This window comes from Chromobacterium indicum (assembly GCF_039708975.1).
Taxonomy (GTDB): domain Bacteria; phylum Pseudomonadota; class Gammaproteobacteria; order Burkholderiales; family Chromobacteriaceae; genus Chromobacterium; species Chromobacterium piscinae.
In genome coordinates this window covers 115343-171225 of sequence record NZ_JAYFSJ010000007.1, presented here as the reverse complement: position 1 = coordinate 171225, position 55883 = coordinate 115343, and the positions used below count along the sequence as shown (strand labels likewise).

Sequence of the window (55883 nt, the reverse complement as noted above, 5' to 3'; positions counted from 1 at the left end):
CCCAAGGGCGTGATCCGGCCGCTGGTGCTGGCGCTGTTGCTGGTGATGGCGGTGTATACGTTGTGGAAGAAGGACTTCGGCAAGCTGCACAAGCCGGTGGCCATCGGCCGCCGGGAAATGGCGGTAGGCATGGCCATAGGCGGCGCCATCGGTTTCTACGACGGTCTGTTCGGCCCCGGCACCGGCAGCTTCCTGATGTTCCTGTTCATCCGCTTCTTCGCCTTCGACTTTCTGCACGCGTCGGCGGCGGCCAAGGTGGTGAACCTGGCCACCAATGTCGCGGCGCTGATCTTCTTCGTCGGCGCCGGCCACGTGCTGTATCAGCTCGCGCTGCCGATGGCGGCCGCCAATATGGCCGGCGCGATGGTCGGCACCCGGCTGGCGATGAAGAAGGGCGCCGGCTTCGTGCGGGTGCTGTTCCTCGGCTTGACCAGCGTGCTGATCTGCAAGCTGGCCTGGGACATTTTCCACGGCTGAGCGGTTTGCCCGGGAGCGGCCGCTTTGAACTGAGGCGGCCGCTCCTTTATCATGTAGTCTGAATGACTACGCCACGGCCGTTTTCCATGCACCCATCCCGCTGTCCGCCGCCGGACGCCGCCACTGATCTGCTGCAACTGCCCAATGTCGGCCCGCGCGCCGCCGCTGATCTGCGGCTGCTCGGTCTGAGCCATCCGGCCGACCTGCGGGGCCGCGATCCCCACCAGCTTTATCTGCAGCTGTGCGACGCGACCGGAGCGCGCCACGATCCCTGCGTGCTCGACGTGCTGATGTCGGTCTGCCACTACATGGATACCGGCGAGGCGCGCGCTTGGCCAAGCTTCACCGCGGAGCGCAAGCGCAAATGGACGGTGTGAGCGGGGAGGAGCGGCTGACGGCCTGCCACGATTGCGATCTGCTGCTGAGGCTGCCCGGCGCGCAAACCGGCCGCGTGCGCGTTTGCTGCCCCCGCTGCGGCGCCCAGCTGTACGAATGCTCGGATAGCGGCCCCGAGGCCGGCGTGGCGCTGCTGGCGGCCGGCGCGGTGATGTTCGCGATCTCCAACGTCTACCCGGTGCTGGTGCTGGAGATCGCAGGCAACCGCAATGCCGCCACGCTGTGGCAGACCGCGTTGGCGCTGCATGGGCAGGGCATGCCGGAGGTGGCGCTGCTGGTGCTGTTCACCGGCATCGTGATGCCGGCGCTGGAATTGGCCAGCATGCTCTACCTGCAGCTGCCGCTGTTGTTCGGCCGCGCGCTGCCGGGTTTCCCGGCGATGATGCGGCTGCGCGGTCTGGCGCGGCCCTGGTGCATGGTGGAGGTGTTTTTGCTGGGCGTGCTGGTTTCGCTGGTGAAGCTGGTGCATCTGGCCAGCGTGCAGCCGGGCATAGGCTTGTGGGCGTTTTTCGGCCTGATCGTGCTGATGGCGGCCAGCGCCAGCCGTTTCCGGCCGCATGAACTGTGGGAGCGCTACCGCTCATGCCGCATTATCCATTGAGCAGCGCGGCGTCGCGCAATCTGTGCCTGTGCCACGGCTGCGGGCTGCTGGTGAGGATATCGACGTCCGAGGCCGTCGCCTGTCCGCGCTGCGCGGCTCCGCTGCATCTGCGGCGGCCGGCGGCGCTGCAGCGTTGCTGGGCGCTGCTGCTGGCGGCGATGATCAGCTATCTGCCGGCCAATCTGCTGCCCATCATGGAAACCACGGCGCTGACCGGCGTGCAGCGCGACACCATCATGAGCGGCGTGGTCTATCTGTGGAACAACGATTCCTGGCCGCTGGCGCTGGTGGTGTTCACCGCCAGCGTGCTGGTGCCGATGCTGAAAATACTGGCCTTGCTGCTGCTGTTGTGCAGCGTGCAGTGGCGCTGGAGCTGGGCGCCGCGCCAGCGCACGCGGCTGTACCGGATGATAGAAGTAATTGGCCCATGGTCGATGCTGGACATTTTCGTGGTGGCGCTGATGGTGGCGCTGGTGCAATGGCAGTCGTTGGCCAGCATCAAGGCCGGGCCCGGCGCGATCGCCTTCGGCGCGGTGGTGGTGCTGACCATGCTGGCCGCGATGAGTTTCGATCCCAGGATGATCTGGGACCCCGTAGAGGAACATGATGAGCAGTGAAAATCCGCAAAACCCTCCAGAGCCGGACCTGCCGCAGGCGGTGCCGGTGCGCCGCGGCCGCTGGGCGCCGTCGCTGGTCTGGCTGATTCCGGTTGTGGCGGCCTTGATAGGCGGCTGGCTGGCGGTGCACGCGGTGTTGTCGCGCGGCCCCACCATCACCATCTCCTTCCAGAACGCGGAGGGGATCGAAGCCGGCAAAACCCGGATCAAGTACAAGGACGTGGAGATCGGCGAGGTGACCTCGGTCCAGCTCAGCCCCAACCGGCAGGCCATCGTCGCCACCGCGCAGCTGCGCAAGGAGGCCGCCGACTACCTGGCGGAGGACAGCCGCTTCTGGGTGGTGCGGCCGCGGGTGTCCGGCGGCGGCGTGTCCGGCCTGGGCACGGTGCTGTCCGGCTCCTATATCGGCATGGACATCGGCAAGAGCGAGGCGCGGAAGGCCGATTTCGTCGGCTTGGAGACGCCCCCCATCATCAACGCCGACCTGCCTGGGCAGACCTTCACGCTGCGCGCGGACAATCTGGGGTCGCTGAACACCGGCTCGCCGGTGTATTTCCGTCGGGTGCCGGTGGGGCAGGTGGTCGGCTACGAGCTGGACCCCAAGGGCGGCTACGTCAAGGTAGCCGTCTTCATCAACGCGCCTTACGACCATTTCGTGTCCGCCAACAGCCGCTTCTGGCACGCCAGCGGCGTCGACGTGTCGCTGAGCGCCAACGGCCTCAACGTCAGCACCCAGTCGCTGGCGGCGATCGCGCTGGGCGGCATCGCCTTTGAAACGCCGCTGGCCGACAATGCCGGCATTCCGCTGTCGGACCGCAATTTCATTCTGCACGATACCCGCGACAGGGCGCTGCAGAACCCGGACCGCGAGATGCAGCCGTTCCGCCTGCGTTTCCGCCAGTCGTTGCGCGGACTCAGCGTCGGCGCGCCGGTGGACTTCCGCGGCATCACGATAGGCGAAGTGACGGCGATAGGCGTGCAGTACGTGCAGGACCGCAAGGACTTCGACATGACGGTAGACATCCGCACCTATCCCAGCCGGCTGGACAGCCTGTCGCGCGGCGGCCGCATCACCGGCAAGCTGTCGCCGCAGGCGCTGGTGGCCAACGGCATGCGCGCCCAGCTGCGCTCCGGCAACCTGATCACCGGCCAGTTGTACGTGGCGCTGGACTTCTTCCGCGATGCGCCGCCGGCCCGGCTGGTGGTGAAGGGCGGGGTGCCCGAGTTGCCGACCATTCCGGGCGATCTGGAAGAACTGCAGCGGGTATTGCAGCGCATCGTCAAGAAACTGGACGCGGTGCCGTTCGACAGCATAGGCAAGGAGGCCGACGCTTCGCTGAAATCGCTGCACCAGACGCTGGACAGCGTGAAGCGGCTCAGCGACGGCCTGAATAACCAGACGGTGCCGCAAGCGAGCAAGACGCTGGAGCAGTTGCAGCAGACGCTGGAGGCCACCCGCCAGACCATGCGCGCCGATTCGCCGCTGCAGCAGGACATGCGCTCCGCCGCGCAGGAAGTGAAGGAGACCGCGCGCAGCTTCCGCGCGCTGGCCGATTACCTGGACCGCCATCCCGAGGCGCTGGTGCGCGGCAAGGAGGCGCAGCCATGATGATGAAAACGATGTTCGCCGCGGCCATGATCGCGGCGCTGGCGGGCTGCGCATCGCCGCAGTCGCGCTTTTACGGGCTGGACGCGCCGGCCGCGCCGCAGGCGCAGGCGCAATTCGGCAAGCGGGTGCTGCTGGGGCCGGTGAGCCTGCCGGCGGCGCTGGATCGTCCCCAGCTGGTGATGGACATGGGCGGCGGCGAGCTGAAGCTGCAGGAGTTCGAGCGCTGGAGCGCGCCGCTGGACCGGCTGCTGGCGCAGCGGCTCAGCCAGGGCGTGGCGCGCTCCAGCGGGGTGGCCAGCGTCTACGCCTACCCGCAGCCCGGGATGGACGGCGGCGATCTGCGCATCGCCGTCGATGTGCGCGTCCTCAGCCTGAAGCCAGGGCAAGGCGCGGCGCTGGAGGCGGCGTGGCAGCTGCAGAGCGCGGCCGACGGCAAGATACTGGCCCGCGGCGGCTTCAGCCGCAGCCAGGCGGTGGCGTCTAGCGAGCCGGGGGCGCTGCTTGCCGGCCTGCAGACCTTGCTGGATGGCCTGGCCGCCGACATCGCCGCTCCGCTGGTCCAGCATCCGGAATGGTGGCGCGCGGGCTGATTCTCCACCATTGGGAGTAGGCGGCCCCGGCCGTAAGGGTTAATCCGCCTCGTCCGTTGGCAGGCTGATAATCCTGCGACCGACGAATACCGGCGCGCGCCGCCGTCGCTTATCGTGGCAACCATGACCACTCCATGGGTATGGTGCCATGACTTCCCCGACATTCAAACGCTACAGCGTGCTGGCCAGCAGCACGCTGGCCTTCACCCTCTGTTTCATGGTCTGGATGATGTTCGCGGTGCTGGGCATCCCGATCAAGCAGCAGCTGGGCCTCAATGAAACCGAATTCGGCATCCTGGCGGCGACGCCGGTGCTGACCGGCTCGCTGATCCGCGTGCCGCTGGGCATCTGGACCGACCGCTACGGCGGCCGCCCGGTATTGTTCGCGCTGATGCTCAGCTGCGTGATTCCCATCTACCTGATGCAGTTCGCCAGCGCCTATTGGCAGTTCCTGCTGGCCGGCCTGTTCGTCGGCCTGGCCGGCGGCTCGTTCTCGGTCGGCACGCCCTATGTGGCGCGCTGGTTCCGCAAGGAGCAGCAAGGCCTGGCCATGGGCATCTTCGGCGCAGGCAACGCCGGCTCTGCCTTGACCAAGCTGGTGGCGCCGGTGCTGATCGTCGCCTGGGGCTGGCAGAGCGTGCCCACCGCGTACGCGCTGATCATGCTGGCCGCCGCCATCCTGTTCTGGCTGTTTTCCTTCAGCGATCCGGCGCACAAGGCGCCGTCCACCATCACGCTGCGTCAGCAGCTGGCGCTGATGAAGCATCCGGCGGTGCTGCGTTATTGCCAGTACTACTCGGTGGTGTTCGGCGGCTACGTGGCGCTGGCGCTGTGGATGACCAAGTACTACGTCGGCGAGTACGGGCTGGATTTGAAGCACGCGGCGCTGCTGGCGGCCTGCTTCTCCCTGCCGGGCGGCGTGCTGCGCGCGGCGGGCGGTTATCTGTCCGACCGTTTCGGCCCCTATATCGTCACCTGGGCAGTGATGTGGGTGTGCTGGGTGGCCTTCTTCCTGTTGTCCTATCCGCAGACCGAGATGCGCGTCGCCACGGTGAACGGGCCGATGAGCCTGCACATCGGCCTCAACGTCTACCTGTTCACCGGCCTGCTGTTCCTGGTGGGGGTGGCGATGGCCATCGGCAAGGCGTCGGTGTTCAAGTTCATCGCCGACGAATTCCCGGATTCCATCGGCGCAGTGTCCGGCGTGGTGGGCCTGTCCGGCGGCCTGGGCGGTTTCCTGCTGCCCATCCTGTTCGGCGCGCTGCTGGATCTGACCGGCGTCCGCTCCAGCGCCTTCATGCTGCTGTACGGCACGGTGTGCGTCAGCCTGGTGTGGATGCATTTTTCCTTCAAATCGGCGGCTAAGGCCAAGGCGCGCGCGGCCGCGCCGGTCCATCCCATTCCCTTGACGAGCGAGCGCGGCTGAGCGCGGCGCGGGAGACATTCATGACTTATCTGATCAAACACTGGGAGCCGGAGTCGGCCTCGTTCTGGCAGCAGAAAGGCCGCACGGTGGCGCGCCGCAATCTGTGGATCTCGATTCCGGCGCTGACGCTGGCCTTCGCGATCTGGCAGGTATGGAGCGTGGCGGTGCTGAACATGCCGAATATCGGCTTCGGCTACAGCCAGAACCAGCTGTTCTGGCTGGCGGCGCTGCCGGCCTTGTCCGGCGCCACGCTGCGCATTTTCTACTCCTTCATGGTGCCGGTGTTCGGCGGCCGCAAGTGGACGGCGATTTCCACCGCCAGCCTGCTGATTCCCGCGGTGGGCATCGGTTTCGCGGTGCAGGACCCCAGCACCAGCTACGTCACCATGGTGACGCTGGCGCTGTTGTGCGGCTTCGGCGGCGGCAACTTCAGCTCCAGCATGGCCAATATCAGTTTCTTTTTCCCGAAAGCGGAGAAGGGCACCGCGCTGGGTTTGAACGCCGGCCTGGGCAATCTGGGCGTGTCCATCGTGCAGTTCGTGGTGCCCATCGTCATCACCATGGGCCTGTTCGGCCAGCTGGGCGGCGATCCTCAGCATTGGGCGAAAGGCGAGCTGTCCAAGCAGATGTGGCTGCAGAACGCCGGCTTCGTCTGGGTGCCGTTCATCGCTGTGTCGGCGCTGGCGGCCTGGTTCGGCATGAACGACCTGGCCTCGGCCAAGTCTTCGTTCTCCGAGCAGGCGGTGATCTTCACCCGCAAGCATAATTGGCTGATGTGCTGGCTGTACGTGGGCACCTTCGGCTCTTTCATCGGCTTTTCCGCCGGTTTTCCGCTGCTGGTGAAAGGCCAGTTCCCGGAAATCGACCCCACCCGTTACGCCTTCCTCGGCCCCCTGGTCGGCGCGCTGACCCGTCCGCTGGGCGGCTGGCTGGCGGACAAGATAGGCGGCGCCAAGGTGACGCAGGCTGCGTTTTCTCTGATGGTATTGGGCGTGCTGGGCGTGATCTTCTTCCTGCCGCACGGCGGCCAGAGCGGCAGTTTCACCGGCTTCTTCGCGATGTTCCTGTGCCTGTTCGCGCTGACGGGAATCGGCAACGGCTCCACCTTCATGCAGGTGCCGGCCATCTTCCTGACCCTGCATCAGCGCATGGCCGGCCCAGGCGAGGCGGCGCAGAAGCAGGCGACGCAAGACGCCACCCGCGAAGCGGCGGCGGTGCTGGGCTTCACCAGCGCCATCGGCGCCTACGGCGGCTTCTTCATTCCGAAGAGCTACGGCACCTCGATCGCGATGACCGGCGGCGTGGAGGCGGCGCTGTATGTGTTCATCGCCTTCTACCTGAGCTGCCTGGCGATCAACGGCTGGTACTACGCCCGCAAGAAGGCGGAGGTGCGCTGCTGAGCGGGCGGCGGAATGCCCGGAAGGTGGCGGTTGCTGGCCGGGTATTGCAGCCTATGACTTGGATGGTATCGAAAGGGCGCCTGCGGGCGCCTTTTTCACGTCCGGCTTTCGTTCTATCCCGGACTACTCCTTAAGGCTTAGCTGGCCCCCTTCCTCTGCCGGGTCCCTTCACCCCTACTGGCCGATTGGGCGGCTTGCAGGCGAAAGGTAGGCTAAGAACCATCGCAACCAGTACCGGCAGCCGGGCGGCAGCGACGCAGAGCAGGGTTCCCCGGCGCGCATGGAGGCAAGATGAGCCATTTTCTCGACAGACTGAATTTCCTCGGCAAGGTAAAAAGCACCTTCGCCGACGGCCACGGCGCGGTGGTGAATGAAGACCGCGGCTGGGAAGACGCATACCGCCAGCGCTGGCAGCACGACAAGATCGTCCGCTCCACCCACGGCGTCAACTGCACCGGCTCCTGCAGCTGGAAGGTGTATGTGAAGAGCGGCCTGATCACCTGGGAAACCCAGCAGACCGACTATCCGCGCACCCGGCCCGATCTGCCCAACCACGAACCACGCGGCTGTCCGCGCGGCGCATCCTACAGCTGGTACGTGTATTCCGCCCAGCGCGTCAAATACCCGATGCTGCGCGGCGAACTGGCCCGGATGTGGCGCGACGCGCGCAAGAGCCTGAGCCCGGTCGAGGCCTGGGAAAAGATCAGCCAGACGCCTGCGCTCGCCAAGCAATACAAGTCCGCGCGCGGCCAGGGCGGTTTCGTCCGCGCCAGCTGGGACGAGGCCAACGAGATCGTCGCGGCGGCCAATGCCTACACCATCAAGAAGTTCGGCCCGGACCGCGTGGTCGGCTTCTCGCCGATCCCGGCGATGTCCATGGTGTCCTACGCCGCCGGCAGCCGCTACCTCAGCCTGATCGGCGGCGTGCCGCTGTCGTTCTACGACTGGTATTGCGACCTGCCGCCGGCCAGCCCGCAGACCTGGGGCGAGCAGACTGACGTGGCCGAGTCCGCCGACTGGTACAACTCCACTTACCTGATGGTGTGGGGCTCCAACGTGCCGATGACCCGCACGCCGGACGCCCACTTCTACACCGAAGTGCGCTACAAGGGCACCAAGACGGTGGCGGTATCGTCCGACTTCGGCGAAATGGCCAAGTTCGGCGATATCTGGCTGGCGCCCAAGCAGGGCACCGACGCCGCTCTGGCGATGGCGATGGGCCACGTGATCTTCAAGGAATTCCACCTGGATCGCCCGTCCGCCTATTTCACCGACTACATCCGCCGCTACACCGACATGCCGATGCTGGTGACGCTCAAGCGCGACGGCGAGCGCTGGCTGCCGGACTACTTCCTGCGCGCTTCGCATCTTGACGGCCAATTGGGCGAAGACAACAACCCGGACTGGAAAACCCTGCTGATCGACGAAGCCAGCGGCGACATCGTCGCGCCTAATGGATCGATCGGCTTCCGTTGGGGCCAGACCGAGGGCAAGGCCGGCAAGTGGAATCTGGAGCAGAAGGCCGATGGCGCGCGCGAAGTGTCCGGTCGCTTGTCGCTGATCGAGCATCGCGACGAGGTGGTTGGCGTCGGCTTCCCGTATTTCGGTTCCGAGCACGACGAACTACTGACCCGCAATGTGCCGGCCAAGCGCGTCAAGCTGGCCGACGGCGGAGAGGCGCTGGTGGCCACGGTGTTCGACCTGATGGCCGCCAATTACGGCCTGGACCGCGGCCTGGGCGGCGGCAACGTCGCCATCGATTACATGGACGACGCGCCGTACACGCCGGCCTGGCAGCAGAAGCACACCGGCGTGAAGCCGGAGCTGGTGATTCAGGTGGCGCGCGAGTTCGCGCAAAACGCCGACCAGACCCAGGGCAAGTCGATGGTCATCGTCGGCGCGGCGCTGAACCACTGGTACCACATGGACATGACCTACCGCGGCATCATCAATATGCTGATGCTGTGCGGCTGCATCGGCCAGTCCGGCGGCGGCTGGTGCCACTACGTGGGCCAGGAAAAGCTGCGTCCGCAAACCGGCTGGGCGCCGCTGGCCTTCGCCGGCGACTGGAACCGCCCGGCGCGGCAGATGAACGGCACCAGCTTCTTCTACGCCCACACCAGCCAGTGGCGGCATGAAAAACTGGGCGTGGGCGAGATCCTGTGCCCGACCGCCGACGGCAAGATGGCCGACATGGCGCTGATCGATTACAACGCTAAGGCCGAGCGGATGGGCTGGCTGCCGTCCGCGCCGCAGCTCTCCGCCAACCCTCTGGACATCACCCGCGCCGCCGCCGAGGCGGGCCTGGATCCGGTCGCCTATACCGTGGACGGTTTGAAATCGGGCCGGCTGGACATGGCCTGCAACGATCCGGACAACCCGCAGAACTTCCCGCGAAACATGTTCGTGTGGCGCTCCAACATCCTGGGCAGCTCCGGCAAGGGCCACGAGTACTTCCTCAAATACCTGCTGGGCACCCAGAACGCGGTGCTGGGCTCGGAAGACGACTGCATCAAGCCGTCCGAGATCACCGTTCGTCCGGCCGCCGAGGGCAAGCTGGACCTGATGGTGGTGCTGGACTTCCGCATGTCCACCACCTGTCTGTACGGCGACATCGTGCTGCCCACCGCCACCTGGTACGAGAAGGACGACCTCAACACCTCCGACATGCACCCCTTCATCCACCCGCTGTCCGAAGCTGTGCAGCCCTTGTGGCAGGCCAGGAGCGACTGGGAAATCTACAAGGGCTTCGCCAAGAGCCTGTCCGAGATCGGCAAGGATTATCTGGGCACGCAGAAGGATCTGGTGCTGACGCCGCTGATGCACGACAGCCCGCAGGAGCTGGGCCAGCCTTTTGATCCCAAGGATTGGAAAAAGGGCGAGTGCGAGCCGGCGCCGGGCAAGACCATGCCGGCGATGACGGTGGTGGAGCGCGACTACGGCGCGATCTACGACAAGTTCACCACCATCGGCCCTCTGCTGGAGAAAGCCGGCAACGGCGGCAAGGGCATAGGCTGGAAAACCGCCCACGAGGTGGACATCCTGCGCGGCCTGAACCAGGTGGCGCAATCGGGCGCGGGCAAGGGCCAGCCCCGGCTTGAGACCGCCATCGACGCCGCGGAGATGATTCTGACCTTGGCGCCGGAGACCAACGGCCATGTGGCGGTGAAAGCCTGGGACGCGCTGTCCAAGATCACTGGCCGCGACCATACACACCTTGCCCGTCCGCGCGAGCATGACACCATCCGTTTCCGCGACGTGCAGGCGCAGCCGCGCAAGATCATTTCCTCGCCGACCTGGTCCGGCCTGGAAAGCGAGGAAGTCAGCTACAACGCGGGTTACACCAATGTCCACGAGCTGATTCCGTGGCGCACTTTGACCGGCCGCCAGCAGTTCTACCAGGACCACCAGTGGATGCGGGCCTTCGGCGAGGGATTGTGTGTGTATAAGCCGGCGGTCGATTTGAAGACCACGCAGGCGGTGTTGGGCAAGCATGGCAACGGTAATCATGAGCTGGTGCTGAACTTCATCACCCCGCACCAGAAATGGGGCATACACAGCACCTATTCCGACAACTTGCGCATGCTGACGCTCAGCCGCGGCGGCCCCCACGTCTGGCTGTCCGAGATCGACGCCGCCAAGGCCGGCATCGCCGACAACGACTGGATCGAGGTATTCAACGTCAACGGCACGCTGACCGCCCGCGCGGTGGTGTCGCAGCGGGTGCCGGAAGGCATGACGCTGATGTATCACGCCCAGGAGAAGATCGTGAACGTGCCGGGGGCGGAAGTGTCCGGCAAGCGCGGCGGCATTCACAACTCGGTGACCCGGACCGTGACCAAGCCCACCCACATGATCGGCGGCTACGCCCAGCTGTCCTGGGGCTTCAATTACTACGGCACGGTTGGCGCCAACCGCGACGAATTCGTGGTGGTGCGCAAGATGGACAAAGTCGACTGGATGGACGTTCCGGCGGGAGAGAAGCAATGAAGATACGCGCGCAAATCGGCATGGTGCTGAACCTGGACAAGTGCATCGGTTGCCATACCTGTTCGGTCACCTGCAAAAACGTGTGGACCAGCCGCGACGGCATCGAGTACGCCTGGTTCAACAACGTGGAGACCAAGCCCGGCATCGGCTACCCCAAGGACTGGGAAAATCAGGACAAGTGGCAGGGCGGCTGGAAGCGCCGCGCTGACGGCAAGCTGGAGCCGCGCCAGGGCGGCAAGCTGAAGATATTGGCCAATATCTTCGCCAATCCCAATCTGCCGGCCATCGACGACTACTACGAGCCGTTCACCTACGATTATGAACATCTGCAGAACGCGCCGAAGATGCAGACGCCGCCGACCGCGCGGCCGGTATCGGTGCTGACCGGCAAGAAGATGGACAAGATCGAGTGGGGCCCGAACTGGGAGGACGACCTGGGCGGCGAGTTCTCCAAGCGCGCCAAGGATGCTTTGTTTGAAGGCATCCAGAAGGAGATGTACTCCGCCTTCGAGAACACCTTCATGATGTATCTGCCGCGGCTGTGCGAACACTGCCTGAACCCGGCCTGCGTCGCGTCCTGTCCGTCCGGCTCCATCTACAAGCGCGAAGACGACGGCATCGTGCTGATCGATCAGGACAAGTGCCGCGGTTGGCGGATGTGCGTGTCAGGCTGCCCGTACAAGAAGATCTACTACAACTGGACGTCCGGCAAGGCCGAGAAGTGCATCTTCTGCTACCCGCGCATCGAGTCCGGCCAGCCTACCGTGTGCTCGGAAACCTGCGTCGGCCGCATCCGTTACCTGGGCGTGCTGCTGTACGACGCCGACAAGATCGAACAGGCGGCGGAGGTGGAAGATCCGCAGGATCTGTACCAGTCGCAGCTCGACCTGTTCCTGGACCCGAACGACCCGGCCATCGCGGCCGAGGCGCTGAAGCAGGGCATCCCGCAAAGCTGGCTGGACGCCGCGAAGCGCTCGCCGGTGTACAAGATGGCGATGGAGTGGAAGGTGGCCTTCCCGCTGCATCCGGAATACCGGACGTTGCCGATGGTGTGGTACATCCCGCCGCTGTCGCCTATCCAGAGCGCGATGGAGAATGGCCTGATAGGCGAGGGCGGCATCATCCCCGACGTGCAGAGCCTGCGGATACCGATCAAGTATCTGGCCAACCTGCTGACGGCGGGCAAGGAAGAGCCGGTGGTCAAGGCGCTGGAAACCATGGTGGCGATGCGCCGCTACATGCGCAAGAAGAGCGTGGAGAAGGTCAGCGACGCGTCGACCTTGGCCGGCACCCACCTGAGCTCAAGCCAGGTGGAAGAGATGTATCAGGTGATGGCCATCGCCAATTACGAAGACCGCTTCGTGATTCCGTCCAGCCACAAGGAAATGGTGGAGGAGGCGTTCGAGGACAAGGCCAGCTGCGGCTTCAGCTTCGGCAACGGCTGCTCCGGCGGCGAGTCCGAGGCCAGCCTGTTCGGCAAGAAGAAGGCCACGCCCATCGTGTTCCACGACATGCGGCGCGACCGCAAGTCCAACGCCGGCAACTGAGGGAGACCATCATGCGCATTCACGCCATTCTGTCCGCGCTCTTGTGCTATCCGGAGGCCGAGCTGGTCGCCGCGGTGGACGAGATCCGCGCCGAGGCGGCCGAGCACCTGCAAACCGCCAGCCTGCTGGAGCCGCTGCTGCAGGCTTTAGAGAGCGAGGACCTGATCGAGCTGCAGCAGCGTTACGTGCTCACCTTCGACCGCAACCCTTCGCACTCGCTGCACTTGTTCGAACACATCCACGGCGAGGACCGCGCCCGCGGCCAGGCGATGGTGGACCTGCTGGAGGAGTACCGCCGGCATGGTTTCGAGCCGACGTGCAGCGAGCTGCCGGACTACCTGCCGTTGTTCCTTGAGTTTCTGGGGCAGTGCGACAAGGCCGAGTCCGAGCGGCTGCTGGGCGACGCGGTGCATGTGATCGGCCACGTCGCCGGCAGGCTGAACGAGGTTGAGTCGGCATACGCCGGCCTGTTCGACGCGCTGCTGACGCTGTCGCCGGTCAAGCCGGAGCCGCTGCAAGCGCCGCCTATCCGCGACATGGACGAGATGCTGGAAACTTTCGGCCCCGGCGCGGACGGCGTGGAGCCGCTGCTAAAGCCGACCATGCCGGCAATCGCCCCGGTGAACTTTTACCCGCGCGGCGCGCGCGCCTGAAACCTTACCCCCTCTCCCAGGCGCGGGAGAGGGGCGGCGGGCGGCGCTGACGCCCCGCCATCGGGAGACAAACATGGACTACCTGCATAGATTCGTATTCGGCATCTATCCCTACATCGCGCTGGCCATCTTCCTGCTGGGCAGCCTGATCCGCTTCGAGCGCGAACAGTACAGCTGGAAGAGCGAGTCGTCGCAGCTCTTGTACCGCGGCCAGCTGCGCCTGGGCAATATTCTGTTCCACCTGGGCATCATCGGGCTGTTCTTCGGCCATCTGGCCGGCCTCTTGACGCCGCTGGCTGTGTGGGACGCGTTGGGTGTCAGCCACAGCTTCAAGCAGGTGTTCGCGATGAGCGCCGGCGGCCTGATGGGCGGCCTGTGCCTGATCGGCATCGTGCTGCTGCTGCATCGCCGCTTCCTATGCGACCGCCTGGCGGCCAACACCACCTGGCGCGACAAGCTGGTGCTGCTGTGGATACTGGCCACGCTGTTGCTGGGCCTGAGCACCATCTTCGTGTCGGCCCAGCACCTGGACGGTCACGAAATGGTGCTGCTGATGAGCTGGGCGCAGCACATCGTCACCTTCCGCGGCGACGCGGCGGATTTCATCGTCTCCGCCTCGCCGGTCTTCAAGCTGCACCTGTTCATGGGCATGAGCCTGTTCGTGATCTTTCCCTTCACCCGGTTGGTGCACGTGTGGAGCGGGTTCGGCGCAGTGACCTACCTGGGACGCGCCTGGCAGCTGGTGCGCCCGCGCTGATCGCTTGAGTATGAAAAACGCCGCGGATCCGGAGAGGGGGCGCGGCGTTTTGTTTAGGGGGCTGTAGCGTGGCTTACCAACGCGGGTTGGCCCGATTGACTGGTTAGCTCACATTACGTGTATCTCGGTGTCCCGAGCATGCTCGTTATTCGAATGTGATTCTCAAGGCCATGTTCCTTCGCGGCACAACGGATTGCTGAGATGTCTTCTTCTGACAATGACGGGCCAAGATAGATGCGATCAATAAGCTTTGTGATATCAAATTCAACTTGAACTCCGAGCTCGGGTACCTGAACGCCAAACTCTTCAGCCATTCGAAGCGACACGGCCAACCGGAATTCTCTCTCCCACGAAAACGCCATGTGTTTGAACCAAAACCGGTCCATCATGCCTACGCGAAGACGCTTCTGGAGAAGATCAACGTAGCTTACGTTGCCAGCCCATAGCTCCTCGTAACCATACTCAGGCTTCAGCTTGAAGGGCTTGGCAGCGTCTCTGATTCGGTCAACGCTAGTTCGAATTGCAACTCCCTTGCGTGATCCAGCGTAAAGCTGCCACATGGCATCGCTCTCATACTCTGCTCGGTGCCAGCAGCTCACTTTCGAGAGACGTCGAAGCTCTTCGAATGCTTGCTCGTGCGATTCAGCTTTTGCATATCGCAGATCTATCGGAAATCCAGGTGGTAGCACAGCGACAGCCCCCTCGAATGGATCCTCAAACTGGCAGGCCGCCGCGAAGTAGAGATGGCTGGATTTCAACAGCTCCAAAAAGCGTTCGATCTTGAAGTAGCGCCACAGCGGTTCCTTCAGGTCGAGTGGTTGATCTCCGATGATGCGCAAGGTTTTCTCCTAGACAGGCTAACGGCGGAATTCTGGAGCGCAAGTTGGGCTTCATCTTATTCAGCCTACAGCCCTGTATATGTGGCCTAAGCATCTCACGGTGGTGTGTTCAAAGCAGCGTAACCTGGGTTTTCGTGAGCTTATACAACTGCAGTTGGATGTTGTTTCGCTCCAATGCCGCAGCCAAGTCCCGTGCCAAGGGGACATCTGCGGGGACGACGAGAATGCGAGAGCAATTATGACTTCTGGAATGGACAATCAATTGACCGATTCCGGTATAGATATCACCGCGTACCGCTGAGGTCTTTACCTCGTAAGCTTCGATGAGATTGGGGCCTTGCGAGACTCCGAGGTCAAGCAGAGCGGTCTTCACGACGCGCTGGCCAGTGGCCAAGCCCTTTTGTATGCGCCAGTCGCGTAGAGCCTTAACTACCTCGCCATGTCTAGAAATATAGTCGATCTCGCGTGCGGCAGCCTTTCCCCTCTTTCGGCCAAAGAACTCATCGAAGTACTTCCGGAGCTTTTGTTCTTTCTTTAGAGCTTCACTAGTTTGCGTGTCTCCGTTGCGGACAGCTGCCTTGAACTCAATGATTGTCTGCACGTACGCAATAGCTGGACGTACTGCACCGGGCCCAGCCACTGGCATAACAAGAATCCCTTCTTTGTGTGATCCGTCGCTGGCATAGATGGGGTGCAATTCAAAGTCCGCCCAAGCTACGAGCGCGTCTTTTTTGACACCTTTAGCGCCGCCTCCAACGCGCCCAGAGTGAAACAGATATGTCCGGCCGTTTACAGTGTTCCGTGCGAAGAATCCCGCTATCGAGTCGTTGCGGCCCGCGAGTGGTGTGTTTACCTCTACCGCGATCATGACACTCTGACCATCTCCTGTCCGACCAAACCAGTTCAACCTTCGAGGGTTGGCCACGCCATTCTTGTAGTCGGATGACCAGAACCAGTATGTTCCGTCACTGCGAACCTTCGCTTGCGGTTGTCGGCCGCCTTGCCAGCCAATGTCTCGAATGGCTGTTGTTGGGAACTCACGACCGATTGTGGCTTCTAGGTCAGATTGTGCTTTACGAATCTCGGTCTGATCTTCGATGAGTATGAACATGGAGCGAACCAGTGATGTAGGTTTGATGCGGGCTAATTTGTAATCAGCGACCCGGAAGGTCGGGGTCTTAGGTTGGGCTTCATTTTATTCAGCCCAATCTACGGACTTAGAATACAAGGTTAGCCGGATGACAATCGGCAGCATTTATGAGTGCATCAAATAATTGGAGGTTGTAGCGATCAGCCCGCAAGTGAGTCGGTGCCGGGTCTGTCGCTTGATTCGCCTTGAAAACCACGCTGCCGGGTGATAAGGTTTCTAGCATTTGGTACCAGTGCCGTAGTGGCTTGCAGAGGCGGACATTGGTTTCGAAGTTACCGCGTCGTCGCGTTATATCGTTTGCCCTCTGCAGTCTGACTTCCTCTTCGGATCGTTCAAGAAATAAAATCTGGTCGGCAAAGCCAAGCCGCTTCTGGACTATAAGCTCGCGGCTGCTCTCGACAGTTGCCATCCATGCTTCGCGCGAACCTTCACCGATCTGCCACAAGCACCATGAATAGTGGATTTTCAACGGGTCGGTGTCAAAGCATACGATTTTTTGCCCCTGTTCTAGAGCCAAGCCGAGCTGCCAACGCTCGCTATGACGCTCACTCCAGTACTGGCCCGCAGCAGCGACACTGCTGTTCTCGGGGGGATTCCCGCTGATTTCATCGACGACCATGGGCCCATATCTTGATGCCCAGGTGGTTTTTCCGACGGCGCTGATTCCTTCGACAACGATAAGCATAAAATTTCCGGCTAACTTGTAATTTAGCCGCCCGAAATGTCGAGTGAAAATCCGAAAATGTTGGCGCATAAAAAATATGCCGTCAAGATTGCTTTGTTGGGGGCCGAATGATGACAGCCGGGGCGTTTCTTGTGGGGTCTAAGGTTGGAGGAAACATGCCACTTGCCAGGCATGGCCATTCAATGCCGAATTCATGGACGGCGGGTAGCCAAGTAGCGGGGTTTGGTGGGGTTGGCAATACCTGCTATTAGTTGTCGGGTTTGCGTTGCGGCCTGTTGTTGCATTGTTCGCAGGCATGGCCCTTGGCCAGCTCTGCTGCGGCCGGCGCATGCTCCAGCATGGGAATGGGGCGCGCCATCGCAGCTAACACCCCACCCGAGGCGCGTTCAGACCTTGTCCAGCCCATGCTCGACGGCGTAGACCGCCGCCTGCACCCGGCTGCTCAGAGACAGCTTGCGCAGGATGTTCTGCACGTGGACCTTGACCGTGCTCTCGGCCAGGTCCAGCGCGCGGGCGATTTCCTTGTTGCTGGAGCCGCGGGCCAGCCAGCTCAGCGTTTCCCGTTCGCGCGGCGTCAACGCGTCGGCCTCGCTGGCCTTGGCCGTTGGCTGGCGCAGGCGGGCCAGCAGCTTGGCGGTCATTTCCGGCGACAGCACGCTGTCGCCGTCCACCGCGCGGCGAATGCTGTCCAGCAGGAAGTCGGCGTTGATGTTCTTCAGCAGGTAGCCGCGGGCGCCGCCGCGCATGCATTCGGCCAGATCGTCGCCGTCTTCTGACACGGTCAGCATCAGCACAGCGGTGTCCGGACAGCCGCTGAGTATCTGTACCAGCGCTTCGCGGCCATTCATCACCGGCATGTCCAGGTCCAGCAGCACCACGTCGGGCTTCAGCAGTTCGGCCTGCTTGACGCCGTCCAGCCCGTCGGCGGCTTCGCCGACCACCAGGAAATCGTCCTGCCGCTGCAGCAGCGCCTTCAAGCCGCTGCGGAACAGCGTGTGGTCGTCGATCAGTAAAATGCGTATGGCTTGTGTCATGCGCTGGTGCGCTCCTCTTTGGGCAGGGTCAGCTCCACCGTGGTGCCTTGTTTCGGCGCGGAGCTGATCTGAATCTGGCTGTGTATGCGGTTGGCCCGCTCTTGCATGATGGACACGCCGACGTGGCGCGCGGATTTCGCCGCCAGCTGGCCGGAATCGAAGCCGCGGCCGTTGTCGCGGATGCGCATGCTGAAGCTGGCGGTGTTGTCGATTTCCACTTCCACCTCGCTGGCTTCCGCGTGTTTGCGGATATTGGACAGCGCTTCCTGCAGAATGAAGAACACCTGCAGCTGCTGCTGCGGGTCCAGCGGCTTGCCTTCGCCGCGCATCTCCAGCCGCGCCGGCACGCGGGTTTGCTGCTCGAAGCGCTGCAGCAGGATGCGCACCGCTTCCGGGAATTCCTGGCGGCTGATGCGGGTGCGGAAATTGAGCAGCAGCTCCCTGACGTCTTCATAGCATTCCTGCACGCCGGCGCGGATGAAGGCCAGGTTTTCCCGGGCCAGTTCCTCCTCGCGCGAATTCATCGCGTCTTCCAGCATCTGCGACTGAAGATTAAGGAAAGACAATGATTGGGCGATGCTGTCGTGCAGGCCCTGGGCCATCAGATTGCGCTCCTCGGACACCGCGAACTGGCGCTCTACCGCGCCCAGCCGCTGGTTTTCGATGGCGACGCCCAGATGCTGTCCCAGGGTTTCGATCAGCATTTGTTCCGCCATCGACAAGACGCGTTTCTGGCGGAAGTACAGCGTGAAGATGCCGACATCCTCGCGCTGATTGCGGATGTGGAATACGGCGATGGAGGCGAAGCCGGCCCTGCCGCAGTGGCGGATATCCTCGCCTTCCAGTTCGCCGATATGGCGCAGCACGGCGAAGGGCTGCTGCGCGGCCTCGCCGCAGTGGCAGGCGTCGTCGGGGATGCATTCCTCGACCAGCACCATGTCCTCGGGCAGCCCCTGCTGGGCGATCTGGTCCAGCTTGCCGCGCTCCGGGTCCACCAGCCTGGCGTTGGCCGCGTCGGCGCCGGTCAGCTGCATCAGTCGGCCGATGAAGCCGTGGCAGGTTTCGTCCAGCGCGCGCTGCTGGTGCAGGAAGGAAGTCATGTCGTACAGCGTTTTCAGCCGCAGGTTCTGCTCTTCCACTTCGCGGGTTTTCTGCTGGACCTTGCTTTCCAGGTTCTGGTACAGGTCTTGCGCCCGCTCGGCCATCTGGTTGAAGCCTTCGGCCAGCATGCCGAATTCGTCCTGCCGGTCCACCTTGACCCGCGTGTCCAGCTTGCCCTCGCGCAGGCGGCGCATCGCGTCGCTGAGCGCGCGGACCGGGTTGATCACCATCAGGAACAGCATGTAGGCCATGGTCACCGCGCCGGCCAGCGCCATCGCGATCAGCACCATCTGGAACATGCGCAGCAGATTGGTGTGGTTTTCGTTGTCGCGCTCCAGCAGGCTGACCAGGCTATCTATCTCGGCGACGAAGGCGTGCAGCTGCTGGGTGGTGGGTTGGCTGCCGGCGGCCTGCAGCCGCGGGCGGATGTCGCTGCGCCAGCGTTGCTCCAACCGTTGTTCCTGGGTGCGGATGTCGCGGTTGTCGGGCAGGAATAGCGGCCGGGCCGGATCGCCGTGCTTCAGCCGGGCCAGCGTTTGATCGAAGCCGTCTATCTCGTCGCGCAGCAGGCGGTCCGGCGCTTGGGTGGACAGCAGGTAGGCGGCGCGGAAAGTGCGCATGCGCAGGCTGCCAACGTCGTTGATCGCGGCGGCGCCGCCTTCCAGCCGCCAGGATAGGGCCAGCGTGTAGCCTATCGAGACCAGCGCGATGAAGAGCGCCAGCAGCGACAGCACCAGCAACTTGCTGGCCAAGGTCTGGAAGCGGGGGGGCGCAAGGCGGATGTCGGGCATGGGCGTGTTCTGCTTTTGGCGGATGGCGAACTGCAGCGGCGGGCTGCACAATAGGCAGTCGCGGTTATGGTTTAAATATTGATTGTTTTAACATAGCTTTTATCGGTGTTCGAGACAATCCGCCAAAAGGAGAAGGCATGCAAGCGGTACTGGGCATATGCGGCTATTCGGGCAGCGGCAAGACCACTTTGCTGGAGGCCTTGCTGCCTTTGTTGACGCAGCGGGGGTTGAGGGTGTCGGTGATCAAGCATAGCCACCACGACGTACAGCTGGATTCGCCCGGCAAGGACAGTTTCCGCCATCGCCAGGCGGGCGCCTGCGAGGTGATGATCGTGTCGCCGCACCGGGTGGGCGTGTTCGCCGAGACCGCGCGCGAGCTGACGCTGGACGAGCAGCTGGCGCGTCTGTCGCCGTGCGATCTGGTGCTGCTGGAGGGGCAGAAGAGTCTGCCGGTGCCCAAGCTGGAGGTGTACCGGCCGGCTCTGGGCAAGCCGGCGCGCTATCTGGATGACCGGGATGTGATCGCGGTGGCCAGCGATGCGCCGCTGGCGGCCGCCATTCCGGTGCTGGATCTGAATGACGCGGACGGGGTGGCGCATTTCATTGCTGCCTGGCTGGCGGATAGGCGGTGATTCAGCCGCCGGTCTGCGACATGAAGCGCATCACCTTGGCCGGCGCTTCGCGGAAGTCGTGCTTTTCCGGCTTCAGCTCGATGGCGGCGCGGATGGCGCCGTCCAGCTCGGCGTCGCTGCAGCCGGCGCGCAGCAGCGGGCGAAGCTCGAAGCGCTGCTCCTGGCCCAGGCACAGGTAGAGCGTGCCGTCCACCGACATTCTCACCCGGTTGCAGCTGGCGCAGAAGTGCTGGCTGATCGGCGTGATCAGGCCCAGCGTGAAGCGGCCGTCGCGCGATCCCCAGTAACGGGCCGGCCCGCCGCCCAGGCTGACGCTGAGTTCGGACAGGCCGAAGCGGCGGCTCAGCCGCGCCAGTATCGGTTCCAGTTCGCTGCCGCGCGTACCTCGCCCGCTGTCTCCCATCGGCATCGCCTCGATCAGGCGCAGGATGAAGCCGTGTTCGATGCAGAATTCCGCCATCGCCTCGATGTCGCCGTCGTTGACGCCGGCGATCGGCACCATATTGATCTTGATCCGCTCGAAGCCCGCCGCCTTGGCGGCGGACAGGCCGGCCAGGGCCTTGGGCAGGCTGTCGCTGCCGGTCAGCTCCGCCACGCAATCACGGCGCAACGAATCCAGGCTGACGTTGAGCCGGCTTACGCCGGAGCGGCGCAGGCCCTCGGCATGTCGTTCCAACTGGGTGGCGTTGGTGGACAGCGAGAGATCGGAGAGGCCGGGCAGGGCGGCCAGCCTGCCGGCCAGCAAGGGCAGATCGCGGCGCAGCAGCGGCTCGCCGCCAGTCAGGCGGATGCGGCGCGTGCCCAGGCGGACGAAGGCGGCGGCGACGCGTTCTATCTCGTCGAAGCGGAGCCAGTGCGCGGGCTCTTCAAAGCCTTTGAAACCCTTGGGCAGGCAATAGCTGCAGCGCAGGTCGCAGCGGTCGGTGACGGAGAGCCGCAGATAATCGATGGCGCGGCCGAAGCGGTCGGACAACATGGTGCATCCTTAGGGGACTGCCGATATGGTGGAAATTGTATGCCGGACTCGGCGGCGCGACAGTTCCCTGGAGGTGGGAGGCGGTCTAGCTATTTAGTCGTAGAGGGCGTGTGTTGGCTTGATTTGGCTCTGGCGAACGTAGTTTGCGCGATTTTGTTCTTTCTTGAACTTTTCTTTCAATCGCCATTTTCTAAATTATGAAATATTTCATAATTTGATTATTTATTGAAATAATACGTCTTTGAATTATTGTAAAATGGCACAAATTGTTTACATTCGTCGCCATGCCCGCCATTCATTCCCAACGCAACGCTTACATCCTGCTGGTGCTGACCATGCTGATGTGGTCCACCAACTTCGTCATCGCTCGCGCGCTGCACATGCAGCTGGGGCCGTTCACGCTGGCTTTCGCCCGCTGGGGCATCGCTCTGGCCTGCGTGCTGCCGTTCGCCCTGCCTAGGCTGGGCCGCAACTGGGGCAAGCTGCGCGCGCAGTGGCCGCTGCTGCTTGTCCTGGGCCTGTTCGGCATCGGCCTGACCAATACCTTCGTCTACTGGGCGGTGCAGACCACCACCGCCACCAACGCGGTGATTCTCAACAGCGCGACGCCGGTGATGGTGCTGCTGCTGGGTTCGCTGTATTTCCGCCAGCGCTTGAGCAGCCGGCAGTGGATGGGCATGACGCTGGCGCTGTGCGGCGCGCTGCTGATTGTGTTGAAAGGCAATCTGCTGGAGATCGGCGGCTTTCATTTCAGCGGCGGCGATTTGTTCGTGCTGGCCGGCGGCCTGAGCTGGGCCATCTACACGCTGGGCCTGCGCAAGCTGAAACCGGGCATCGATCCCATGGTGCAGATGGCCGCGCTGTTGCTGGTGGGCGAGGCGGTGCTGCTGCCGCTGTTTCTGAGCGAGCTGTCGTCGCGCGGTCTGCCGGCGCTGGACGCAGGCGCCGCGGCCAGTTTGCTGTACCTGGGCGCGCTGCCTTCGGTGGTGGCTTATCTGCTGTACAACCGCGCCATCGCGATGGTGGGCACGGCCAAGGCGGCCGCTTTCCTGTACCTGATGCCGGCTTTCGGCGCGATGCAATCGATCGCGCTGCTGGGCGAAGAGCTGCATTGGTATCACGCGGCCGGGCTGGCGGCGATTTTCGGCGGCATCGCGCTCAGCTCCCTGAGTCGCGGAGCCGCGCGGGAGCGCGCCGGCGCGGCGCTGAGGGCGAAGGAGTCCTGATCCGGAAATCGGGTCAAAATGAAAAAGGCGGCGCTTTTCAGCGCCGCCTTTTTCATGGCCAACAGCGGATCGGGTTAGGTCAGGTACAGCAGCAGCGGCATCACGCGCACCGTCAGCCAGGCCAACACTACCGGCAGGATCAGGCACAGCCCGCCCCAGAAGACCCACGAAGTCTCGCAGTCGGCGCGTCGGCGCATTTCCATCAACTGCAGCCGGTAGGCGAGATAGCTGATGACGGCGACCAGCGGCGACACCAGCACATAGGCAGCCATCGGCCGCCACTCCAGCCACGGCGACAGCGCCAGCACGCCGAGGTGCAAGGCCAGTTGGCTGGCGCACAGCGCGGCCAGCCGCAGGTCGCGGCCCGGGAAGCGCATCGCGCGCCGGTTCACTCGCATGTGGACCGCCGCCCACATCGCGGCGGCGATGCCCAGCCAGGCGTAGGGATAGAACAGCGGCAATACCAGAGGTTCGATCGACACTGGCTCCGGATGGTGGTCCAGCAGTGCCGCCAGTATCAGGTAGGCGGCCAGGAAACAGGCGACGGCGGTGCCGTCGCGGCTGCGGACCAGCCGCCAGGCCATGTGCAGCGAAAACAGGATGAGGACGAGCAGCAGCAGGATTCCGACAGGCGTCGCCGTCATGCAGCCTCCAGCGCCGACAGCAGCGCGGCGGATAGCAGCTCGCCGATCTGGGCCAGGTACTGGGTGTGCATGTCGAAGGTGAAACGCTGGGAATCGTCGCTGGCCAGCACCAGGATGCCGAAGGGCTGGCCGCTGGCGTCCTTCAGCGCCACCTGGGCGAAAGACTGCAGCACCGGCGTGGCGGGGAACCAGCTCAGCACCTCGTCGTTGACATAGGGGCCGCAATACGGCGCGACCAGATTGCGGGCCAGGCCCTGCACTTCGCTGCGGGCGTTGTAATGCTCGGCGTCCTTCTCCGCGGCGGGATGCCACAGCTTCAGCGCGGCGCGGTCCAGCTGGAATTCCTGGCGCAGGCTGCCTTTCAGCTCGGCGATCAGCTCGGCGGGGCCGCGCGCGGCCAGCAGGGCGAGAGTCAGCCGGTGCAGCTTGGTCAGCAGGCGGTCATTGTCCTGGCCACGCTCGATCAACTGTTGCAGCTGGGCCTCCAGCTGGCGGTTCTGGTCCTTCAGCTCCAGCATCTGGCGCTCGACGAAGGAGATCACGCGCTCGCCGTTCTGCGGGGCGGCCTGCAGGTTGTAACGCGGGGCGTGCTGCTGCAGGAAGTCGGGATGCTCGTCGAGAAACGCCAGGACTTGTTCGCTGTGCATCTGCCTTGTCCTTTCCTTAATCGGGATGCGGAAATGGGTTGGTGTGGCTGCGGGGGTTAAAGTTCGATTTCGCCCTGGAAAACGGTGACGGCCGGGCCGGTCATGATCACCGGGCTGCCTTCCCCGGCCCATTCGATGACGATGTCGCCGCCGCGCGCGTGCACGGTGACGCGGGCGTCCAGCAGCCCCTGGCGGATGCCGCAGACCACCGCGGCACAGGCGCCGGTGCCGCAGGCCAGGGTTTCGCCCGCGCCGCGCTCGTAGACGCGCAGGCGGATCTCGCCGCGGTTGACGATTTGCATGAAGCCGGCGTTGACCCGTTGCGGGAAGGCCGGATGGCTTTCGATTTCGGGGCCGATTTCGGCCACCGGCGCGGTGTCCACGTCGTCCACCAATTGCACCGCGTGGGGATTGCCCATCGACGCGATGCCGATTTCGCAGTCGCCGCCGGACAGCGGCAAGGCGTAGGTCAAGGCTTCGGCGTCGGCGAGGAAGGGCAGGTCGGCAGGCTTGAAGCGCGGCACGCCCATGTCGACGCGGGCCAGGCCGTCGCCCAGGTATTCCGGCGATATCACGCCGCGCGCGGTTTCCACTTCGATCCGGCTCTTGCCGGTCAGGCCTTGGTCGCGGACGAACTTGGCGAAGCAGCGCGCGCCGTTGCCGCATTGCTCGACTTCGCCGCCGTCGTTGTTGAAGATGCGGTAGCGAAAGTCGTGGCCGGGCTCGCGCGCCGGCTCCACCAGCAGCAGTTGGTCGAAGCCGATGCCCAATTGGCGGTTGCCGAGCAGGCGGATCTGCTCGGGGGAGAGGGACACGGTCTGACGCACGCCGTCTATGACCATGAAGTCGTTGCCGAGGCCGTGCATCTTGCTGAATTTCAGTTTCATCGGTGTCGCGTGGCGATGCATTGTGGATGGGCCAGCTTAGCACAGCCGGGCGCGAGATACATCGGCCCGGCCGCGCGGCTGATCCCCATTCCTGGCGCTGCGTTGCGCCGGCTCGCCGCAGCCTGCGTCCTCAGCCGCTTCGCCGGGCTGTGTCCGCGGCTCAGCCGCCCGCCAACTGCCGCTGCGCCAAGGTCGCCAGCTCGGCCAATTTGCCGCGAGGCATGCCGGCGGACAAGGCGTAGCCGCGGCCGCGCTCCCACCAGTAATAGACGTTGACCGGCCCCTGGCTGGCGAAATGGAAGCCTTGCTCCGCTTGCGGCCGGGCGCCGTTGGCCACGTAGAGCGTCACCCGTTGCCCGGAGGCGTCGTGGTACATCAGCTGGGCCACCGGGCCTTGCTCGCCGGGCAGCAGGCGTCCGCCTATCAGCTCATAGCCGGCCTGGGCCAGCCGGGGAGGCGTGATCGGGCTGCGCATGCGGCGCGAAAGCCAGGCGACCATCTGCGTTTCCTGGTCCGCGCCGATCTCGACCGGGCGCTGGATGTCGGGACTGTAGACCACATGCGCCATCGCGGCCTGGCGCGGCAGGCTGTCCATCGCCTGGCTTGCGATCTGCGCGGGCGGTTCGGTCTGATAGGCTTGCCGTCCATACCAGCCGCCGCCCAGGCCCAGCGCGAACACCAGTCCGGCGGCCATGGCCTGGCTCAGCCACGGCGGAGAGAAGCGCCTGGCGGGCGGCCTGGCCGAGGCCAGCAGCCGGCTGGGCATGGGCTCGCGCTCAGGCAGCGCCCACAGCTCGCGCAGCGCGTCGTCCTGGCCGCGCCATTGATCCAGCCGCTGGGCGGCGTCGGGATGCTTCTCCAGCCACGCTTCCAGTTCCGCAGCCTGCTGCGGAGGCAATTCGCCGTCGAGATAGGCTTGCAGCGTTTCCTCGTTCGGTTCGGTCATGGCTCTGCGCCTCCATATTCAACCATCAATTGCCGCAGCCGCTCCCGCCCCCGGTGCAGGCGCGACATCACGGTGCCCACCGCCAGTCCCAGCGCTTTGGCCGCATCCTGGTAGCGCATCTCTTCCACCACCACCAATAACAGGATCTCTCTTTGCTCGTCGGGCAGCCGCGCGATGGCGCGGTCGAGGTCGCGCAGCTGGAGCTCCCGCTCATGGGCGGGCGGGACGGCCAGCCGCGCCCACTCTTCGTCGGGCAGCTCGCTGGCCGGGCGGCTTCGCCGGACATGGTCCACGTGCCGGTTATGCATGATGCCGAACAGCCAGGGGCGGATGTCCGAGCCTGGCCGCCATTGCCGCCAGTTGCGCCAGGCCGATTCCAGCGTGTCCTGGACCAGGTCGTCGGCGTGCGCCGCGTTCCGCTCCAGCACGCGGGCGTAGCGGCGCAACCGGGCGAGGTTGTCCAGCAGCAGTCGATGAAACTGCCGCTCCGGTTCTAGTTCGCCGATGGCTTGAGCTCCCTGATGATCCGGCGCGTCGCCAAGTCGAGTTCCGCCACGCTCAGATCCTCGTTCAGCACCCAGGCCTTGCGGCTGTCCTTGCTGAATGAGATGGCTTGGCGCGGGCCGGACAAGCCGCCGATCTGCGCGGCCGGCCGGAATGCCGGCAAGGCGACCTCGGTGAGCGAGTTGCTCTTCAAATTGCCAGAGTACAGGACTTTGCCGTCGGGGCGCAGAGCGGCGCCATAGGGCTCGCTGCCCACGGCCACGGTGGCCGTGATCTTGCCGGACCGGGTATCCACCTTGGCCAGGGTGTCGTCGCCGCTGTTGGCCGCGTACAGGGTGCCGCCGTCGGCGGAGATCGAAATCGCGCGTATCTTGTTGAAGCCGCCGATCTCCCGGAGCACGGCCAGGGACGAGGTGCCCACCACGCTCAGCTTATCGCTGCGGAAGTTGGTGACATAGAGGTCGGCGCCGTCCGGCGACAGCTTGACGCCCTGGCGCGGGCCGGAAAAACCAGTGATCACCTTGCTGACCCGCCAGGCATTCAAATCCACCACGCTGACCGTGTTGGATGCCTGATTGTTGACGTAGAGGCGGGCGCCCTGGCGGTCGATGGCGCTGCCGAAGGCACCGGGGCCCAGGGCCAGGCTGGCCTCCAGCGTCAATGTGCCGGCGTTCCAGCGCTCCAGCAGGCCTTTGCTGCTGTCGGTGACGTAAAAGCGGCGGCCATTCGGCGCGAACACGATGTTGCGCGGGGTGATGAAGCCGGGCAGCGCGGCTTTGAGCCGCCCTTGCGCCAGGTCGTATACCTTCAGCTCGGCTGTCTGGCTATTGCCGGCTATCGCCAGGCTTTCATCGGGGCTGACCGCCAGCGTGTTGTTGCGGATGTCCGGGTCGAAAGCCTGGGCGGCGGCTGAAATTTGCGCCAGCGCCCACAGCGCGGAGGCGGCCAAAAGGGAAGCGGTTTTTCGCATGCTGGTTTTCCTGGTTTTTCAGAGGGGCCAGGGCCGGGCCACTTGCCAGAGTTGCTTGAAGTTGTCGCCTTTGCGCTCGCCGGGCGCGAGGTCCTGGGCGAAGCGGTAGAGCGGCTTGCCGCGCCACGACCATTGCCGTGAGCCGTCGTCGCGGGCAATCAGGCCCAGATCGCCTTCGGGCTGGGCGTCCGCTTCTGCGGCCAGCGGCGGCCACAATGCCGCGCATGGGCCGTTGCAGGCGCTGCGGCCATTGCCGGGCTGGTCTTTGGCGAAAACGTAGAGCGTCATGCCGGCGGGGTCGGTCAGCGCGCCCTCGCGCGTCGATATCGGGGATGGCGCGGCCTGGATCTGCGCGGCGGCGAGCGCGGCGAGCATGCCGCTTAGCAACAGGGTGCGGTTCATCGATGGCTCCTGGTCGTGTGGTAGGAAAGCGGGACGCTTGGTCCGCGCTTGCATGGGGTATACGCAGGGATGCCGCCGATTATTCCCGGCAAGGAGAAATTTTTTTGGTGGGGGAGTGGCGAGGCCGCCGGGAGGCGGCCCGGAAGTCAGGCGCGCAGCACGGTGCGCGCGCCCTGGTAGCGCGGCGCGAAGTAGACGTTGTCCAGCCGCGCGACGCGTATGGTGCTGTTGGTGCGCGGCGCGTGGACGAACTTGCCGTCGCCGATGAAGATGCCCATGTGCGAGAACGGCCGGTTCATGGTGTTGAAGAACACCAGGTCGCCGACCTGCATCTGGCTGTCGGATATCGGCCGGGCGATGTTGGCGATCTGCGCTGCGTTGTGCGGCAGGCGGATGCCGACGGCGTTTTGATAGATGTAGCTGACCATGCCGCTGCAATCGAGGCCGGCCTCCGGATTGCTGCCGCCGAACTGGTAGCCGCCGTCCAGCAGGCCTATCGTGTACAGCAGGATTTCGCGGCCGTTGCCGTCGGCGGTGATGTTGGACAGCGAGGTGTCGCCGCCCGGCTTGCCCGGGCGCGGGCGCTGCTGGCTGGTCTTCACCGGGGTGGTGCCGCAGGCGGCGAGCAGGGCCGCCAGGCCCGCCAGCGCCGCGCCCTGGAGCAGGCGGCGGCGGCCCGCGCCGTCGTCATTCAGCTGGGTGTCTTCCATTGTCGCGTGGACTCCTGTCGTTTCCATGCCGCGGAGGGGGTGTGCGCCTCGCGTCGCGCGCCGCGGCGATTTGTCTTGCTCCCGCGCGCGGCGCGGGAAGGGCTGCTTTGGGGGCAGTATAGCGCGAGCAGGGGCGTGGGCCCCGGCGCCACTGTAAATGTGGGAACGGATCGAGCTATGGCGGGCGGATGGGCGATGCGGGGTGAATGGCTCTCGGGCGGGCCGCGCCGGCATGCGGGCGCCCGTGATTTTCCATGGATATCGTACCTGCCCGGCTAAAATGGAAGCTTGATTCGACATCTTTCCGAGGGGAGATGCGCCGTGAATATTGTAACGGACTCCACAATCGTTTTGAGGATCGCGTCGCTGATGCGCCGCACCTTGCCGCGGGCATTGGCGATCTTCATCGGGCTCGTCCCGCTCCATGCCCTGTCCGCTGAAATCGTCTACATCACCGCCAAGGCGGATCTGCCGTTCTGGAACACGGTCGGCAAGGGCGTGAAGGCGGTGGCGGAGGAGAATGGCTACGCGTTTTCTGAGCTGGACAGCAAGCTCAACGCGGAAATGCAGCTGAGCAATGTCCGCCAGGCCATCGACCGCCACGTCGCGGGCATCGTGATTTCCCCGACCAACAGCAAATCGGCGGAGGAAGCGCTCACCCTGGCGCGTCGGGCCGGCATTCCGGTAGCCATCGCCGATGTCGGCGCCAGCGGCGGCGATTACGTCAGCTTCGTCAAATCGGACAACTACCGCGGCGCATACGATGTGGGCGCGGAGCTGGCGAAGGCGATGAAGGCGCGGAACTGGAGCGGCGGGGCCTACGGCATGGTCACCATTGAATTGTCGCGGAAAAACGGCCAGGACCGCACCAATGGATTCCGCGACGCGATGAAGGACGCCGGCTTCCCGCGCGAGATCGTGCTCAGGCAGATGAAGGATTACTCCGCCGAGGAGACTTACCGCTATGTCAAGGAAATGCTGGCCGCGCATCCGATGGCGCGGGGTTTCTTCATCGAAACCGACCAGCCGGTGGACGGGGCGATGCGGGCGATACGGGAGGCGGGCAAGCAAAAGCAAGTGCTGCTGGTTTCCTTCGACGCGATGCCGGACGTGGTGCGCCTGCTCAAGAGCGACGCCTTGGTCGCCGTGGGCATGCAGCAACCTTATCTGATGGGCAGCTCCGCCGCCGGCGCGCTGGTTTCGCATCTGCATGGCCATTCGCCGGCCAAGGAAATCCTGGTGCCCATCCTGGTGGCCACCAGCCGCAATGTCGACCAACTGATGCCGGTCGCCTCGAAAACGGTGTTCGGCAAACCGCTGAAGTGATCGGCCCTCACGGCATCATCCGGGTCATTTCATTGTTGCGGATCAGGTCGCGGATGGTGGCGTTGAACGATTGCTGCAGCGCGCGGCCGTCTTTCGACGCGCGGCTGAACTCGAAGTGCAGGCCGGTGGGCGTGTCGCCGGGCAGGTCGGCGCGGCGGAGCGCAGGCCCGTTGAACAGGTCGCGCAGCGCCGCGTCGCGTTCCGACAGGCTGTCCACCACTTCGCGGATCTCGATGAAGACGTCGCAGCGGCCCTCGGTGATCTTGGTGATCGCGCTGCGCTCGTTTTTCGAGCCTATGTCCTGGCGCGAAGGATCGACGCCGAAGGCGTCCAGGCGGTTGCCGAACAGACCGCACACGGTATAGCGCTTGAGATCGGACAGCGCGCGCAGCGGCGCGCCGTCGGGGTGCTTTTTGGCGGAGTAGAAGTACAGGTGGTGGACTTCGGCGTAGGCGTCGGTGGCCAGAAAGCGCTTTTCGTCGAGTTCGCGGGAGGGGACGTCGATGGCGATGTCGGTTTGGCCGTGGGCGACCATTTCGCGGCAACGCTTCCACGGCAGTCTTTCGATGACCGCCGGCTCGCGCCCGGCGCGCCTCAGCGCGCGCTGCAGCACGTTGATGGCGAGCCCGGTGTCCTGGGCGCCGCCGGCGAAGCCGGACGAGGAAGTGAAGACATAGGGCGGGAAGTCCACGTCGGAAGCGCAAGCGAGCGGCGCGGCCTGGGCGGCGCTGGCAAGCATCGCCAGAGCTGCCGCGAGCCGCCAGCCTTGCTCATGACGCGGTTTTCGGCTCTCGAGTGGCGCCACATGTCCTCCGCCCTGTGTCTGGTTGGGTCTTGGCGACGCAAGCCGCGGCCGGCGCGGGAGGCTGGATGGAGTCCGGGCGTCGCCTCTGCTCCTTCCGGTGTAGCCCATCCGCGGCTGGGCGGCAAAGCGCCGCCCAGCTCAACGGATCAGAGGCTCAGCGGCCGCGCTGTTCCAGGTCTTCCCAGCGGGCCAGCTTTTCCAGCAGCAGCTCGTCGATTTCCTCGATGCGCTGTTGCCAGGCGATGGCTTCCTTGGGCGTGTCGCGGTAGCAGTTGGGGTCGAGCAGGCGCTGGTTCAGCTCGGCCTGCTCCGTCTCCAGCGCGCTGATCTGGTCCGGCAGCGCAGCCAGCTCGCGGGTTTCGTTGTAGGACAGCTTGTTGCGCGCGGTCTTGGGCTTGTCCTGGCGCGCGGGCGCGGCGGCCGGGGCGGTTTCCTTGGCCTTTTCGGTGGCAGTGAACTCGGCCATGCGCTTCTTGGCGTCCAGCCAGTCCTGGTAGCCGCCCGGGTACTCTTCCAGCCGGCCTTCGCCTTCGAAGGCGATCACCTGGGTGACCACGTTGTCGAGGAAGGCTCGGTCGTGGCTGACAAGGAACACGGTGCCGGCGTACTGGGCGATCACGTCTTCCAGCAATTCCAGCGTGTCGATGTCGAGATCGTTGGTCGGCTCGTCCAGCACCAGCACATTGGCTGGGCGGGTGAACAGGCGGGCCAGCAGCAGGCGGTTGCGTTCGCCGCCGGACAGCGAGCGCACAGGACTCCTGGCGCGTTGCGGCGAGAACAGGAAGTCTTCCAGATAACTCATCACATGCTTTTTCACGCCGCCGATCTCGACGAAGTCGTTGCCCTGGCTGATCACGTCGGCCACGCTCATTTCTTCGTCCAGCTGTTCGCGGAACTGGTCGAAGTAGGCGATTTCCAGCTTGGTGCCTTGCTTGACCGAGCCGGAGTCGGGTTCCAGCTCGCCCAGGATCAGCTTCAGCAGCGTGGTCTTGCCGGCGCCGTTGGGCCCGATCAGGCCGATCTTGTCGCCGCGCAGGATGCGGCTGGTGAAATCGCGGATCAGCTGCCTGCCGCCGAAGCCCTTGTCGACGTGTTCCAGCTCGGCCACCAGCTTGCCGGAGCGCTCGCCGGCGTCCAGCTGGAAGTTGACCTTGCCCACGCGCTCGCGTCGGGCGGACCGCTCGCGGCGGATGGCCTCCAGCCGGCGCACGCGGCCTTCGTTGCGGGTGCGGCGCGCCTCGATGCCCTTGCGGATCCACACTTCTTCCTGGGCGTGGAATTTGTCGAATATGCGGTTCTGCTCTTCTTCGATGGCCAGCTCTTCCGCCTTGCGGGTCTGGTAGGCGGAGAAGCTGCCCGGGTAGCTGCGCAGGATGCCGCGGTCCAGTTCGATGATGCGGGTGGCGACGTTGTCGAGGAAGCGGCGGTCGTGGGTGATCAGCAGCACGCTGCCGGAGAAGCCCTTGATCAGGGTTTCCAGCCACTCGATGGCGGAGACATCCAGGTGGTTGGTCGGCTCGTCCAGCAGCAGCACATCGGGTTTGGACGCCAGCGCGCGCGCCAGCGCCACGCGTTTTTTCCAGCCGCCGGACAGCGCCGAGATGCGGGCGTCGGCGTCCAGGCCCAGGTGGCTCAGCGTGGACGAGATCAGCGCGTCGAACTGCCAGCCGCCGCGGGCTTCCAACTCGTGCTGGATGGTTTCCATCCGCGCCAGCGCTTGCTCGTGGTCGGCGTCGGCCTGGGTCAGCTGCTGGGTGACGTGGTGGTATTCGGTCAACAGCGCCTTCAATTCGCCCAGGCCCTCGGCCACTGCCTCGAAGACAGTGTGCTCGGGGGTGAATTCCGGTTCCTGCGGCACGTAGGCGACCTTGACGTCGCCCTTGGTGTTGATGCGGCCGTCGTCCAGCTGCACCGCGCCGGCGATGCCTTTCAGCAGCGACGACTTGCCCGCGCCGTTGCGGCCGATCAGGCCGACCGCCTCGCCCGGTTCCAGGGCGAAGTCTACGTTGTCCAGCAGCGCGTGGTGTCCGAAGGCGAGGCATGCCTTCTCGACGGTAATCAGGGCCATGTTCTGTGTGTCTTGCGAGATGGGAAAATACCGGCCAGTTTAACACGATGGCCCTGCCGGCGGACGGGTCGCCTGGCGGCTTCGGGGCTGATACAATGCGCGCCGAATCAACATTTGTCCGAAAGGTCCCGCCATGTATTTCGTCGACCGCGCCGTTGCCGTGATCAAACCGAAGCAACCGTTCCTGGATTGGCTGAACCAGCTGCCGGACACCGACATGATCGACCTGTCGCTGGACAGCCTGCGCAGCGACTGCACCGCCATTCTGCTGCCGGAGTTCATCGAGCCGGAAGAGGGCGTCGCCCATATCGACGAGATCAGCGAACAGCTGTTCAAGATGGAACTCGCGTCCTGGGACGAGGACGAAGCCCTGTGGCCCAAGGATTTGTCGCTGAAGGCGTTCTGGGAGTGGTTCGATGTGGAAATCCACTCCACTGTGATGGACAGCGTCGACGACGACATCACCAACAGCCCGGCCAGCGAGCTGTAAAATCCATGCGCGAACGGCCGCCGCTGCAACCCTTCTCGGTGCCGCTGCGGCCGTCGCGGTGGTGGCTGGCCTTGGTGTCGGCCGCTTTCGCCGCCTATGCGGCTGTTGTGGCCTGGCACCTGCCGGCGGCTTATCTGATCAGCGTGCCGGCCGCGGCCTGGCTGGCACGGCGCGCGCTGCGCGCCGACGGATGGCTGCGGGGCGACGCGCCGGAGCGGCTGGAAATCGACCCGCGCGGCCGCTTGTTCCTGTGCCGCGGCGACGAGCGGCGCGAGGCGGAGGTACAGGACGATTGCTTCGTCACGCCGCTGCTGACGGTGCTGAGCGCCAGGCAGGACGGCAGGCGCCGCAGCGTGATGCTGTGGCCGGATTCGGCCGGCGCCGAAGCGCGCCGCCTGCTCAGAGTTTACCTGCTGTGGTTCCATCCGCCGCAGCCTGAAGAAGAGACGGAAACCCACCGATGACGATGAAAAAGAAGCTGGACGACTGGCTGAGCTGGCAGGAAAGCCTGCACACGGCGGCGATAGACATGGGCCTGGCCCGCGTGTCCCGGGTGCGCGACGCGATGGGCCTCAAGCCCTCCTGTCCAGTGATCATGGTGGCCGGCACCAACGGCAAGGGTTCCACCTGCGCGATGCTGTCCAGCATTTTCCGCGCCGCCGGCTTCAAGGTGGGCGCGTATACCTCGCCGCATATCCTGCGCTACAACGAGCGCATCGCCATCGATCTGAAGCCGGCCAGCGACGAGCGCATCATCGCCAGCTTCGAGGCGATAGACGCCGCGCGCGGCGACACCACGCTGACTTATTTCGAATTCGGCACTCTGGCCGCGGTGCACAGTTTCGTCGCTGAAAAAGTGGACGTGATCATTCTGGAAGTGGGCCTGGGCGGACGGTTGGACGCGGTCAACATTTTCGAGCCGGACGTGTCCGTCGTCGTCAGCGTGGATCTGGATCATCAGGCGATTCTGGGCGACAACCGCGAGGACATCGGCTTTGAAAAGGCCGGCATCTACCGCGCCGGCAAGCCGGCCATCTGCGTCGACCCCGAGCCGCCGCAGCGGCTGCTGGACCACGCGGCCGCCATCGGCGCGGACCTGAAGCTGTACGGCCGCGATTTCGGCTACACCCGGATGGACAACCAGTGGTCGTTCCGCTGCGGCGACCACGCCCGCCACGCGCTGCCCATCCCGGCGCTGCGCGGCGGCTACCAGATGGTCAACGCCTGCGGCGCCCTGGCCGCGCTGGAGGCGATCCGCGACAAGCTGCCGGTGGGTATAGGCGCGATCAAGCAAGGCCTGGTGGAAGTGGAGTGGCCAGGGCGCTTCCAGGTGCTACCGGGCCGCCCGGCGGTAGTGCTGGACGTGGGCCACAATCCGCACGCGGTCAAGGCGATGGTGGCCGCGCTCAAGCAGCTGCAGTACGCGGAGAACCGCTATGCGGTGTTCTCGATGCTGGCCGACAAGGACATGGCGGCGGTGGTTGAACTGGCGAAGGGCGAATTCGACCATTGGCTGGCCGCCGGGCTGGACATGCCGCGCGGCCAGAGCGGCGAAGCCATCGCCGCGGCGCTGAAAAATGCCGGCGTCGCGTCGGTGTCCGCTTTCGATACCGTCGCTCAAGCGTGGTCGGCAGCCTTATCGCGGGCCGGCGACAATGATAGAATCGTCGTTTTCGGATCATTCCACACCGTAGCGGAAGTGGAAGCGGCCCGGCGACACCCGGTTTGAGGAATGCATGGCACTGTCCAGCCACGATGAACTGATATTGCTGAGAAAGCGAGCCCGCCGCCGCCTGGTGGGCGCGGTGGTGCTGGTTTCCATCGCCACCGTCGTTTTGTGGAACGTGGTGGGCCATCTGCCGGAACAGCAGATGAAGCCCGAGTCCATCGAGATCATGGGGGGCGCGTCCGCGCCGGTGGCCGCTTCCGCGCCCGCCACGGCCGCGAAGCCCGCCGCGTCGCAGGCGGTGGCGGACGCCGCCGTTCCGGCGCCCGCGCCAGGCAACGCCACCGAGCTGCCGGCCAATTTGTCTTCCGTCATCGCGCCGCCGCCGGCGGAAACCGCCAAGCCCGCCGCGAAGCCGGCTCCGGCCGTGGCGGAGGCCGCGCCGAAGCCGGAACCCAAACCCGAGCCGAAGCCAAAACCAGAGCCCAAACCGGAAAAACGCAAGGAAGAGCCTAAGGCCGAGAAGCCGCGCAAGGCTGATCCGGCGGCCATCCTGGAAGGCCGCGTCGATCCGGACAGCCATCCGGCCAAGTCAGAGCCGGCCCACGGCAAGTCGGTGATCCAGCTGGCGGCGCTGTCCGATCCTGCCAAGGTGGACGCGCTGCGCGGCAAGCTCTCCGCCATCGGCGTGACCGCCCACTTTTCCAAGGTGGAAACCAGCAAGGGCGAGGTGACCCGCGTCCGCGTCGGTCCGTTCGCCAGCCAGGCTGAGGCGCAGGCCGCGCTGCAGAAGCTGGCCAAGTCCGGCATCAACGGCATCATCATCAACAAGTAGCCGCCATGACCGTGTTCGACTATATCGCAATAGCCATCATCGCCGGATCGGTGCTGATGGCCCTGATGCGCGGTCTGATCGCCGAGGTGCTGTCGCTGGGCTCGTGGCTGATCGCCTTCTGGTGCGCGAAGCAGTTTTCGCCGCTGGCGATGGCGTTCCTGCCGGCCAGCCTGCAGAGCGAAGGCTTGCGCATGGTGGCGGGCTTTGTGCTGGTCTTTTTCCTGGTGTGGCTGGCCACCGCCTTGCTGCGGGTGACGCTGACCGGCTTGGTGGACAGCATAGGCCTGGGCGCGGTGAACCGGCTGCTGGGCGGCATGTTCGGCCTGGCGCGGGGCCTGGTGCTGGTGACGGCGCTGGTGTTGTTGGGCGGATTGAGCAATCTGCCGCAGAAACCTATGTGGAGGAACGCCGTGCTCGCGGCGCCATTCGAATCTCTGGCCTTGTCATTGAGGCCATGGTTGCCGCCAACGATGGCGGACAATTTGCACTACGACTCGCCCGGCGGCCTGCCGCCGGACAGTTAGGCGAGAGAGGCGGAATATCTTGATATCTTTACTTCAAGATTCCGCCTCTTTCTTTTGGGCTTTTCCTTTTCAGCAAGTCGGGATAGAGGGCATTAAAGATGTGTGGAATTCTAGGCGTGGTCGGTCAATCTCCGGTCAATCAGCTGCTGTACGACGGTTTGCAGGTGCTGCAACACCGCGGACAGGACGCGGCCGGTATCGTTACCGCCAATAGCAAGACCTTTCACATGCACAAGGGCAGCGGCATGGTGCGCGACGTGTTCCGCACCCGCAACATGCGTTCGCTGCTGGGCAACGCCGGCATCGCCCATGTGCGCTATCCGACGGCTGGCTCGGCTTCCTGCCTGGCGGAGGCCCAGCCGTTCTACGTCAACTCGCCCTTCGGCATCGTGCTGGCGCACAACGGCAACCTGACCAATACCGATGAGCTGAAGGCGGACATGTTCCGCAACGACCTGCGGCACATCAACACCAATTCCGACTCCGAAGTGCTGCTGAACGTGTTCGCCCACGAAGTGGCGCAACGGGTGACCGGCCACGAGCTGACGGTGGACGCGGTGTTCGGCGCGGTGGAAGCGGTGCACCGCCGCGTCAAGGGCGCCTACGCGGTGGTGGCGATGATCGCTGGCTTCGGCCTGGTGGCTTTCCGCGACCCCAACGGCATCCGTCCTCTGGTGATGGGCTGCACCGAGAACGACGGCAAGACCGAATACATGTTCGCGTCGGAGTCGGTGGCGCTGGATTGTTCCGGTTTCAAGCTGCTGCGCGACGTGCAGCCGGGCGAGTGCGTGTACGTGACTTTCGACGGCGACATGCACAGCCAGATCTGCGCCGAGAACACCCGCCTCGCGCCCTGCCTGTTCGAATACGTGTACTTCGCCCGCCCGGATTCGGTGATCGACGGCGTGTCGGTCTACCAGTCCCGTTTGAACATGGGCGAGATGCTGGCGGAGAAGATCCGCCGCGATCTGCCGGAATTGGACATCGACGTGGTGATCCCGATTCCCGACTCCAGCCGCCAGAGCGCGCTGCAACTGGCCAACGCGATGGGGCTGCCGTACCGCGAGGGCTTCATCAAGAACCGCTATATCGGCCGCACCTTCATCATGCCGGGGCAGGCGGTGCGCAAGAAATCGGTGCGCCAGAAACTGAACCCGGTGCCGCTGGAGTTTTCCGGCCGCAATGTGCTGCTGGTGGACGACTCCATCGTCCGCGGCACCACGTCCAAGGAAATCGTGCAGATGGCGCGCGACTCCGGCGCGAAGAAGGTTTATTTCGCCTCCGCCGCGCCGGCGGTGCGCTTCCCCAATGTCTACGGCATCGACATGCCCACCCGGGCCGAGCTGCTGGCCACCGGCCGCGATGAGGCGGAGATCGCGCGCGAAATCGGCGCCGACGTGGTGATCTATCAGGATCTGGACGCGCTGCAGGACGCGGTGCGCAGCGTCAACCGCGAGCTGGGCCTGTTCGAGAGCTCCTGCTTCGACGGCCAATACATCACCGGCGACATCACCGAAGCCTATCTCGACGCTATCGAGTGCGCGCGGCTGGACTTGAAGGACAAGGGCGGCAGCGAGCAGATGATAGATCTCAATCTGAACGTGGCGGAGCAGAATCTGATCTGATCCGTCTTTAGGCCTGGACTATCTTGAAGAGTCCAGGCCGGTTCTGCGCCAAAGAGGGCGTTCCGGAATCGGGACGTCCTCTTTGTCTTTATGGAGCGCGCGAATCTTGCCCCGCTTGCTCGTCTTGCTGTGTCTTCTGTCCGCCTTGGCGTCCGCCGGCGAACGGCCGCTGGAGCTGGTCACGCTGCAATATCCGCCTTACCAGTATCAGGATGGGGCCGAGGTGAGCGGGGTCGCGGTGGATATCGTGCGCGAGGCTTTCCGCAGGATGGGACGGCCTGTCCATATAAGCATCTATCCTTGGGGCCGCTCGCTGGCGATGGCGGAGTCGGGCCAGGCGGACGCCATCTTCACGCTTTACAAAACGCCGGAGCGCGAGGCCCGGCTGGACTAGTCCCGCCAGGTGCTGATGCCGCAGGAAGTGTCGCTGTTCGTGCTGCGGGATTCCCTCATTCGCTTCGACGGCCGGCTGAGCCAATTGGCCGGCTATCGCTTCGGCGTGGTCAGGGCCGTCAGCTACGGCGCGGTCTTCGACGCGGCGGCGAGGCAGGGCGGCATCCGCATCGCGGAGACGGCCGCCAGCGGCGAGCAGAACATGGAAAAGCTGTTGGCGCGGCGTTTCGACATCCTCATCAGCAATCGACTCGGCGCGCGGGACATCATCCGGCGGCAGCATGCCGAGGCCTTGGTGCGCGAATTGAAGCCGCCGGTCGAGCAAATTCCCAGCTACATCGCCTTCGCGCGCAAGCCTGAGCTGGCCGGCATGCGCGATCGTTTCGACGCCGCGCTGGAAACGATGAAGCGGGACGGCAGCTACGGCCGACTGGTTTCGCCGGCGGCGCCCTGAATTCCATCGCCTTTCTTGACAGTCTTGTCGGCGGCAACTTAAGTGAAACCATGTGTCAGCCGGTTCCGCTTGCAATCAAGCGCTTGGCGATGACAAATGGCAGGCCCGCGACGGGCTGAGCCGACTATAAGATTCCTCATTGGCGGGGGCATGGTTGAATGGGAAACAGGAGCAAACCGCTATTCATCTTCGCCGGGCTGAGCCTGGCGGCGATGGCGGCGTTGGTGTGGGTGTCGCCGTGGCTGGGCTGGCTGATTCCCGTGCTGGGCGGCGGCGGGCTGTTGTTGGCCTGGGGAGGCGGCGATGCGCCCGAGCCGCTGCTTGAAGCGACTGCCGCCGCGCCGGCGGCGGATGACGACGAGAGCTTCGAGCTGCTGCAGCAGGTGATCGCGCGCTGGGAAGGCAATCTGCAATTGGTGATCGAGCAGTCGGTGAGCGGCGGCAATCAGCTGGCGGGCACCCTGACCGGCATCGCGGATGGATTGCACGCCACTATCCAGGCGGCAAGCTCCACCTCGGACGACATCGGCAGCGTTAGCCTGGAGCAGATGGTCGCGGATGCCGGCCTGCGCAGCAAGGAAATCTCATCGGTGCTGGCGGAGATCGTCGGCCACCGCCAGCAGTTGATCGAAGAAGTCTCCCGTCTTTCCACCTATTCAGGCGAACTGTTGGGCATGGCGGACCAGGTCGGCCGCATCTCCAACCAAACCAATCTGCTGGCCTTGAATGCCAGCATAGAAGCCGCGCGCGCGGGCGAAAGCGGCCGGGGCTTCGCAGTGGTGGCGGACGAAGTGCGCAAGCTGTCGCAGCAGTCCGAGCAGACCGGCAAGCAGATGTCGGAAAAGGTGGTGGAGATCAACGGCGCGCTGGAACAGACCCGCCAGACCACCACCAGCCTGGGCGCGCAGGACGCCGACCGGGGCAATAACGCGCTGGGACTGCTGGACGATTCGGTGCGGGACTTCAGCGCCGCCGCGGAAAGGCTGGCCCAGGTCAATCAAAGGATGCAGACCGAAGGCTCCCGCGTGGAAAAGGAGCTGCACGCCTCGTTGATCGCCTTGCAGTTCCAGGACCGGGTCAGCCAGATCGTCCAGCATGTCGCGCAGGATCTGAAGCACATGCTGGCCCATCTGGAGGCGGTGCGCGAGGCGCGCCGGCGCGGAGAAAAGCCCCCCCGGATCGAGCCCCGGGAGTGGCTCAAGCGTCTGGAATCCACTTACACCACGCTGGAGCAGGCCGCGCTTCACAAGGGCGGCGACGGCGGAAAGCCCGCGGCGTCCAGCGGCGATGTCGATTTCTTCTGATGTTTGATCGAGTTTCGGACTTATCCCGGAGAGATTCATGCCCAGCAAATCCATTTTGATTGTCGACGACGCCGCCAGCATCCGCGCCACCGTCAGCATCGCGCTCAAGGGGGCGGGTTACGAGGTGATCGAGGCCTGCGACGGCAACGATGCGCTGGCCAAGCTGAACGGCGTTCGCGTCAACCTGGTCATTTCCGACGTCAATATGCCGGGCATGGACGGCATCACTCTGCTCAAGCGATTGAAGGAGGGAGCGGCCACCCGGTTTCTGCCTGTGATCATGCTGACGACTGAAGGCAGCGACGACAAGAAGATGCAGGGCAAGGAGGCCGGCGCCAAGGCCTGGATCGTGAAACCGTTCGACCCGGCCAAGCTGCTGGACGCCGTGTCCAAGCTGATTCAGCCCTGAACCGGAGCGCGCGATGGCCTTGCTGCTGCAACAGGATGACGGAACGACGCGGGCGGCGCTGGACGGCGAGCTGACCATTTTCACCGCGGAAGAAATACAGGATGAACTGCTAGGCTTGCTCAACCACGATCGGGTGGAGCTGGACCTGTCCGGCGTCACGGAACTGGACGGCTGCGGCGCGCAGTTGCTGAGCATCATGCTGGCCGAGGCCGCCAGGCTGGAAAAAACGGTGGCGATCGCGGCCGGCAACCCCTTGGTGGACGAAGTGGGCATCTGGCTGGGCTTCCTGCCGCCGGGCGGGAATGGGCAAGGAGAGGCGGGCGATGGATCTTAGCAAGGCCAAGGAGGTTTTCTTCGAAGAGTCGCGCGAGCTGTGCGATGGGCTGGAGTCGGCGCTGCTGGACCCGGTCGCCTATCCGCCGGGAGAGGAAACCTACAATCTGCTGTTCCGCACCGCGCACACCATCAAGGGCTCCGCCGGAATCTTCGGATTGGACGCGCTGGTGCGCTTCGCGCATGTGATGGAAAACGTGCTGGAGCGGCTGCGCTCCGGCCAGGTTTCGCTGAGCGACGACCTGATCACCTTGCTGCTGGCCTGCAACGACCATCTGCGCCGCCTGCTGGATGCCAGCGCGGTCAGCGACGAGATGGCGCGGCGCGATCTGCCGGAAGGAGAGCCCTTGCTGGCCGGCTTGAAGCGCTACCAGGAAGGCCAGGCGCATGAGGCGCCGGCCGAGAGCGCGGAAGCCGCCGAAACGGCGGAGGGGCAGGGGCTGGGCGGCGATGTCGCGACGGGCAGCCCGTATTGGCAGCTATCGCTGCGCTTCCACCCCGACACCTTCCGCCACGGATTCGATCCCTTGTCCTTCCTGCGCTACCTGGGCGGCTTCAGCACGCTGCGCGATGTGACGCCGGTCTGGCGGAACTGGCCGCCGCCGCAACTGCTGGACGTGACCGAATGCTTCATCGGCTTCGACCTGGCCCTGGAGACGGACGAGAGCCGGCAGCGCATCGCGGACACTTTCGAATTCATCGCAGAGGACAGCCATATCGGCATCCTGGCGCCGCGCGCGCCGCTGGCGGATTACCTGGCGGAGGCGGAAGCGCTGGGCGAACCGCTGGAAGAGCAACTGCAGCGCTGGACCGCGCGCGGCGCGCTGACCACGGACGAAGCGGATCGCCTGCGCAGCGGCGACGTGACCGAGCCGGTTGAGGATGCCGGGGCTCCGGATGCGCCGGCGGCCGCGCCGCCGCCTCGGGAGGCATCCCCGGCAGGAGCGGCGCCGGCCAAGAGCGGGCGCGGCGACAGCTATATCCGCATCGAGGCCAGCAAGCTGGACCGCTTGATCAACCGCGTCGGCGAATTGGTGATCGCGTCGGCGGGCACCAAGCTGATCGCCCAGAGCCGCGGCGATGGCGAGCTGCTGGAATCCGTGGCAGTGATCAACACCCTGGTGGAGAGCATACGCGACGACGCGCTGACGCTGCGCATGGTGCCGGTGGACGAGATATTCAGCCGCTTCCCGCGCATGGTGCGCGAAGTGTCCAAGCAACTGGGCAAAGCCATCCAGTTGGAAATCAAGGGCGGCGACACCGAGATCGACAAGTCCATGGTAGAGAAGCTGAACGATCCTTTGATGCACATCGTACGCAATGCGGTGGACCACGGGCTGGAATCGGCGGAGAAGCGCAGGGCCGCAGGCAAGCCGGAGCAGGGCACCGTGACGCTGAACGCTTATCACGACGCCGGTTCGGTGGTGGTGGAGGTCAAGGACGACGGCGGCGGCATCAACCGCGAGAAAGTGCTGGCCAAGGCCATCGAGCGGGGGCTGATCGCCGAGGGCCGGCTGCTGAGCGACCAGGAGACGCTGCAGCTGATCTTCCTGCCCGGTTTTTCCACCGCCGACGCCGTCAGCGACCTGTCCGGCCGCGGCGTCGGCATGGATGTGGTCAAACGCAATATCGAAGCGCTGCGCGGCGAGATAGAAATCCAGTCCCAGCCTGGGGCCGGCTCCACCTTCCGCCTGCGTCTGCCGCTGACGCTGGCCATCATCGACGGCTTCCGGGTGGAGGTGAACGAATCGGCGCTGGTGATGCCGCTGGACATGATGATCGAGTGCGTTGACATGCCGGACGGCGCGATGAGCCACCATGCGCGCCAGATCAATCTGCGCGGCGACTGGCTGCCCTTCGTGTCCTTGCGCGAGCTGTTCGGCCTGCCGCCTTCCGATCATCCCGAATACATCGTGATCGTCCACTACGGCGAATACCGGGCCGGCATCGTGGTGGACAAGCTGATGGGCGAGGTCCAGGCGGTGATCAAGCCCTTGGGAGAGTTGTTCAAGTCGCTGCGCGGCATCAGCGGCTCCACCATCCTAGGCAACGGCAAGCCCGCGCTGGTGCTGGATATTCCGCAGTTGATACACCATGCATGCAGGCGGGAGCGAAGGCTGATCAGGCAGAGCGCCGAAGCGCTGCTGGGCGACAAGCAATAAGACCGATATTCGGGGTTTCAGGAGACAGATATGAATTCGTTTCACAATATGCAGGTCCACATCAAGCTGGCGATAGGCTATGGACTCATCCTGCTGTTGATGCTGGCGATCCTGCTGGTGGGCATGCGCGGCATGGCGACGATGAGCAGCAACACCAACGAGATCGTCTCCGACCGCTACGCCAAGGTGTCGCTGTCCAACGACATCACACAGAACACATTGAACAATGGGCGTTTTGTACGGAATCTGTTGCTGCAGACGGACCCGGCAGACCTCGAAAAGACCAAGCAGGCCATCGCCAAGCTGCGCGACGAAAACAAGCAGTCGCTGCAAAAGCTGGATCGCTTGATCGATACCCCCAAAGGGCGCGAGCTGTACGACAAGATCGTGTCCGCCCGGGACAATCTGAATGCCAAGTATGGCGAACTGTATGCGCTGCTGGCCAAGGATCATGCGCTGGCGACAACTTATCTGCTGAAGGAGTTCGCCCCGGCCAACAACACGCTGATCTCGGCGCTGGACGAGATGGGAGATTTCCAGTCCCAGCAGATGAAGGACCTGAGCCACGAGGCCGCGGTTAGCGCCGACAACGCGCGCAACCTGATGATATCGATAGGCGTGGCGGCTCTGGTGGTGACGGTGCTGCTGGCGCTGGCCATCATCCGCAGCATCCTGAGGCAATTGGGCGGCGATCCATCCTACGCGATGCAGGTGGTGGCGCGGGTGGCGGATGGCGACCTAGCGGTGCCGATCAAGCTGCGCGCGAATGATGAAAGCAGCCTGCTGTACTCGATCAAAGGCATGGCGCATCGATTGTCCGACACGCTGGCGGAGGTGAGTTCGATGTCGGAGTCCATCGGCGCGGCGTCGGAAGAGGTGGCGTCCACCGCCAGCTCGCTGGCGCAGACTGCGTCTGAGCTGGCGTCCAGCGTCGAGGAAACCAGCGCCTCGGTGGAGGAGATGGCGTCCACCGTCACCCAGAACGCCGACAACGCCCGGGTCACCGAGGGCATCGCGTCCAAGTCGGCCGACAGCGCCACCGAGAGCGGCAAGGCGGTGGGCGACATGGTGCACGCGATGAAGGAAATCGCGTCGCGCATCACCGCGATCAACGACATCGCCAACAAGACCGACCTGCTTGCGATCAACGCTGCGATCGAGGCGGCGCGGGCCGGCGAACACGGCAAGGGCTTCGCCACCGTGGCGGTGGAGGTGCGCAAGCTGGCGGAGCGCTCCCAGGTGGCGGCCAAGGAAATCGGCGATCTGGCCGGGCGCTCGGTCACCGTCGCGGAACGCTCTGGGGTGCTGTTGCAGGAAATGTTGCCCGGCATAGATCAGACGGCCTCGCTGGTGCAGGAAATTTCCGCCGCCTCGCGCGAGCAGCGCACCGGCATCGACCAGATCAACACCGCGGTGTCGCAGATCAGCACCGGCATGCAGTCGTCGGCCTCGTCGGCGGAAGAGCTCAGCTCCACCTCGGAAGAGCTCAGCTCCGCCGCGATGCAACTGCAGGACCTGATGCAGCAGTTCAAGCTGCGCAGCAGCCGCAACGCGCGCAAGAGCGTGATGATGCATTCCGGCGGACATGGCGGGAGCGGCCACAAGGCCGCGCCGCCATCGTCCAATCGCGCCTTTGACGAAGACTTCGATGAAGAAGTGGACGACGGCAAGTTTTCCAAATACTGAGGAGCACGGGCATGAGCGAGCGTTCCGATCCGGCAGGCGCGGCGCAGGGCGGCAAGTTCCACTGCGTGACCTTCATCCTGGGCGAGGACTTGTTCGGCATTCAGATCAATTTCATCCGCGAGATCATCGAGCTTGACGGCATCACCCACGTGCCGATGATGCCCAACTTCGTGCGCGGCATCATCAATCTGCGCGGCTCAGTGGTGCCGGTGATCGACTTGTCGATACGTTTCGGCAGGGGGCTGACCGAGTTGAAGCCGTCCTCTTGCGTGGCCATCCTGTCGCTGCCGGGGCTGGAGGGCGGCTACAACGACGTGGGCATCCTGCTGGACGCGGTATGCGAAGTGCTGGAGATACCGGATAGCGACATCGACCCTTCGCCCACCTTCGGGGTCAGCATCCGCGGCGACTTCATCCAGGGCATCGCCACCATCAACGAGCGTTTCGCCATCCTGCTCAATGTGCAGCAGGCCTTGTCGGTGTCGGAGTTGAGCGCGATGGCGGAGACCGTCTCCCTGCAGCATTTCAGCGACGACGCCGAGGTGGCCTGATGCCGGAGAATCCGCATGCACACCGCTGATCCCGTGCTGAACGATGCGGAATTCGCCCGTTTCAAGCAATTCATTCTCAGCGAGGCCGGCATAGACCTGCCGGCCAGCAAGCGTTCGCTGGTGCAGTCCCGCTTGTCCAAGCGGCTGCGCCATCTTGGGCTGGACAGCTATTCGGCCTACTGGAAGATGTTGAACGATCCGCGGGGGCAGGCGGAGCGGCAGCGGGCGGTGAACCTGCTGTCTACCAATGAAACCTATTTTTTCCGCGAACCCCAGCATTTCCACTGGCTGGAGCAGCAGGCGCAGGCGCTGCGGGATCAGCGGGCGGGCGCGGTGAAAATCTGGTCCGCGGCCAGCTCAACCGGCGAAGAGCCTTACACCATCGCGATGGTGATGGCGGAAACCCTGGGCTTGGCCGGCAACTGGAAAATCTGCGCCACCGACATCAACACCAAGGTGCTGGCCGCCGCCAAGCGTGGGGTCTATCCGCTGGACCGGGTAAGGCGTACGCCGCCCAGGCTGTGGCAAAAGTATTTTCTGCGCGGACACGACGAGTACGAGGGCATGGTGAAGGTGTCGCCGGAGCTGGCGCGCAGGGTGGAGTTCTCCAAGTTGAATCTGCTGCATTGCGACAAGTTCCAGCAGACGGATTTTGATATTGTCTTTTTGCGCAACGTGCTGATTTATTTCAATGAAGAAACCAAGCGCGATGTGCTGGCCCGGGTGTGTACCCGCATGCGCGACGGCGGACATCTGCTGATCGGCCATTCCGAATCGCTGCACAAGCTGGAGCTGCCGCTGGTTCAGGAGGTGCCGTCGCGTTACCGTTTCGAAGCTGCCCGCCTCAAGAGTGGAGGTGCAAAATGAGCGTCTCTGTGCTGATCGTCGATGATTCCGCCGTGGTGCGCGAGGTATTGTCCCAGATGCTGTCATCCGCGCCGGACATCGAGGTGCTGGGGGCCTCGCCGGATCCGCTTTTCGCGATGAACCGGATGAAGCTGCGCTGGCCTGATGTGATCGTGCTGGACATCGAGATGCCGAGGATGGACGGCCTGACTTTCCTGCGCAAGATCATGGACGAGCGTCCGACGCCGGTGATCATCTGCTCGTCGCTGACCGAGAAGGGTGCGCGCATCACGCTGGACGCGTTGTCTGCCGGCGCGGTGGCGGTGATCACCAAGCCGGCGCTCAATCAGCGCGCCTTTCTGCTGGAAGCGGCCAAGGAGCTGGTGCAGGAGGTGCGCGACGCGGCGCGGGCCAAGATGGGCGTGGTGAAGCGCATTTCGCAAACCTCGGGCGAGCCGGCAGCCCCGCCGGCGCCCAAACTGACCGCCGACGTGGTGCTGGAGGCGCCGTCCGGGTTGGAGAAGTACCGCACGACAGAGAAGATCATCGCGATAGGCACGTCCACCGGCGGCACCCAGGCGCTGGAATACCTGTTGCCGCGGCTGCCGGCCACCTGTCCCGGCGTGGCCGTGGTCCAGCACATGCCGGAGAAGTTCACCGCATCCTTCGCTGAGCGGCTGAACGGGTTGTGCCGGGTGGAGGTGAGGGAGGCGAAGAACGGCGATCGGCTGATTTCCGGCGTGGCGCTGATCGCGCCGGGCGGCAAGCATTTGCTGGTCAAGCGCAACGGCGCCCAATACGTGGCGGAGGTGAAGGATGGGCCGCTGGTGTCGCGCCATCGGCCATCTGTGGATGTGTTGTTCCGCTCGGTGGCCATCTGCGCCGGGGGCAATGCGGTGGGCGTGATCATGACCGGGATGGGGGACGACGGCGCGCGCGGCATGCGCGAGATGCATGACGCAGGCGCCCGCACCATCGCCCAGGATGAGGAATCCTGCGTGGTGTTCGGCATGCCGGCCGAGGCAATCAATCACGGCGGCGTGGACGAGGTGATGTCGCTGGAGCGCATTACTCACATGCTGGCGGGCATCAGGGGTTGATGATGGGATATCTGGACAAGTGGAAGGATCGGTCCGTGATGGTGGTGGAGGATTCCGCCACGCACAGGCTGTTGGCGGTGAGCCTGTTGACGGAGATGGGATTTCGCGAGGTTCATGAGGCCGAGAACGGCGTGGACGCGATGAGCAAGCTGTCCGCCCTGGATAGGGTGGACCTGGTGGTGACCGATCTCAACATGCCCTATATGGACGGCGTCAAGTTGTTGGAGAGCATCGCCAGCAAACTGAAGGGCAAGGTGCGCTTCGTCGCCGTGATGAGCGGCGTGCCGCGGGATGTGCTGGACACGGTGCAGGGCGTGGTGGATGCGTCCGAACTGAATCTGCTGGCGGTATTTCCCAAGCCGCTCAAGCAAGAGGAACTAAGCAGGGTGCTGGACGGCTACAACCCCGAATGGCCGGGAGCGAGCGATGCGATGAGCAAGCTCGACATGAGCGAGCAGGACGTCGCCGACGCCCTGAAACAGCGCCAGCTGGTGCCGTATTACCAGCCCAAGGTATCCATCAAGGATGGCTCCCTGTTTGGCATGGAAGCATTGGTGCGCTGGAATCATCCGCAGTACGGGGTGTTGCCGCCGGCGGCGTTTGTCCATCATCTGGAGGAGGGCGAGCTGGCCATCCGTTTCTTCTACCAGTTCCTGCGCGATGTTTGCGTCGATGTAAAGCAGTTTCTGGCTTTGCATCCCGGCTTGCATGCGTCCATCAACCTGCCGGTGCCCTTGCTCAATGACGCCAATCTGGTGGATGAAATGACCTCCATCGTCCAGTCCAGCGGCCAACCCAGCGACAGCGTCGCGCTGGAAGTGACGGAAACGTCGTTGATGTCCAATCTGGCCGCCTCGCTCGGCACGCTGGCCAGGCTGCGTTTGAACGGCTTCGGTCTGGCGATGGACGATTACGGCACTGGCTATTCATCCATGAAACAATTGTCTCGCAGCCCGTTCACCGAGTTGAAGATAGATCGGGAATTCGTCCATGACGCGGGCAGCAGCCCCAAGAAGCTCGCCATCCTGACCTCCGCGGTTGCGATGTGCCAGAAGCTGCAGCTGCTGTCGGTGGCGGAAGGCGTGGAGACGGAAGAAGATTGGCAACAATTGGCGGCGCTGGGTTGCGACGTGGCCCAGGGCTATTACCATAGCCGCCCGCTGCCGTTCGACCAGTTCGTGCAATGGATGCGGGACAACGGCCATATTTAGGGCCGTTGACAGGCCGCTTTGGCGGCGGGCATGAAAAAAGGGGCCGAAAGGCCCCTTTGGATCGACAGCAGCGGAAATCAGGCGAAGTTCTTGGCCACGAAGTCCCAGTTCACCAGCGTCCAGAAGTGTTCCAGATAGTTCGGGCGGCTGTTGCGGTAGTCGATATAATACGCATGCTCCCACACATCACAGGTCAGCAACGGCTTCTTGTCGGTGGTCAGCGGGGTGGCGGCGTTGCTGGTGGATACCAGGTCCAGGCTGCCGTCGCTGTTCTTCACCAGCCAGGCCCAGCCGGAACCGAAGGTGCCGATGGCGGTCTGGGTGAAGGCTTTCTTGAACTCGTCGTAGGAGCCCCACTTGGCGTTGATGGCGTCAGCCAGCGCGCCGGACGGCTTGCGTTCCGCGCCGGAGGCGTTCGGGGCGAAGCCGAACCAGTAGAAAGTGTGGTTCCACACCTGAGCGGCGTTGTTGAAGATGCCGCCGGAGGATTTCTTGACGATCTCTTCCAGGGAGGCGTTTTCGAACTCGGTGCCCTTGATCAGATTGTTCAGATTGGTGATGTAGGTCTGATGATGCTTGCCGTAGTGGAATTCCAGGGTTTCCTTGGAGATGTGCGGAGCCAGGGCATCCAGCGCGTACGGCAGTTCAGGCAGTTTGTGTTCCATTTATGCTCTCCTTGTTGAGTAGAGTAATCCGCATAAGCGGTGGCTTTGATCGCAGTTTACTGGAATATGTTCTGCGTGGCTAATAGTTGACTAAAATGATAAGGATAAATTTTTGCAATTTGATGTGATTGTCATCGGGGCCGGCGCGGCCGGCCTGATGTGCGCGGCGACGGCCGGCCAGCGCGGCCGCAGCGTGCTGCTGCTGGACCACGCGGCCAAGCTGGCGGAGAAGATCCGCATCTCCGGCGGCGGGCGCTGCAACTTCACCAACGTCAATGCCCGGTTCGACTGCTACCTGTCTGCCAACCCCAATTTCTGCCGTTCCGCGCTGGCTCAATACACGCCGCAGGACTTCATCGACATGGTGGAGCGCCACGGCATCGGCTACCACGAGAAGAAGCTGGGCCAGCTGTTCTGCGACGATGGCAGCGAGCGCATCATCGCCATGCTGGACGAGGAGTGCCGCAAGGGCGGCGTGGATCGCCGAATGGAAACGGCCATACACGCGGTGTCCCGGAGCGATGACGGCGGCTTTGTCGTGGAAACCAGCCGCGGCCGCTTCCAATCGCAGTCGCTGGTCGTCGCCTCCGGCGGCCTGTCGATTCCCCAGATCGGCGCGACGCCGTTCGGCTACCAGGTGGCCGAGCAGTTCGGTCTGGCGGTAACTCCGCTGTCGCCGGCGCTGGTGCCGCTGACTTTCCATGTCGAGGACGCCGAAATCTTCACGCCGCTGGCCGGCGTGTCGGTGGATGTGGAGGCCAGGGCGGGCAAGGGGCGTTTCCGCGAGAACGTGTTGTTCACCCACAAGGGCGTGTCCGGTCCGGCCATCCTGCAGGTTTCGTCGTATTGGCAGCCCGGCATGGAGCTGCTGCTGGACCTGATGCCGGACGGCGACGCCGAGCGCTGGCTGGAGGAGAAGGGCGACAGCGAGCAGCTGATCGCCAATGCCCTGGCCGAACTGGGCTGGTCGCGCCGCTTCGCCGACGCCTGGCTGGACCGGGTTGGCCTAAACAAGCGCGCCAAGGACCTGGGGCCGAAGCAGCGCCGCCAGCTGGCCGAGCAGCTGCACCGCTGGTGCGTGAAGCCCAACGGCACCCAGGGCTACAAGAAGGCCGAGGTGACGCTGGGCGGCGTGTCGACCAAGGCCTTGTCGTCCAAGGCCCTGATGGCCAACGATGTGCCCGGCCTGTTCTTCATCGGCGAAGTGGTGGACGTCACCGGCTGGCTGGGCGGCTATAACTTCCAGTGGGCATGGTCGTCCGGCTACGTCGCCGGGATGAACTGCTGAGCGGGCCCGGTTTGTTTCGGGTTAGAATTGCGTTTTGCCTTACGCGCGCCGCTTGCCGCGCGCCTTCCTCCGGGTCTACATGACAGAACAGTACGATAATTTTGACAGCGAGATGGCGTCCATCCGCACGCCGCCGCATTCGGTGGAGGCCGAACAGTCGGTGCTGGGCGGCCTGTTGCTGGACAACAGCGCCTGGGACAAGATCGCCGATGTGGTGTCCGAGGCCGACTTTTACCGCCACGACCACCGGCTGGTCTACAAGCATATCGCCAAGCTGGTGGAGATGGGCCGTCCGGCCGATGTGGTGACCGTGTCCGAAGCCTTGGACAAGAACGCCGAGCTGGCCGAGATCGGCGGTCTGGCCTATCTGGCCACGCTGGCGCAGAACACGCCGTCGGCGGCCAATATCCGCCGCTACGCCGAGATCGTCCGCGAGCGCTCGGTGATGCGCCAGCTGGCGCAGGTCGGCACCGAGATCGCCGAGGCCGCCTACGCGCCGATGGGCCGCGACGCGGCGCAACTGCTGGACGAGGCCGAGGGGCGCGTGTTCCAGATCGCGGAATCCACCGCCAAGTCCAAGCAGGGCTTCCTGGAAATGCCGGGCCTGTTGAAAGAGGTGGTGGAGCGGATCGACATGCTGTACAGCCGGGACAACCCGGACGAGGTGACCGGCGTGCCCACCGGTTTCTTCGACCTGGACGCCAAAACCTCCGGCCTACAGCCGGGCGACCTGATCATCGTGGCCGGCCGTCCGTCCATGGGCAAGACCGCCTTCTCGATGAACATCGCCGAGCACGTGGCGGTGGAAACCCACCTGCCGGTGGCGGTGTTCTCGATGGAAATGGGCGGCTCGCAGCTGGTGATGCGTATGCTGGGCTCGGTCGGGCGGCTGGATCAGCACGTGTTGCGCACCGGCAAGCTGGGCGACGACGACTGGCAGAAACTGACCTACGCGATCGGCAAGCTGTCGGACGCGCCGATGTACATCGATGAGACCGCGGCGCTGACCGCGCTGGAAGTGCGCGCCCGCGCGCGCCGGCTGGCTCGCCAGCACGGCGGCAAGCTGGGCCTGATCGTGATCGACTACCTGCAGCTGATGAGCGGCTCCGGCCGAGGCGATAACCGTACCGCCGAGCTGGGAGAAATCTCGCGGGGCCTGAAGGGTCTGGCCAAAGAGCTGCAAGTGCCGGTGATCGCGCTGTCGCAGCTGTCGCGGGCGGTGGAGCAGCGGCCGAACAAGCGGCCGATGATGTCCGACCTGCGGGAATCGGGCGCCATCGAGCAGGATGCCGACTTGATCATCTTCATGTACCGCGACGAGTACTACAATCCGGATTCGCCGGACAAAGGCCTGGCCGAGGCGATCATCGGCAAGCATCGTAACGGTCCGACCGGCGCGGTGCGGCTGGCCTTCATCGGCCATTACGCCAAGTTCGACAACGCGGCCACCGTCGGCGCGGCCGGCTGGGCGGACAACGACGGCTAAGCGGATAACGGGACACAGTCATGAGCTTTTTCGACAAGCATGTATTCATCTGCTGCAACCAGCGCGCCGCCGGTGAAAGCTGCTGCAACAACTTCGGCTCCAGCGAATTGCTGGGCTATATGAAGGACAAGGTCAAGGCGCTGGGGCTGGCCGGCGAGGGCAAGATCCGCGTCAACAAGGCCGGCTGTCTGGGCCGCTGCGACGATGGCCCGGTGATGGTGGTCTACCCGCAGGAGACCTGGTACACCTTCGTCGACAAGAACGATATCGATGAAATCGTCAGCGAGCACATGGAGCATGGCCGCGTGGTGGAAAGGCTGAAGATCTGATGCTGAAGGCCTTGAACAAGATCAGCGTCGCCGGCCCGGTCGGCGCGCTCGACACCATCCTCGTGCCGGCCCAGGGCGAAGCGACCGGCGTCGCCGTGATCTGCCATCCCAATCCGCTGCAGGGCGGCACCCATACCAACAAGGTGGTGCAGACCGCCGCCAAGGCCTTGTCGCAGCTGGGCTACGCCTGTTATTGCCCGAACTTGCGCGGCGTCGGCGACAGCGAGGGCGAGCACGATTACGGCAATGGCGAGGCGGACGACGCGATCGCCGTGGTCGAATACGCGAAATCGCAACATCCCGGACTGCCGCTGGCCTTGGCCGGCTTCTCCTTCGGCGGCTTCGTCGCCGCGCGCGCGCGCGACCGCATCGAGGCGGACAAGCTGCTGCTGATGGGCGTGGCGGTCGGCAAGTATCCGATCCCGACGCCGGCGGTGCCGGCCGACACGCTGGTGATCCACGGCGAAGAGGATGAGGTGATTCCGCTGTCCGCGGTGATGGAATGGGCGCGGCCGCAGAATCTGCCGGTGCTGGTGTTTCCCGGCGCGGGCCACTTCTTCCACGGCCGGCTGGTGCAGCTGGCGCAAATGATTCAGAGGTGCTGGTAAGCGCCGGAACAAGCAGACCTTGGTCTGCTTTTTTTGTATCGATGGAAAGAAAACAATATGCAAAACATCGTGGATTTCGTGCTGGAAATCGACAAGCTCAAGCAAGTGACGCGCAAGACGCGTGTGTTGAACAGCGACCGCTATGAAAACTCCGCCGAGCATAGCTGGCAGATCGCGCTGCTGGCGTCCTCGCTGGCGCCATACGCGGTAGAGGCGGTGAACATGGACCGCGTGGTGGCGATGCTACTGGTGCACGATATCGGCGAAATCGAGACCGGCGACACCATCGTCTACGCCGAAGGCGGCTGGGAGGAGCGCAAGGCGCAGGAGCTGGCCTGTGTGACCCGCATCTTCGGCATGCTGCCGGCAGAGCAGGGGCAGCGCTTTCTCGCGCTGTGGAACGAGTTCGAGTCCGCCGAAACCGCCGAAGCCCGCTTCGCCCATGCGGCGGACCGCGCGATGCCGGTGTTGCTGAACCTGGCCAACAACGGGCAGAGCTGGCGCGAGAACGGCATCCGCCATCAGCAGGTGGTCGACCGCATCGGCCCTCCGGTTCGCCAGGGCTGTCCGGCCTTGTGGGATTACCTGGAGGGTCGCCTGGCGATGGCCAAGGAGAAGGGGTGGCTGGCCTGAAGCCCGGCCGACATTGATGGTTTGAATCCGGCGAGCGGCATATGTCGCCGCCATGGCTGTGCTATACCTCAGATGCCGGGTGCGGAATCCGGCGCGTCCGCCATAGAGCTTGCGCGGACGGGCAGACACCGGAACCGCAGCGCGGAGAACGTTGTTTATGCAGCCATCAGATTCGACGACCGACCATAGACTCGAATTCCTGTCCTCGCTGCCCCCCACGCGTGGGCAGTCGCGGCTGGCGATCGGCGTCATCGTGGTCTCGACGCTGGTTTTTCTCGCCATCCTGCCGTTCGCCAAAACCCAATTGCCCAAGGTATGGGCGTTCATTCCTCTGTATCAGTCCGCACTGGCCGTCAATGATCTGATCACCGCGGTGCTGTTGTTCGGCCAGTTCGCCATTCTGCGGCTGCGCTCCCTGCAAATACTGGCGACGGCCTATCTGTTCACCGCGCTGATGGCGATGCTGCATGCGCTGAGTTTTCCCGGGCTGTTCGCGGAGCATGGCTTGTTCGGCTCGGGGCCGCAGACCACGGCCTGGCTGTACATGTTCTGGCACAGCGGCTTTCCCCTGCTGGTGATTCTCTACTGCACTCTGAGCGGCGGCGTGCGGGCCGGAACCGGCCGCGCCATCGCGCTGCCGGCTTCCCTGGCGTTCCTGTTGGTGGTCTTGCTGGGCGCGCTCGCCACCCAGGGCCATGATTTTCTGCCGGTGATCATGCAGGGCAGCCGCTATTCGCCGCTAATGTGGGGGGTGATCACCTGTGTTTGGGGCTTGTGCATGCTGGCTCTGGTTGCGGTGTCGCTGCGCCGGCCGCGCAGTATGCTGGACCTATGGCTGATCGTGGTGATGGTCAGCTGGGTACTCGACATCGCGCTGTCCGTGGTATTCAACGCCGGCCGTTTCGACTTGGGCTTCTACGCCGGCCGCATTTACGGATTGATGGCGGCCAGTTTCGTGTTAATGGCGCTGTTGCTGGAGTACGGCCTGCTGTATGCGCGGCTGGTCGACAACTCGGCGCAGCTGCGCGAGGCCAAGCAGGCTGCTGAGCAGGCCACCCGGGCCAAATCATTGTTCCTGGCCAATATGAGCCACGAAATCCGCACGCCGATGAACGCGGTCATCGGCATGTCCTATCTGGCGCTGCGGACCGACCTGGACGATCAGCAGCGCAATTACATCGGCAAGATCCACAACGCCGGCACGTCGCTGCTGGGCATCATCAACGACATCCTCGATTTTTCCAAGGTGGAAGCCGGCAAGCTGGAGCTGGAGTCGCAGCCGTTCTGGCTGGACGACGTGCTGGACGGCGTGTCGGCGCTGGTGGCGCAGAAGGCGGCGGACAAGGGCTTGGAGCTGTTGTTCGAAACCGCCAGCGACGTGCCGCAGGGTTTGCTGGGCGACGCCCTGCGCCTGGGGCAGGTGCTGACCAATCTGACCGGCAACGCGATCAAGTTCACCGAGGCGGGGCAGGTGTCCATCATCATCGGCCTGACCGAGAGGATAGGCGACAAGGTGCAGCTGAAATTCTGCGTCCACGATACCGGCATAGGCATGAACGAAGAGCAGCAGAGCCGGCTGTTCCAGGCTTTCAGCCAGGCCGATGGCTCGACAACCCGCCGGTTCGGCGGCACCGGCCTGGGTCTTACCATCGCGAAACGGCTGGTGGAGCTGATGGGTGGCGCCATGCTGGTGGAGTCCTCGCCGGGTTGGGGCAGCTCCTTCATTTTCAGTTGCTGGCTGGGCGTTTCGGCGGAGACAGACTCGCGCAGGCAATCCCTTCCCAAGGAGATCCGCGGATTGCGGGTATTGGTGGTGGACGACAACCAGTCCGCCGTCGACGTGCTGTGCGCGCAGCTGAAGCAGCTGGGATTCGAAGTGCAGGGATGTCTGAACGGCAACGAGGGGCTGTCGCGGGTGAGGCAGGATTGCCTGCAAAAGCCGTTCGATGTTGTATTCGTCGACTGGATGATGCAGGAAATGGACGGCGTGGAGACGGTGCGCCGGATGCGGCAGATCAGCCGCAAGATGCGCATCGTGATGGTGACGGCCTTCGGGCGCGACGATATTCGGCTGAAGGCGCGCGCGGCGGGCTGCGACGCCTTCATGGTCAAGCCGGTCAATCTGTCGCAGTTGTTCGATGTGTTGTTGGAAGTGTTCGGTTTTGGCCGCAGCGGCGGCTTGCCGCTGTTCGACGAGGTTGACCAGCTCCCCCGTTTCGACGGCGCCCACCTGCTGCTGGTGGAGGACAACCACATCAACCAGCAGATCGCGATCGAGCTGCTGGAGGGGACGGGCGCCACCATCACGGTGGCGGGAAACGGGCAGGCGGCGCTGGACAAGCTGCTCGCTTATGGCCCCAAGGCTTTCGACGCGGTGCTGATGGACGTGCAGATGCCGGTGATGGACGGGATCGAAGCCACCAGCCGCATTCGGGAGTTGCCCGGATTCATCGATCTGCCCATCATCGCGATGACGGCCGATGCGCTGGTGGAGGAGAGGGAACGTTGTCTGATGGCAGGCATGGTCGACCATATCGCCAAGCCGATAGACCCGCATATCCTGTTTTCCACGCTGTCGCGCTGGGTGGGGAAAACCGGCGAGCCGCAGGTCCGGGGCGGGGCGGCCGTCGACAAGACGCCGCTGCCGCAGATCGACGGGCTGGACCAGTCGGCCGGCTTGCGCCGGGTGGCCGGCAACCGCCAGCTTTATCTGCACCTGCTCAGGCAGTTTGTCGAGGAGGAGACCGGCGCGGCCGCCCGGGCCGGCGTGGCCCTGGATGAGGGCGACTTTCAGACTGCCGAGCGCATCGCGCATACGCTGAAAGGCGCGGCGGGCAGCATAGGCTTCGTCGATCTGCAAAGCGCGGCGATGCGGCTGG

General features: G+C 64.3%; 55 protein-coding genes (2 of these 55 running past the window's edge). 38 read left to right on the top strand and 17 right to left on the bottom strand.

What is annotated here, in order from left to right; genetic code table 11:
- The 12 genes from VA599_RS11260 to narI form a co-directional block, all read left to right on the top strand.
- Window positions 1-477, top strand: the 3' portion of a protein-coding gene (locus VA599_RS11260; protein WP_021477111.1) for a sulfite exporter TauE/SafE family protein. The gene continues 288 nt to the left of window position 1, outside the view; the window shows 477 of its 765 coding nt (coding positions 289-765); the start codon falls outside the window, past its left edge; the stop codon is at window positions 475-477.
- An 86-nt stretch (window positions 478-563) separates the two neighbouring features.
- Window positions 564-854 carry a helix-hairpin-helix domain-containing protein gene (locus tag VA599_RS11255; protein ID WP_346788630.1) on the top strand — a complete coding sequence of 97 codons (291 nt, stop codon included), beginning with the start codon at window positions 564-566 and terminating at the stop codon, window positions 852-854.
- A complete protein-coding gene (locus tag VA599_RS11250; protein WP_346788629.1) occupies window positions 842-1474 on the top strand; it encodes a paraquat-inducible protein A in 633 nt (210 codons plus the stop codon). Before VA599_RS11255 ends, VA599_RS11250 begins: the two co-directional genes overlap by 13 nt.
- Window positions 1456-2091, top strand: coding sequence for a paraquat-inducible protein A (locus tag VA599_RS11245; RefSeq protein ID WP_031296362.1), 636 nt, complete (start codon window positions 1456-1458; stop codon window positions 2089-2091). Before VA599_RS11250 ends, VA599_RS11245 begins: the two co-directional genes overlap by 19 nt.
- Window positions 2078-3700: a PqiB family protein gene (locus VA599_RS11240; RefSeq protein WP_031296364.1), complete on the top strand. Its 1623-nt coding sequence runs from the start codon at window positions 2078-2080 to the stop codon at window positions 3698-3700. The genes VA599_RS11245 and VA599_RS11240 overlap by 14 nt, the downstream gene beginning before the upstream one ends.
- On the top strand, window positions 3697-4290 hold the full coding sequence (locus VA599_RS11235; protein ID WP_346788628.1) for a PqiC family protein: 594 nt from the start codon (window positions 3697-3699) through the stop codon (window positions 4288-4290). Before VA599_RS11240 ends, VA599_RS11235 begins: the two co-directional genes overlap by 4 nt.
- Window positions 4291-4438: 148 nt before the next feature.
- Window positions 4439-5716 (top strand): MFS transporter, encoded by a 1278-nt coding sequence (locus VA599_RS11230; RefSeq protein ID WP_346788627.1) that lies wholly within the window; start codon window positions 4439-4441, stop codon window positions 5714-5716.
- Between the two features lie 20 nt (window positions 5717-5736).
- Entirely contained in the window at window positions 5737-7116 is a 1380-nt protein-coding gene (locus tag VA599_RS11225) for a NarK family nitrate/nitrite MFS transporter (RefSeq protein WP_346788626.1), read from the top strand.
- A 291-nt stretch (window positions 7117-7407) separates the two neighbouring features.
- Complete coding sequence (locus VA599_RS11220; RefSeq protein WP_346788625.1) at window positions 7408-11106, top strand: nitrate reductase subunit alpha; 3699 nt, start codon at window positions 7408-7410, stop codon at window positions 11104-11106.
- A complete protein-coding gene (gene narH, locus VA599_RS11215; protein ID WP_346788624.1) occupies window positions 11103-12653 on the top strand; it encodes a nitrate reductase subunit beta in 1551 nt (516 codons plus the stop codon). The genes VA599_RS11220 and narH overlap by 4 nt, the downstream gene beginning before the upstream one ends.
- An 11-nt stretch (window positions 12654-12664) precedes the next feature.
- Entirely contained in the window at window positions 12665-13306 is a 642-nt protein-coding gene (narJ, locus tag VA599_RS11210; RefSeq protein WP_346788623.1) for a nitrate reductase molybdenum cofactor assembly chaperone, read from the top strand.
- Window positions 13307-13379: 73 nt separating this feature from the next.
- Window positions 13380-14063 carry a respiratory nitrate reductase subunit gamma gene (gene narI / locus VA599_RS11205; protein ID WP_346788622.1) on the top strand — a complete coding sequence of 228 codons (684 nt, stop codon included), beginning with the start codon at window positions 13380-13382 and terminating at the stop codon, window positions 14061-14063.
- A gap of 113 nt (window positions 14064-14176) precedes the next feature.
- Here narI and VA599_RS11200 read toward each other — a convergent pair whose 3' ends face one another.
- The 5 genes from VA599_RS11200 to VA599_RS11180 form a co-directional block, all read right to left on the bottom strand.
- On the bottom strand, window positions 14177-14902 hold the full coding sequence (locus VA599_RS11200; RefSeq protein ID WP_346788621.1) for a DUF2971 domain-containing protein: 726 nt from the start codon (window positions 14900-14902) through the stop codon (window positions 14177-14179).
- Window positions 14903-15011: 109 nt separating this feature from the next.
- A complete protein-coding gene (locus tag VA599_RS11195; protein WP_346788620.1) occupies window positions 15012-16013 on the bottom strand; it encodes a hypothetical protein in 1002 nt (333 codons plus the stop codon).
- A gap of 106 nt (window positions 16014-16119) precedes the next feature.
- Entirely contained in the window at window positions 16120-16737 is a 618-nt protein-coding gene (locus tag VA599_RS11190) for a hypothetical protein (RefSeq protein WP_346788619.1), read from the bottom strand.
- Between the two features lie 386 nt (window positions 16738-17123).
- Window positions 17124-17771 (bottom strand): response regulator, encoded by a 648-nt coding sequence (locus VA599_RS11185; protein WP_104947284.1) that lies wholly within the window; start codon window positions 17769-17771, stop codon window positions 17124-17126.
- Complete coding sequence (locus VA599_RS11180; RefSeq protein WP_346788618.1) at window positions 17768-19663, bottom strand: type IV pili methyl-accepting chemotaxis transducer N-terminal domain-containing protein; 1896 nt, start codon at window positions 19661-19663, stop codon at window positions 17768-17770. Before VA599_RS11180 ends, VA599_RS11185 begins: the two co-directional genes overlap by 4 nt.
- Window positions 19664-19800: 137 nt before the next feature.
- Between VA599_RS11180 and mobB the strand changes: the two genes are divergently transcribed.
- Complete coding sequence (gene mobB, locus VA599_RS11175; RefSeq protein ID WP_104947283.1) at window positions 19801-20295, top strand: molybdopterin-guanine dinucleotide biosynthesis protein B; 495 nt, start codon at window positions 19801-19803, stop codon at window positions 20293-20295.
- A 1-nt stretch (window position 20296) separates the two neighbouring features.
- Here mobB and moaA read toward each other — a convergent pair whose 3' ends face one another.
- A complete protein-coding gene (gene moaA, locus VA599_RS11170; protein ID WP_104947282.1) occupies window positions 20297-21271 on the bottom strand; it encodes a GTP 3',8-cyclase MoaA in 975 nt (324 codons plus the stop codon).
- A gap of 284 nt (window positions 21272-21555) precedes the next feature.
- Between moaA and VA599_RS11165 the strand changes: the two genes are divergently transcribed.
- Complete coding sequence (locus VA599_RS11165; protein ID WP_104947281.1) at window positions 21556-22497, top strand: DMT family transporter; 942 nt, start codon at window positions 21556-21558, stop codon at window positions 22495-22497.
- Window positions 22498-22571: 74 nt separating this feature from the next.
- On the opposite strand, the gene VA599_RS11160 is transcribed toward VA599_RS11165, so the two are convergent.
- The 8 genes from VA599_RS11160 to VA599_RS11125 all read right to left on the bottom strand — a co-directional run bounded on the left by VA599_RS11160 (window position 22572) and on the right by VA599_RS11125 (window position 28207).
- Window positions 22572-23141, bottom strand: coding sequence for a hypothetical protein (locus tag VA599_RS11160; RefSeq protein WP_104947280.1), 570 nt, complete (start codon window positions 23139-23141; stop codon window positions 22572-22574).
- Window positions 23138-23788 (bottom strand): DUF484 family protein, encoded by a 651-nt coding sequence (locus VA599_RS11155; protein WP_346788617.1) that lies wholly within the window; start codon window positions 23786-23788, stop codon window positions 23138-23140. Before VA599_RS11155 ends, VA599_RS11160 begins: the two co-directional genes overlap by 4 nt.
- A gap of 56 nt (window positions 23789-23844) precedes the next feature.
- Complete coding sequence (gene dapF / locus VA599_RS11150) at window positions 23845-24675, bottom strand: diaminopimelate epimerase (RefSeq protein ID WP_346788616.1); 831 nt, start codon at window positions 24673-24675, stop codon at window positions 23845-23847.
- A gap of 160 nt (window positions 24676-24835) precedes the next feature.
- The gene (locus tag VA599_RS11145; protein WP_346788615.1) at window positions 24836-25621 is read right to left on the bottom strand and encodes an anti-sigma factor family protein; all 786 of its coding nucleotides are present in this window, start codon (window positions 25619-25621) and stop codon (window positions 24836-24838) included.
- Window positions 25618-26088: a sigma-70 family RNA polymerase sigma factor gene (locus tag VA599_RS11140; RefSeq protein ID WP_104947276.1), complete on the bottom strand. Its 471-nt coding sequence runs from the start codon at window positions 26086-26088 to the stop codon at window positions 25618-25620. The genes VA599_RS11145 and VA599_RS11140 overlap by 4 nt, the downstream gene beginning before the upstream one ends.
- A 26-nt stretch (window positions 26089-26114) precedes the next feature.
- Window positions 26115-27095, bottom strand: a complete 981-nt coding sequence (locus VA599_RS11135; RefSeq protein WP_346788614.1) for a YncE family protein — start codon at window positions 27093-27095, stop codon at window positions 26115-26117.
- Window positions 27096-27113: 18 nt separating this feature from the next.
- On the bottom strand, window positions 27114-27497 hold the full coding sequence (locus VA599_RS11130; protein ID WP_346788613.1) for a COG4315 family predicted lipoprotein: 384 nt from the start codon (window positions 27495-27497) through the stop codon (window positions 27114-27116).
- Between the two features lie 146 nt (window positions 27498-27643).
- On the bottom strand, window positions 27644-28207 hold the full coding sequence (locus VA599_RS11125) for a C40 family peptidase (protein ID WP_346788612.1): 564 nt from the start codon (window positions 28205-28207) through the stop codon (window positions 27644-27646).
- A 321-nt stretch (window positions 28208-28528) separates the two neighbouring features.
- Here VA599_RS11125 and VA599_RS11120 point away from each other — a divergent pair, with 321 nt between their 5' ends.
- Window positions 28529-29533, top strand: a complete 1005-nt coding sequence (locus tag VA599_RS11120; protein WP_346788611.1) for a substrate-binding domain-containing protein — start codon at window positions 28529-28531, stop codon at window positions 29531-29533.
- A 7-nt stretch (window positions 29534-29540) separates the two neighbouring features.
- On the opposite strand, the gene VA599_RS11115 is transcribed toward VA599_RS11120, so the two are convergent.
- Together VA599_RS11115 and VA599_RS11110 are read right to left on the bottom strand one after the other, a co-directional pair.
- On the bottom strand, window positions 29541-30272 hold the full coding sequence (locus tag VA599_RS11115) for a substrate-binding periplasmic protein (protein ID WP_021475598.1): 732 nt from the start codon (window positions 30270-30272) through the stop codon (window positions 29541-29543).
- A 220-nt stretch (window positions 30273-30492) separates the two neighbouring features.
- On the bottom strand, window positions 30493-32406 hold the full coding sequence (locus VA599_RS11110; protein ID WP_346788610.1) for an ATP-binding cassette domain-containing protein: 1914 nt from the start codon (window positions 32404-32406) through the stop codon (window positions 30493-30495).
- A gap of 133 nt (window positions 32407-32539) precedes the next feature.
- On the opposite strand from VA599_RS11110, the gene VA599_RS11105 reads away from it, so the two are divergent.
- From VA599_RS11105 to VA599_RS11030, 17 genes are all read left to right on the top strand, one after another.
- Window positions 32540-32896 carry a hypothetical protein gene (locus VA599_RS11105; protein ID WP_021475596.1) on the top strand — a complete coding sequence of 119 codons (357 nt, stop codon included), beginning with the start codon at window positions 32540-32542 and terminating at the stop codon, window positions 32894-32896.
- A gap of 5 nt (window positions 32897-32901) precedes the next feature.
- Window positions 32902-33360, top strand: a complete 459-nt coding sequence (locus VA599_RS11100) for a protein YgfX (protein WP_021475595.1) — start codon at window positions 32902-32904, stop codon at window positions 33358-33360.
- Window positions 33357-34625 (top strand): bifunctional tetrahydrofolate synthase/dihydrofolate synthase, encoded by a 1269-nt coding sequence (gene folC / locus VA599_RS11095; protein ID WP_346788609.1) that lies wholly within the window; start codon window positions 33357-33359, stop codon window positions 34623-34625. Before VA599_RS11100 ends, folC begins: the two co-directional genes overlap by 4 nt.
- Before the next feature lie 7 nt (window positions 34626-34632).
- Window positions 34633-35397 carry an SPOR domain-containing protein gene (locus VA599_RS11090; RefSeq protein WP_104947270.1) on the top strand — a complete coding sequence of 255 codons (765 nt, stop codon included), beginning with the start codon at window positions 34633-34635 and terminating at the stop codon, window positions 35395-35397.
- A gap of 5 nt (window positions 35398-35402) precedes the next feature.
- Window positions 35403-35921, top strand: a complete 519-nt coding sequence (locus VA599_RS11085) for a CvpA family protein (protein WP_021479101.1) — start codon at window positions 35403-35405, stop codon at window positions 35919-35921.
- A gap of 98 nt (window positions 35922-36019) precedes the next feature.
- Window positions 36020-37546 carry an amidophosphoribosyltransferase gene (gene purF / locus VA599_RS11080; RefSeq protein WP_021479100.1) on the top strand — a complete coding sequence of 509 codons (1527 nt, stop codon included), beginning with the start codon at window positions 36020-36022 and terminating at the stop codon, window positions 37544-37546.
- A gap of 106 nt (window positions 37547-37652) precedes the next feature.
- Window positions 37653-37940, top strand: coding sequence for a substrate-binding periplasmic protein (locus tag VA599_RS24170; RefSeq protein WP_429838644.1), 288 nt, complete (start codon window positions 37653-37655; stop codon window positions 37938-37940).
- Window positions 37941-37949: 9 nt separating this feature from the next.
- Window positions 37950-38393 carry a substrate-binding periplasmic protein gene (locus VA599_RS24165; RefSeq protein ID WP_429838642.1) on the top strand — a complete coding sequence of 148 codons (444 nt, stop codon included), beginning with the start codon at window positions 37950-37952 and terminating at the stop codon, window positions 38391-38393.
- A gap of 158 nt (window positions 38394-38551) precedes the next feature.
- The gene (locus tag VA599_RS11070; protein ID WP_346788608.1) at window positions 38552-39697 is read left to right on the top strand and encodes a methyl-accepting chemotaxis protein; all 1146 of its coding nucleotides are present in this window, start codon (window positions 38552-38554) and stop codon (window positions 39695-39697) included.
- Between the two features lie 37 nt (window positions 39698-39734).
- Window positions 39735-40106 carry a response regulator gene (locus VA599_RS11065; RefSeq protein ID WP_021479097.1) on the top strand — a complete coding sequence of 124 codons (372 nt, stop codon included), beginning with the start codon at window positions 39735-39737 and terminating at the stop codon, window positions 40104-40106.
- 13 nt (window positions 40107-40119) lie between these two features.
- Window positions 40120-40440 (top strand): STAS domain-containing protein, encoded by a 321-nt coding sequence (locus VA599_RS11060; protein WP_346788607.1) that lies wholly within the window; start codon window positions 40120-40122, stop codon window positions 40438-40440.
- Window positions 40430-42601 carry a chemotaxis protein CheA gene (locus VA599_RS11055; protein ID WP_346788606.1) on the top strand — a complete coding sequence of 724 codons (2172 nt, stop codon included), beginning with the start codon at window positions 40430-40432 and terminating at the stop codon, window positions 42599-42601. The genes VA599_RS11060 and VA599_RS11055 overlap by 11 nt, the downstream gene beginning before the upstream one ends.
- Window positions 42602-42631: 30 nt before the next feature.
- Window positions 42632-44287, top strand: a complete 1656-nt coding sequence (locus tag VA599_RS11050) for a methyl-accepting chemotaxis protein (protein ID WP_346788605.1) — start codon at window positions 42632-42634, stop codon at window positions 44285-44287.
- 11 nt (window positions 44288-44298) lie between these two features.
- The gene (locus VA599_RS11045) at window positions 44299-44838 is read left to right on the top strand and encodes a chemotaxis protein CheW (RefSeq protein WP_166440281.1); all 540 of its coding nucleotides are present in this window, start codon (window positions 44299-44301) and stop codon (window positions 44836-44838) included.
- A 15-nt stretch (window positions 44839-44853) separates the two neighbouring features.
- Window positions 44854-45705: a CheR family methyltransferase gene (locus tag VA599_RS11040; protein WP_346788604.1), complete on the top strand. Its 852-nt coding sequence runs from the start codon at window positions 44854-44856 to the stop codon at window positions 45703-45705.
- A complete protein-coding gene (locus VA599_RS11035) occupies window positions 45702-46784 on the top strand; it encodes a protein-glutamate methylesterase/protein-glutamine glutaminase (protein WP_021479091.1) in 1083 nt (360 codons plus the stop codon). Before VA599_RS11040 ends, VA599_RS11035 begins: the two co-directional genes overlap by 4 nt.
- A complete protein-coding gene (locus tag VA599_RS11030; RefSeq protein ID WP_021479090.1) occupies window positions 46784-47995 on the top strand; it encodes an EAL domain-containing response regulator in 1212 nt (403 codons plus the stop codon). Before VA599_RS11035 ends, VA599_RS11030 begins: the two co-directional genes overlap by 1 nt.
- A gap of 77 nt (window positions 47996-48072) precedes the next feature.
- On the opposite strand, the gene VA599_RS11025 is transcribed toward VA599_RS11030, so the two are convergent.
- The gene (locus VA599_RS11025) at window positions 48073-48660 is read right to left on the bottom strand and encodes a superoxide dismutase (RefSeq protein WP_021479089.1); all 588 of its coding nucleotides are present in this window, start codon (window positions 48658-48660) and stop codon (window positions 48073-48075) included.
- 124 nt (window positions 48661-48784) lie between these two features.
- On the opposite strand from VA599_RS11025, the gene VA599_RS11020 reads away from it, so the two are divergent.
- From VA599_RS11020 to VA599_RS10995, 6 genes are all read left to right on the top strand, one after another.
- Complete coding sequence (locus VA599_RS11020; RefSeq protein WP_346788603.1) at window positions 48785-49948, top strand: BaiN/RdsA family NAD(P)/FAD-dependent oxidoreductase; 1164 nt, start codon at window positions 48785-48787, stop codon at window positions 49946-49948.
- A 79-nt stretch (window positions 49949-50027) separates the two neighbouring features.
- On the top strand, window positions 50028-51434 hold the full coding sequence (gene dnaB, locus VA599_RS11015; protein WP_031297003.1) for a replicative DNA helicase: 1407 nt from the start codon (window positions 50028-50030) through the stop codon (window positions 51432-51434).
- Between the two features lie 20 nt (window positions 51435-51454).
- Window positions 51455-51763, top strand: a complete 309-nt coding sequence (locus VA599_RS11010; protein WP_021479086.1) for a (2Fe-2S) ferredoxin domain-containing protein — start codon at window positions 51455-51457, stop codon at window positions 51761-51763.
- Complete coding sequence (locus tag VA599_RS11005) at window positions 51763-52371, top strand: alpha/beta hydrolase (protein ID WP_346788602.1); 609 nt, start codon at window positions 51763-51765, stop codon at window positions 52369-52371. The genes VA599_RS11010 and VA599_RS11005 overlap by 1 nt, the downstream gene beginning before the upstream one ends.
- A gap of 57 nt (window positions 52372-52428) precedes the next feature.
- Window positions 52429-53004: an HD domain-containing protein gene (locus VA599_RS11000; RefSeq protein ID WP_346788601.1), complete on the top strand. Its 576-nt coding sequence runs from the start codon at window positions 52429-52431 to the stop codon at window positions 53002-53004.
- 157 nt (window positions 53005-53161) lie between these two features.
- Window positions 53162-55883, top strand: partial view of a response regulator gene (locus VA599_RS10995; protein WP_346788600.1) — the 5' portion only. Its footprint extends 356 nt past the window's final position; the window shows 2722 of its 3078 coding nt (coding positions 1-2722); the start codon lies at window positions 53162-53164; its stop codon lies off the right edge, out of view.

Bases quoted from the DNA above. Each gene is read 5' to 3' on its own strand.
- VA599_RS11255 (WP_346788630.1), top strand. From the start codon at position 564: ATGCACCCATCCCGCTGTCCGCCGCCGGACGCCGCCACTGATCTGCTG.
- VA599_RS11250 (WP_346788629.1), top strand. From the start codon at position 842: ATGGACGGTGTGAGCGGGGAGGAGCGGCTGACGGCCTGCCACGATTGC.
- VA599_RS11245 (WP_031296362.1), top strand. From the start codon at position 1,456: ATGCCGCATTATCCATTGAGCAGCGCGGCGTCGCGCAATCTGTGCCTG.
- VA599_RS11240 (WP_031296364.1), top strand. From the start codon at position 2,078: ATGATGAGCAGTGAAAATCCGCAAAACCCTCCAGAGCCGGACCTGCCG.
- VA599_RS11235 (WP_346788628.1), top strand. From the start codon at position 3,697: ATGATGATGAAAACGATGTTCGCCGCGGCCATGATCGCGGCGCTGGCG.
- VA599_RS11230 (WP_346788627.1), top strand. From the start codon at position 4,439: ATGACTTCCCCGACATTCAAACGCTACAGCGTGCTGGCCAGCAGCACG.
- VA599_RS11225 (WP_346788626.1), top strand. From the start codon at position 5,737: ATGACTTATCTGATCAAACACTGGGAGCCGGAGTCGGCCTCGTTCTGG.
- VA599_RS11220 (WP_346788625.1), top strand. From the start codon at position 7,408: ATGAGCCATTTTCTCGACAGACTGAATTTCCTCGGCAAGGTAAAAAGC.
- narH (WP_346788624.1), top strand. From the start codon at position 11,103: ATGAAGATACGCGCGCAAATCGGCATGGTGCTGAACCTGGACAAGTGC.
- narJ (WP_346788623.1), top strand. From the start codon at position 12,665: ATGCGCATTCACGCCATTCTGTCCGCGCTCTTGTGCTATCCGGAGGCC.
- narI (WP_346788622.1), top strand. From the start codon at position 13,380: ATGGACTACCTGCATAGATTCGTATTCGGCATCTATCCCTACATCGCG.
- VA599_RS11195 (WP_346788620.1), bottom strand. From the start codon at position 16,013: ATGTTCATACTCATCGAAGATCAGACCGAGATTCGTAAAGCACAATCT.
- VA599_RS11190 (WP_346788619.1), bottom strand. From the start codon at position 16,737: ATGCTTATCGTTGTCGAAGGAATCAGCGCCGTCGGAAAAACCACCTGG.
- VA599_RS11185 (WP_104947284.1), bottom strand. From the start codon at position 17,771: ATGACACAAGCCATACGCATTTTACTGATCGACGACCACACGCTGTTC.
- VA599_RS11180 (WP_346788618.1), bottom strand. From the start codon at position 19,663: ATGCCCGACATCCGCCTTGCGCCCCCCCGCTTCCAGACCTTGGCCAGC.
- mobB (WP_104947283.1), top strand. From the start codon at position 19,801: ATGCAAGCGGTACTGGGCATATGCGGCTATTCGGGCAGCGGCAAGACC.
- moaA (WP_104947282.1), bottom strand. From the start codon at position 21,271: ATGTTGTCCGACCGCTTCGGCCGCGCCATCGATTATCTGCGGCTCTCC.
- VA599_RS11165 (WP_104947281.1), top strand. From the start codon at position 21,556: ATGCCCGCCATTCATTCCCAACGCAACGCTTACATCCTGCTGGTGCTG.
- VA599_RS11160 (WP_104947280.1), bottom strand. From the start codon at position 23,141: ATGACGGCGACGCCTGTCGGAATCCTGCTGCTGCTCGTCCTCATCCTG.
- VA599_RS11155 (WP_346788617.1), bottom strand. From the start codon at position 23,788: ATGCACAGCGAACAAGTCCTGGCGTTTCTCGACGAGCATCCCGACTTC.
- dapF (WP_346788616.1), bottom strand. From the start codon at position 24,675: ATGAAACTGAAATTCAGCAAGATGCACGGCCTCGGCAACGACTTCATG.
- VA599_RS11145 (WP_346788615.1), bottom strand. From the start codon at position 25,621: ATGACCGAACCGAACGAGGAAACGCTGCAAGCCTATCTCGACGGCGAA.
- VA599_RS11135 (WP_346788614.1), bottom strand. From the start codon at position 27,095: ATGCGAAAAACCGCTTCCCTTTTGGCCGCCTCCGCGCTGTGGGCGCTG.
- VA599_RS11130 (WP_346788613.1), bottom strand. From the start codon at position 27,497: ATGAACCGCACCCTGTTGCTAAGCGGCATGCTCGCCGCGCTCGCCGCC.
- VA599_RS11125 (WP_346788612.1), bottom strand. From the start codon at position 28,207: ATGGAAGACACCCAGCTGAATGACGACGGCGCGGGCCGCCGCCGCCTG.
- VA599_RS11115 (WP_021475598.1), bottom strand. From the start codon at position 30,272: ATGCTTGCCAGCGCCGCCCAGGCCGCGCCGCTCGCTTGCGCTTCCGAC.
- VA599_RS11110 (WP_346788610.1), bottom strand. From the start codon at position 32,406: ATGGCCCTGATTACCGTCGAGAAGGCATGCCTCGCCTTCGGACACCAC.
- VA599_RS11105 (WP_021475596.1), top strand. From the start codon at position 32,540: ATGTATTTCGTCGACCGCGCCGTTGCCGTGATCAAACCGAAGCAACCG.
- VA599_RS11100 (WP_021475595.1), top strand. From the start codon at position 32,902: ATGCGCGAACGGCCGCCGCTGCAACCCTTCTCGGTGCCGCTGCGGCCG.
- folC (WP_346788609.1), top strand. From the start codon at position 33,357: ATGACGATGAAAAAGAAGCTGGACGACTGGCTGAGCTGGCAGGAAAGC.
- VA599_RS11090 (WP_104947270.1), top strand. From the start codon at position 34,633: ATGGCACTGTCCAGCCACGATGAACTGATATTGCTGAGAAAGCGAGCC.
- VA599_RS11085 (WP_021479101.1), top strand. From the start codon at position 35,403: ATGACCGTGTTCGACTATATCGCAATAGCCATCATCGCCGGATCGGTG.
- purF (WP_021479100.1), top strand. From the start codon at position 36,020: ATGTGTGGAATTCTAGGCGTGGTCGGTCAATCTCCGGTCAATCAGCTG.
- VA599_RS11070 (WP_346788608.1), top strand. From the start codon at position 38,552: ATGGGAAACAGGAGCAAACCGCTATTCATCTTCGCCGGGCTGAGCCTG.
- VA599_RS11065 (WP_021479097.1), top strand. From the start codon at position 39,735: ATGCCCAGCAAATCCATTTTGATTGTCGACGACGCCGCCAGCATCCGC.
- VA599_RS11060 (WP_346788607.1), top strand. From the start codon at position 40,120: ATGGCCTTGCTGCTGCAACAGGATGACGGAACGACGCGGGCGGCGCTG.
- VA599_RS11055 (WP_346788606.1), top strand. From the start codon at position 40,430: ATGGATCTTAGCAAGGCCAAGGAGGTTTTCTTCGAAGAGTCGCGCGAG.
- VA599_RS11050 (WP_346788605.1), top strand. From the start codon at position 42,632: ATGAATTCGTTTCACAATATGCAGGTCCACATCAAGCTGGCGATAGGC.
- VA599_RS11045 (WP_166440281.1), top strand. From the start codon at position 44,299: ATGAGCGAGCGTTCCGATCCGGCAGGCGCGGCGCAGGGCGGCAAGTTC.
- VA599_RS11040 (WP_346788604.1), top strand. From the start codon at position 44,854: ATGCACACCGCTGATCCCGTGCTGAACGATGCGGAATTCGCCCGTTTC.
- VA599_RS11035 (WP_021479091.1), top strand. From the start codon at position 45,702: ATGAGCGTCTCTGTGCTGATCGTCGATGATTCCGCCGTGGTGCGCGAG.
- VA599_RS11030 (WP_021479090.1), top strand. From the start codon at position 46,784: ATGATGGGATATCTGGACAAGTGGAAGGATCGGTCCGTGATGGTGGTG.
- VA599_RS11025 (WP_021479089.1), bottom strand. From the start codon at position 48,660: ATGGAACACAAACTGCCTGAACTGCCGTACGCGCTGGATGCCCTGGCT.
- dnaB (WP_031297003.1), top strand. From the start codon at position 50,028: ATGACAGAACAGTACGATAATTTTGACAGCGAGATGGCGTCCATCCGC.
- VA599_RS11010 (WP_021479086.1), top strand. From the start codon at position 51,455: ATGAGCTTTTTCGACAAGCATGTATTCATCTGCTGCAACCAGCGCGCC.
- VA599_RS11005 (WP_346788602.1), top strand. From the start codon at position 51,763: ATGCTGAAGGCCTTGAACAAGATCAGCGTCGCCGGCCCGGTCGGCGCG.
- VA599_RS11000 (WP_346788601.1), top strand. From the start codon at position 52,429: ATGCAAAACATCGTGGATTTCGTGCTGGAAATCGACAAGCTCAAGCAA.